Origin of the sequence: Olsenella sp. Marseille-P4559, from assembly GCF_900605015.1 — a bacterium.
Classification (GTDB): Bacteria; Actinomycetota; Coriobacteriia; order Coriobacteriales; family Atopobiaceae; genus Tractidigestivibacter.
The window spans coordinates 635610-692021 of record NZ_LR027574.1; the positions used below are offsets into that span (position 1 = coordinate 635610).

Annotated in this window: 53 protein-coding genes and 1 pseudogene (1 of these 54 cut by a window edge); 15 read left to right on the forward strand and 39 right to left on the reverse strand. The window is 62.5% G+C overall.

Annotated features, from left to right (window positions below; all coding sequences use genetic code 11):
* Nucleotides 1-313: 313 nt before the first annotated feature.
* Entirely contained in the window at nt 314-1819 is a 1506-nt protein-coding gene (locus E0E00_RS09105) for a transposase (RefSeq protein WP_130812213.1), read from the forward strand.
* The gene (locus E0E00_RS09110) at nt 1812-2579 is read left to right on the forward strand and encodes an ATP-binding protein (RefSeq protein ID WP_130812214.1); all 768 of its coding nucleotides are present in this window, start codon (nt 1812-1814) and stop codon (nt 2577-2579) included. The genes E0E00_RS09105 and E0E00_RS09110 overlap by 8 nt, the downstream gene beginning before the upstream one ends.
* Nucleotides 2580-2666: 87 nt before the next feature.
* On the opposite strand, the gene E0E00_RS09115 is transcribed toward E0E00_RS09110, so the two are convergent.
* From E0E00_RS09115 to E0E00_RS09165, 12 genes are all read right to left on the reverse strand, one after another.
* A complete protein-coding gene (locus E0E00_RS09115) occupies nt 2667-3128 on the reverse strand; it encodes an IS3 family transposase (RefSeq protein WP_165443636.1) in 462 nt (153 codons plus the stop codon).
* Nucleotides 3125-3262, reverse strand: a complete 138-nt coding sequence (locus E0E00_RS14385; RefSeq protein ID WP_165443637.1) for a hypothetical protein — start codon at nt 3260-3262, stop codon at nt 3125-3127. The genes E0E00_RS09115 and E0E00_RS14385 overlap by 4 nt, the downstream gene beginning before the upstream one ends.
* A gap of 85 nt (nt 3263-3347) precedes the next feature.
* Nucleotides 3348-4148: an IS21-like element helper ATPase IstB gene (gene istB, locus E0E00_RS09120; protein WP_242622210.1), complete on the reverse strand. Its 801-nt coding sequence runs from the start codon at nt 4146-4148 to the stop codon at nt 3348-3350.
* Nucleotides 4145-5383, reverse strand: coding sequence for a DDE-type integrase/transposase/recombinase (locus tag E0E00_RS09125; protein ID WP_130812216.1), 1239 nt, complete (start codon nt 5381-5383; stop codon nt 4145-4147). Before E0E00_RS09125 ends, istB begins: the two co-directional genes overlap by 4 nt.
* Before the next feature lie 208 nt (nt 5384-5591).
* Nucleotides 5592-6050, reverse strand: coding sequence for a hypothetical protein (locus tag E0E00_RS09130; RefSeq protein WP_130812217.1), 459 nt, complete (start codon nt 6048-6050; stop codon nt 5592-5594).
* Nucleotides 6051-6275: 225 nt separating this feature from the next.
* Nucleotides 6276-7457 (reverse strand): acetate/propionate family kinase, encoded by a 1182-nt coding sequence (locus E0E00_RS09135; RefSeq protein ID WP_130812218.1) that lies wholly within the window; start codon nt 7455-7457, stop codon nt 6276-6278.
* 160 nt (nt 7458-7617) lie between these two features.
* Complete coding sequence (locus E0E00_RS09140; protein WP_130812219.1) at nt 7618-8037, reverse strand: C-GCAxxG-C-C family protein; 420 nt, start codon at nt 8035-8037, stop codon at nt 7618-7620.
* A 1-nt stretch (nt 8038) separates the two neighbouring features.
* A complete protein-coding gene (locus E0E00_RS09145; protein ID WP_130812220.1) occupies nt 8039-8386 on the reverse strand; it encodes a histidine triad nucleotide-binding protein in 348 nt (115 codons plus the stop codon).
* 68 nt (nt 8387-8454) lie between these two features.
* Nucleotides 8455-8736 (reverse strand): exodeoxyribonuclease VII small subunit, encoded by a 282-nt coding sequence (gene xseB, locus E0E00_RS09150; RefSeq protein ID WP_207302706.1) that lies wholly within the window; start codon nt 8734-8736, stop codon nt 8455-8457.
* 77 nt (nt 8737-8813) lie between these two features.
* Nucleotides 8814-10172 (reverse strand): exodeoxyribonuclease VII large subunit, encoded by a 1359-nt coding sequence (gene xseA / locus E0E00_RS09155; protein WP_130812222.1) that lies wholly within the window; start codon nt 10170-10172, stop codon nt 8814-8816.
* Between the two features lie 3 nt (nt 10173-10175).
* Entirely contained in the window at nt 10176-10865 is a 690-nt protein-coding gene (locus E0E00_RS09160) for a zinc metallopeptidase (protein ID WP_130812223.1), read from the reverse strand.
* Between the two features lie 487 nt (nt 10866-11352).
* Nucleotides 11353-12327, reverse strand: a complete 975-nt coding sequence (locus tag E0E00_RS09165; protein ID WP_130812224.1) for a diacylglycerol kinase family protein — start codon at nt 12325-12327, stop codon at nt 11353-11355.
* A gap of 132 nt (nt 12328-12459) precedes the next feature.
* Between E0E00_RS09165 and rnd the strand changes: the two genes are divergently transcribed.
* Complete coding sequence (rnd, locus tag E0E00_RS09170; RefSeq protein WP_130812225.1) at nt 12460-13590, forward strand: ribonuclease D; 1131 nt, start codon at nt 12460-12462, stop codon at nt 13588-13590.
* A gap of 21 nt (nt 13591-13611) precedes the next feature.
* Here the strand turns inward: rnd and E0E00_RS09175 are convergent, their stop codons facing one another.
* The gene (locus E0E00_RS09175; protein WP_130812226.1) at nt 13612-14682 is read right to left on the reverse strand and encodes a Gfo/Idh/MocA family protein; all 1071 of its coding nucleotides are present in this window, start codon (nt 14680-14682) and stop codon (nt 13612-13614) included.
* Nucleotides 14683-14755: 73 nt separating this feature from the next.
* Nucleotides 14756-15382: a TetR/AcrR family transcriptional regulator gene (locus E0E00_RS09180; RefSeq protein ID WP_130812227.1), complete on the reverse strand. Its 627-nt coding sequence runs from the start codon at nt 15380-15382 to the stop codon at nt 14756-14758.
* 114 nt (nt 15383-15496) lie between these two features.
* On the opposite strand from E0E00_RS09180, the gene E0E00_RS09185 reads away from it, so the two are divergent.
* Genes E0E00_RS09185 through E0E00_RS09210 form a run of 6 tightly spaced genes read left to right on the forward strand, consistent with a single transcriptional unit; the run spans nt 15497 to nt 19215 of the window.
* Nucleotides 15497-15997: a phosphohydrolase gene (locus E0E00_RS09185; RefSeq protein WP_242622211.1), complete on the forward strand. Its 501-nt coding sequence runs from the start codon at nt 15497-15499 to the stop codon at nt 15995-15997.
* Complete coding sequence (locus tag E0E00_RS09190) at nt 15991-16590, forward strand: putative ABC transporter permease (RefSeq protein ID WP_130812229.1); 600 nt, start codon at nt 15991-15993, stop codon at nt 16588-16590. The genes E0E00_RS09185 and E0E00_RS09190 overlap by 7 nt, the downstream gene beginning before the upstream one ends.
* Nucleotides 16591-16639: 49 nt before the next feature.
* Nucleotides 16640-17362, forward strand: coding sequence for an acyl-[acyl-carrier-protein] thioesterase (locus tag E0E00_RS09195; protein WP_130812230.1), 723 nt, complete (start codon nt 16640-16642; stop codon nt 17360-17362).
* On the forward strand, nt 17362-17799 hold the full coding sequence (locus E0E00_RS09200; protein ID WP_130812231.1) for a (deoxy)nucleoside triphosphate pyrophosphohydrolase: 438 nt from the start codon (nt 17362-17364) through the stop codon (nt 17797-17799). Before E0E00_RS09195 ends, E0E00_RS09200 begins: the two co-directional genes overlap by 1 nt.
* 43 nt (nt 17800-17842) lie before the next feature.
* Nucleotides 17843-18691: a thymidylate synthase gene (gene thyA, locus E0E00_RS09205; protein ID WP_130812232.1), complete on the forward strand. Its 849-nt coding sequence runs from the start codon at nt 17843-17845 to the stop codon at nt 18689-18691.
* An 8-nt stretch (nt 18692-18699) separates the two neighbouring features.
* Nucleotides 18700-19215 (forward strand): dihydrofolate reductase, encoded by a 516-nt coding sequence (locus E0E00_RS09210; protein WP_130812233.1) that lies wholly within the window; start codon nt 18700-18702, stop codon nt 19213-19215.
* On the opposite strand, the gene E0E00_RS09215 is transcribed toward E0E00_RS09210, so the two are convergent.
* The 16 genes from E0E00_RS09215 to E0E00_RS09290 form a co-directional block, all read right to left on the reverse strand.
* Nucleotides 19201-19896 carry a hypothetical protein gene (locus tag E0E00_RS09215; RefSeq protein ID WP_130812234.1) on the reverse strand — a complete coding sequence of 232 codons (696 nt, stop codon included), beginning with the start codon at nt 19894-19896 and terminating at the stop codon, nt 19201-19203. The two genes, E0E00_RS09210 and E0E00_RS09215, sit on opposite strands and share 15 nt — an antisense overlap.
* A gap of 146 nt (nt 19897-20042) precedes the next feature.
* Nucleotides 20043-20819 carry a phosphotransferase family protein gene (locus E0E00_RS09220; RefSeq protein WP_130812235.1) on the reverse strand — a complete coding sequence of 259 codons (777 nt, stop codon included), beginning with the start codon at nt 20817-20819 and terminating at the stop codon, nt 20043-20045.
* A 33-nt stretch (nt 20820-20852) separates the two neighbouring features.
* A complete protein-coding gene (gene adhE / locus E0E00_RS09225; RefSeq protein WP_130812236.1) occupies nt 20853-23471 on the reverse strand; it encodes a bifunctional acetaldehyde-CoA/alcohol dehydrogenase in 2619 nt (872 codons plus the stop codon).
* 385 nt (nt 23472-23856) lie between these two features.
* Nucleotides 23857-24483, reverse strand: a complete 627-nt coding sequence (locus tag E0E00_RS09230; RefSeq protein WP_130812237.1) for a PLP-dependent transferase — start codon at nt 24481-24483, stop codon at nt 23857-23859.
* A 97-nt stretch (nt 24484-24580) separates the two neighbouring features.
* A complete protein-coding gene (gene thrS, locus E0E00_RS09235) occupies nt 24581-26347 on the reverse strand; it encodes a threonine--tRNA ligase (protein ID WP_130812238.1) in 1767 nt (588 codons plus the stop codon).
* Between the two features lie 1032 nt (nt 26348-27379).
* On the reverse strand, nt 27380-27811 hold the full coding sequence (locus tag E0E00_RS09240) for a zinc ribbon domain-containing protein (RefSeq protein WP_130812239.1): 432 nt from the start codon (nt 27809-27811) through the stop codon (nt 27380-27382).
* A gap of 224 nt (nt 27812-28035) precedes the next feature.
* Nucleotides 28036-29028: a 3-hydroxyacyl-CoA dehydrogenase gene (locus tag E0E00_RS09245; protein ID WP_130812240.1), complete on the reverse strand. Its 993-nt coding sequence runs from the start codon at nt 29026-29028 to the stop codon at nt 28036-28038.
* Between the two features lie 122 nt (nt 29029-29150).
* Nucleotides 29151-30578 (reverse strand): folylpolyglutamate synthase/dihydrofolate synthase family protein, encoded by a 1428-nt coding sequence (locus tag E0E00_RS09250; RefSeq protein WP_130812241.1) that lies wholly within the window; start codon nt 30576-30578, stop codon nt 29151-29153.
* Nucleotides 30579-30640: 62 nt separating this feature from the next.
* Nucleotides 30641-31042 (reverse strand): formate/nitrite transporter family protein, encoded by a 402-nt coding sequence (locus E0E00_RS09255; protein ID WP_130812242.1) that lies wholly within the window; start codon nt 31040-31042, stop codon nt 30641-30643.
* Nucleotides 31043-31180: 138 nt separating this feature from the next.
* Nucleotides 31181-31825: a GTP cyclohydrolase I FolE gene (folE, locus tag E0E00_RS09260; RefSeq protein ID WP_130812243.1), complete on the reverse strand. Its 645-nt coding sequence runs from the start codon at nt 31823-31825 to the stop codon at nt 31181-31183.
* Complete coding sequence (locus E0E00_RS09265; protein ID WP_130812653.1) at nt 31825-32670, reverse strand: tetrahydrofolate dehydrogenase/cyclohydrolase catalytic domain-containing protein; 846 nt, start codon at nt 32668-32670, stop codon at nt 31825-31827. The genes folE and E0E00_RS09265 overlap by 1 nt, the downstream gene beginning before the upstream one ends.
* The gene (locus E0E00_RS09270) at nt 32670-33314 is read right to left on the reverse strand and encodes a cyclodeaminase/cyclohydrolase family protein (protein ID WP_207302707.1); all 645 of its coding nucleotides are present in this window, start codon (nt 33312-33314) and stop codon (nt 32670-32672) included. The genes E0E00_RS09265 and E0E00_RS09270 overlap by 1 nt, the downstream gene beginning before the upstream one ends.
* A gap of 145 nt (nt 33315-33459) precedes the next feature.
* Nucleotides 33460-35127 (reverse strand): formate--tetrahydrofolate ligase, encoded by a 1668-nt coding sequence (locus tag E0E00_RS09275; protein ID WP_130812244.1) that lies wholly within the window; start codon nt 35125-35127, stop codon nt 33460-33462.
* Nucleotides 35128-35868: 741 nt separating this feature from the next.
* Nucleotides 35869-36693, reverse strand: coding sequence for an SDR family NAD(P)-dependent oxidoreductase (locus E0E00_RS09280; protein WP_130812245.1), 825 nt, complete (start codon nt 36691-36693; stop codon nt 35869-35871).
* A gap of 12 nt (nt 36694-36705) precedes the next feature.
* Nucleotides 36706-37695 carry an aminomethyltransferase family protein gene (locus tag E0E00_RS09285; RefSeq protein ID WP_130812246.1) on the reverse strand — a complete coding sequence of 330 codons (990 nt, stop codon included), beginning with the start codon at nt 37693-37695 and terminating at the stop codon, nt 36706-36708.
* A 13-nt stretch (nt 37696-37708) separates the two neighbouring features.
* Nucleotides 37709-38941 (reverse strand): hypothetical protein, encoded by a 1233-nt coding sequence (locus E0E00_RS09290; protein ID WP_130812247.1) that lies wholly within the window; start codon nt 38939-38941, stop codon nt 37709-37711.
* A gap of 286 nt (nt 38942-39227) precedes the next feature.
* Between E0E00_RS09290 and E0E00_RS14390 the strand changes: the two genes are divergently transcribed.
* Both E0E00_RS14390 and E0E00_RS09295 read left to right on the forward strand, forming a co-directional pair.
* The gene (locus E0E00_RS14390; RefSeq protein WP_165443638.1) at nt 39228-40193 is read left to right on the forward strand and encodes a hypothetical protein; all 966 of its coding nucleotides are present in this window, start codon (nt 39228-39230) and stop codon (nt 40191-40193) included.
* Complete coding sequence (locus E0E00_RS09295) at nt 40180-40773, forward strand: CdaR family transcriptional regulator (RefSeq protein WP_165443639.1); 594 nt, start codon at nt 40180-40182, stop codon at nt 40771-40773. The genes E0E00_RS14390 and E0E00_RS09295 overlap by 14 nt, the downstream gene beginning before the upstream one ends.
* Before the next feature lie 66 nt (nt 40774-40839).
* On the opposite strand, the gene E0E00_RS09300 is transcribed toward E0E00_RS09295, so the two are convergent.
* The 3 genes and pseudogenes from E0E00_RS09300 to E0E00_RS09310 all read right to left on the reverse strand — a co-directional run bounded on the left by E0E00_RS09300 (nt 40840) and on the right by E0E00_RS09310 (nt 42236).
* Entirely contained in the window at nt 40840-41055 is a 216-nt protein-coding gene (locus E0E00_RS09300; protein ID WP_130812249.1) for a hypothetical protein, read from the reverse strand.
* Between the two features lie 397 nt (nt 41056-41452).
* A pseudogene (locus tag E0E00_RS09305) lies at nt 41453-41746 on the reverse strand (hypothetical protein); the annotation flags it as partial.
* A gap of 7 nt (nt 41747-41753) precedes the next feature.
* Nucleotides 41754-42236, reverse strand: a complete 483-nt coding sequence (locus tag E0E00_RS09310) for a transposase (RefSeq protein ID WP_130812251.1) — start codon at nt 42234-42236, stop codon at nt 41754-41756.
* A 24-nt stretch (nt 42237-42260) separates the two neighbouring features.
* On the opposite strand from E0E00_RS09310, the gene E0E00_RS09315 reads away from it, so the two are divergent.
* Entirely contained in the window at nt 42261-42500 is a 240-nt protein-coding gene (locus tag E0E00_RS09315) for a hypothetical protein (protein WP_130812252.1), read from the forward strand.
* 21 nt (nt 42501-42521) lie between these two features.
* Here E0E00_RS09315 and E0E00_RS14395 read toward each other — a convergent pair whose 3' ends face one another.
* The 3 genes from E0E00_RS14395 to E0E00_RS09330 all read right to left on the reverse strand — a co-directional run bounded on the left by E0E00_RS14395 (nt 42522) and on the right by E0E00_RS09330 (nt 47913).
* Nucleotides 42522-43214 (reverse strand): metallophosphoesterase, encoded by a 693-nt coding sequence (locus E0E00_RS14395; RefSeq protein WP_165443640.1) that lies wholly within the window; start codon nt 43212-43214, stop codon nt 42522-42524.
* Nucleotides 43215-45147: 1933 nt separating this feature from the next.
* Nucleotides 45148-46710 (reverse strand): B12-binding domain-containing radical SAM protein, encoded by a 1563-nt coding sequence (locus E0E00_RS09325; RefSeq protein WP_130812254.1) that lies wholly within the window; start codon nt 46708-46710, stop codon nt 45148-45150.
* Between the two features lie 177 nt (nt 46711-46887).
* Nucleotides 46888-47913: a LacI family DNA-binding transcriptional regulator gene (locus tag E0E00_RS09330; protein WP_242622214.1), complete on the reverse strand. Its 1026-nt coding sequence runs from the start codon at nt 47911-47913 to the stop codon at nt 46888-46890.
* A 176-nt stretch (nt 47914-48089) separates the two neighbouring features.
* Here E0E00_RS09330 and E0E00_RS09335 point away from each other — a divergent pair, with 176 nt between their 5' ends.
* The 3 genes from E0E00_RS09335 to E0E00_RS09345 all read left to right on the forward strand — a co-directional run bounded on the left by E0E00_RS09335 (nt 48090) and on the right by E0E00_RS09345 (nt 52093).
* Nucleotides 48090-49169 carry an aldose epimerase family protein gene (locus E0E00_RS09335; RefSeq protein ID WP_130812255.1) on the forward strand — a complete coding sequence of 360 codons (1080 nt, stop codon included), beginning with the start codon at nt 48090-48092 and terminating at the stop codon, nt 49167-49169.
* Nucleotides 49170-49259: 90 nt separating this feature from the next.
* Complete coding sequence (locus tag E0E00_RS09340; RefSeq protein ID WP_242622215.1) at nt 49260-50474, forward strand: galactokinase family protein; 1215 nt, start codon at nt 49260-49262, stop codon at nt 50472-50474.
* Nucleotides 50465-52093, forward strand: coding sequence for a UDP-glucose--hexose-1-phosphate uridylyltransferase (locus E0E00_RS09345; protein ID WP_130812256.1), 1629 nt, complete (start codon nt 50465-50467; stop codon nt 52091-52093). Before E0E00_RS09340 ends, E0E00_RS09345 begins: the two co-directional genes overlap by 10 nt.
* Nucleotides 52094-52449: 356 nt before the next feature.
* On the opposite strand, the gene E0E00_RS09350 is transcribed toward E0E00_RS09345, so the two are convergent.
* The 3 genes from E0E00_RS09350 to E0E00_RS09360 form a co-directional block, all read right to left on the reverse strand.
* Nucleotides 52450-54105 carry a galactoside ABC transporter permease gene (locus E0E00_RS09350; protein WP_130812257.1) on the reverse strand — a complete coding sequence of 552 codons (1656 nt, stop codon included), beginning with the start codon at nt 54103-54105 and terminating at the stop codon, nt 52450-52452.
* 14 nt (nt 54106-54119) lie between these two features.
* The gene (locus tag E0E00_RS09355; protein ID WP_130812258.1) at nt 54120-55628 is read right to left on the reverse strand and encodes a sugar ABC transporter ATP-binding protein; all 1509 of its coding nucleotides are present in this window, start codon (nt 55626-55628) and stop codon (nt 54120-54122) included.
* 90 nt (nt 55629-55718) lie between these two features.
* Nucleotides 55719-56412, reverse strand: the 3' portion of a protein-coding gene (locus tag E0E00_RS09360) for a substrate-binding domain-containing protein (protein ID WP_207302708.1). 602 nt of this gene lie beyond the right edge of the window; only the last 694 of its 1296 coding nucleotides appear in the window; its start codon lies off the right edge, out of view — the gene reads right to left on this strand; its stop codon occupies nt 55719-55721.

Consider the following 56412-nt stretch of genomic DNA (forward strand, 5'->3'; position numbering starts at 1 on the left):
CTCCCCGTGCCAGCTCACCAGCTGTGCGCGGCTGGGACATCCGAGCTCCCGTATGGTTGCCGTGGCCTTGAGGCCGTACTTGATGTAGGGCTCGACCGCCCTTGTCCTCTGCCCAAGGGAGCACGCGCCATCCTCCAGACGTCATCGTCTGGTACGGATTTCCGGTACCACCCCCGGATGGGCAAAAAGAGTTTTCACTCATGAGCGTGCAAATTTTCACGTAAAGGCAGGAGGGCACGCCCGCGCCGCCCCGATTGGGCCATCCTGTCGGCCGTAGGTTCCAAGCTGCGGTTTCACAGGAGGTCGGAAAGGGATGGCGCTGGGCATGCCCCAGATGGGGAGGATGGTGGATTTGAAGGGCCGGGGGTGCTCCCCGTCCGAGACTAAGGCGGTCACGGGCGCCTCGTACCCGACGATCCGCAAGCACTGCGGGGTGGAGGACTTCTCGCCTAGGAAGCCGGGCGGCGCGGGCAGGCCGTCCAAGACCAACGCGTACGAGGGCGAGACCGCGGCGATGCCCGACTCGGACAGGCGCTGCCACCGCAAGCAGCGCCACACCGCCAAGCGCATATGCGGGCGGCTGGTCGAGGGGCACGGCTGCGACGGCAGCCACTCGTCGGTGCAGCGCAGGGTGCGCGAGATGCGCAGGGGGCGCAGGCAGGCCGCGTCCGACCAGTACGTGAGGCTGAGCTGGGCGCCCGGAGCGCTGCAGGCGGGCTTCGGGCAGGCGGGCTTCGGCTGCCCGTTCGGCGGCGCCGGCGACGGGAGCCTGGTGCGCATGCGCTTCCTCCCGATGTCGCTCCCGCACTCGAGCGACGCCAGGTGCGGGGCCTTCGGCGACGAGAAGGGCGTCTGCGTCTGCCAGGCGCCGCAGGACCTGTTCGAGATGGTCGGCGGCGTCCCCAGGACGGTCGTGCCGGGCAACGCGACCGAGGCCGGCAGGAGATGGCGCGACGTCGTCACCGGGTCGAAGCCGTTCGGGAGGTTCGGGCTGCGCTACGGCTTCGAAGCCAGGTTCTGCAACCCCGACGCGGGCCACGGGAAGGGCAACGTGGAGAACGAGGTGGGCTACATCCGGCGCAACCTCATGACCCCGGTGCCCCCGACCGGCGACCTGCGCGACTGCGACGCGTCGCCCAACGCGGGCCTCGAGGCGCATTCGCGCGAGCGCGAGCACTACGAGAAGGGGCTCACGTGGGCGGGGCCGTCCGAGGCGGACGGGGCGGCGCTCATGCCGCTGCCGGCCGCGCGGTTCGACGTCGTGCACTGGACCACGTGCGGGACCGACGGCTGCGGCAGGGTGCCGCCCGACGATGGCAGGCACCTCTGCCTGGCGTCGCCCGACCCCGCCGACGTCAGGCTCACCGTTGGGATCCGCGCCTCCACCGTCGGGACCGACGGTTTGGACGGCGTCCCGATCAGGGGGCACAGGCGCAGGACCGGCGAGCGGCGCACCCACGACGAGGGCCCGCTGGCGCTGATGGGCCTGCTCGCCCGCAAGACGGGGGCGTTCGGGAGCTCGAGCGTGCGCGCGATGCTCTCCGACGCCTGCGGGGCGCACTTCGACTCGATGGGGCGCGAGGGGCTGCCCTCGCAGACAAGGACGATGGCGCGGCTCGCGAGGGCGCACGGCGCCGACGTGACCGTCGGCGCGTTCGGGGGGGCATGCGGGATCACCGGCGCCACCAGGCCGGCCGGCGTCGGGATGACCGCGGCGAGGATGGCCGCGGGCGGCAGGCGCACGGGCCCCGCCGTCGAGCACGGCACCAGGATGGTCGAGTACGACTCGCTGATCACGAGGGGGACGCGGCATGGCTAGGATGGGCGCGGAGGCGCAGGCCAGGCACGACGAGCCGAGGGGCGTCATGTCGGCCGGAGGGTCGGCGCTCATGTCGAACGCGTCGCTCGGGTTCGTCGCGGAGGCCGCCACCGAGGGCCAGTCCGCCCTCTTCAGGTCGGTGGTCGACAGGGAGTTCGGGCTGCGGCGCGCGAGCAGGGTCGCGAGGCTGGAGAGGGAGGCGGACCTCCCGTTCCAGAAGGGCTTCGACGGGTTCGAATGGGACGGCATCGGCTTCCCGGGCGGCTTCCCGAGGGGCGACGTGCTCGCGCTCTCGTTCGTCGGCCGCCACGAGGGTCTGGTGCTGTTCGGCGGCAGCGGCAACGGCAGGTCGCACACCGCCGTGGCGCTCGGCACCCTCGCGTGCGGCATGGGCATGAGGGTCAGGCTCTTCACGACGTCGGCGCTGGCCAACGAGCTGGACGAGGCGAACTCGGAGGGCAGGGCCACCGAGGGGCCCAAGACGCTCGCGAAAGGCGGCATGACCATGCTCGACGAGTGGGGTTGCCTGCCCACCGACCCCGACGGCGCGCGGCTGCTGTCCAGGGTGGTGTCGATGTGCTACGAGCGCATATCGCTCGTGCTCACGACCGACATCGAGCTCTCGCGTCGGGGCGAGATCCTCGACGACGGCGACATGGCCAAGGCGATGATGGACCGCATGGTCCACCACGGCAGGCCTGTCACCTACGAGCGCGAGGGCTACCGCATGAAGCACGCGCTCGTGCGCGACGATCTGTAAGGACGGCGGCGCGCGGCGGGTTCCGCTTTTTCGTGAAACGTCTCACCCCCGTATGTGAAAAATAATTTTGCACGTGAGTGAAACTAACTATTGACGAAACACATGGGCAGCCACCGTGCCGACGAAGGGGGGCGAGGCACCGGCGGGCATGCCAGCCGCCAGCCCCCTGTCGGGGCTGGGCCCGATGGCCTCGGAGACGACCTTCCCGTCGAGGGGGCCGGTCATGGGAGAGAGGCAGGCCTTGGGGCCCGAGGGCAGCCCGAGCCCGCTGATGTCGGTCGAGAAGACCTTGCCCGGCACGGGGCAGCAGAACCCGTGGGCGTCCTCCGCCTTGCCGGGCAAAGGCGGGTCGGGGGCACAGGCACGCCCCTCCTCCCCCTCGCAGGGGCCGTGGTGCCTGCCCTTCGCGGACGTCTTCGCGACGAGCCCGCACTCGCGCATCACCTTGCGCACGACCTTCTCCGAGACGACGGCGCCCAGCTCCCGGATCCTGGCCCAGACCCGCTCGGAGCCGAAGGTGCCACGGGACTGCGCGAGCGCCGGGGTCACGAGCGGCCCGGGCCAGGCGAGCCCGTCGCCTCGGGCGAGCGCCCCCTCCCGTAGTGGTAGGTGCTCCTCGAGAGGCCCAGCCCGCGGAGCAGCTCGGACAGGCCGAAGGCGTTCCCGGGGGCGCCGACGACCATGGCCCTCTGTTGAAGTCAAGATAGATTTCACCAGACTAGACAGCGAACCGCCCCCATCCGCACCAACGTACATTCGCCAGTCCCGTCACCGCGGGGCGCCGGAATCGGCGACCACTGCCGGCGAGGCCCTGTCCTGCGGCGCGAGGTCCTTGGTCCTGTAGGACCTCCCCGTCATGCGTACCAGGTGGCAGTGGCGGCAGAGCCTGTCCGCTATCGCCGACGCCACGACCGGGTCCCCGAAGACCTTCGCCCACGACCCCATCCCCACGTTGGCCGTCACGATGGCCGACCTCCTCTCGTACCTCCTCGAGGTCAGCTGGAACAGCAGGTCCGCGCCCTGCTTGTCCACGTCCGGGTAGCCCACCTCGTCGACGATAGGCAGCGACGGGTGGGCGTAGAGGCGCAGCCGCCTCTCCAGCTGGCCCTTGCCCGCGGCGTGCGCGAGGTCCGAGACGAGGCGCCGGCAGTCGGTGAAGTAGGTGGGCTTGCGGGCGCGGATCGCCTCGACCCCCAGCGCCACGGCGATGTGGGTCTTGCCCACGCCGGGGCTGCCGACGAGCACGACGTTCTCGTGGCGGTCGAGGAGCCCCAGCGTCGCGAGGTCCTCGACCACACCCCTGGGGACCGACGGCTGGAACGAGAGGTCGAAGTCCCTGAGAGCCTTCACGTGGGGGAGGCTCGCCTTCTCGACTCTCCTGTCCAGGTCGCGCTCCCTCACGGCGGCGACCTGCGCGCCGGTCATCTCGAGCAGGGCCTCGGGGAACGGCTTCGCGCCCGTCGCGACCAGCCTCGAGTACTCCGGGGCGGAGGAGGCCATCGCGTCGAGGCCGAGCTCCCCCAGGTTGCCGCGCATGCGCTCCGGCACGCTGCCCTCCGGGCCGGTCACGACCCCTCGCCCCCTCCGGGCCCGCCCAGCAGCTCGAGGTTGCGCCTGGCCTGCGCCTCTATGTCCGCGTCGCCGCCCCAGCGCTCGTCCGCCACCGCCTCGGCGCAGTCGCCCTCGCGGTAGGCTACCGGCCCTCCCGGGGCGGCGGCGTCGTGCGCCGCCACGAGCCCCCCGCCGTCGTAGGCCCTGAGGCGCCCGCCCGGCTCGAGCAGCAGCCTCACGCGGCGCCCCATGCACCCCCTCGGCACCGGGAACTCGCGCCCGGCGCACCTGACGAGCATGGTGGCGGGCACCACCTGCCACGGCACGCCGCCCACCAGCGCCGAGGGCACCGACTCGCGGGGCATGGGCCCCAGGGCCCCCCTCTCCCTCCGGAAGAGCGGCTCCGGCGGCAGGCCGGTCGTGCGGTTCGGCTCCTCGTTGCTCCTCGCGCGCACGCGCGCCATCGCGCGGTCGAGCCCCTCCCAGCCCTCGAAGTCGCCCTCGCAGGCCCCGAGGCGCGACAGGAGGCGGCTCGCGCCCTCGTCCCTGCCCTTGGTCTGCGGCGTCCTGGGCCGGCAGAGCGCGAGCCCGAGGCCGGCCTCGCGCGCGAAGGCGGCGACGCGCCCGTCCCGCGAGCGCCTCCCGTCGCCGCCGAGCGTCGCGACGGCCGGCACGTTGTCCGCGAGCCGCTGCCGCGGCACGCCGCCCAGCCAGCGGATGTCGTCCGCCATGCAGGCCAGCAGGTCGTCCCTGGCCCTGGCCGGGGACCGCACGCAGTGGTGCATCCGGGACCATCCGAGCGCCGAGGCGTACGCGTCGAAGCGGCACCCGCGGCCGGAGCGGTCGCGCATGGTGACGCCCTCCTTCCAGTCGGACTGCAGCTGCTCGCCGGGCGCCGTCCCGAACCTGGGGTGCGCGTCCGGCGCGCCGCCGCGCCCGACGGCTATGCCGCGCCCCCTCAGGTGGCTCGTGAAGGCGTTGTGGCCCGGGACCGGCGGCTCGTCGCCCGCGTGACGCTCGAGCAGCAGCTCGTGGGTGCCCTTGGCCGTGGCTCCCGGCAGCGCCGCCTTCTCCTCGATCTCGTCGCGGCAGCGGTCGAACCCGCTTTGCCGCCCGTGCCTGCCGTCGTCCGGCGAGGGCCCGCCCCCGTTCCAGTACTTCGAGACGGTGTGCCCGTCCGCGCCGTACCTCCTAGCGACCTCCGAGAAGTTCGGCTTGACGCCGCACTCCCTGTCCGCGTTCACCCCAGCCATGAGGTTCCTCTCCAAGGCCCCCACCCCTCTCCGTCGTCGGTTCGGGGCTGAGCCTAGTTGGTAAAGGTGGTGAAACCACGCTGGTTTGGCTGGCGCATCCGCGCTGGTCGGATTGGGGCGCGTGTTGGTCAATCTGGTGAAACCTAAGCTAGCGCTATCACCCTCTCCCGGTTGCCCATGTCAGACACGTCGGCGCCTGGGCCTTTCTTTAGTGTCTCGGCCTTCTGCCCGAGCACGGCGTCCCTGGGCCCGAGGGCGCGTGCGCGCCTCCTGAGGCCGTCGACGTCCTCCTCGGGGCCCCGGCAGGGGGCGCCGCGGGCTCCCGCGGGTCCTCCCGGGGCTCCCGTGCCTGCTCGCCCGGCGTCTCTGGCCCGAGCCCTCCCCCTTCCATCCTGCGCCCCCGGTTCCCTGTGGCCTGGGGGATGACATCGAAGGCGCCGGCGACCTCGCGGACGCCCGCCCCCGCGGCGGGCATCGCCAGCGCCGCGAGCTTCTCTGTGGTCGTGTGCAGGACAATCCCCTTGCGGCTGGCGCCGGCCGCGTCGTCCCCCTGCGCCCATCTGGCTACCGTGCCGCGGCTGATGCCCGTGACACGAGCGGTCTCGCTGAACGTGCCCGTCTCGGAGAGCACGCAGGGCGCCCACCGCCTGTCTTCATCAGAATACATTAGGCCCAGACCCTTCCGTTGGAGACCATATGTGTGGTGTCCAACTTTTGGTCCGGGCCCCCGTTATTATTTGTCTCGTAGATTTTGGACGGTTACGGCAGGCCAAGTGTCCGGAATCCACGGCTCGATCCCAGCTCCCCGCACTCTAGCCTTGGGATTCCGCCACACAAACGGGACCCGACAACCGTCGGGCCCCGCCGCTTTCGCCACTATTGGCAACAAGCCTTACTTGGAGAGAAGCTCCTCGACATCGAGGGCGATCATGTACTCCTCGTTGGTGGGGACGACAAGGACCTTCACCTTGGAGTCCGGCGTGGAGATGACGCGCGGGTCATCCGAGCGGACCTCGTTGGCCCTCTCGTCAATCTTGACACCGAGCCACTCGAGCTCCTTGGCCACACCCAGGCGCATCCCAGCCGAGTTCTCGCCGATACCGGCCGAGAAGGCCATGGTGTCAAAGCCGTGCATGGACTGCGCCATCTCGGCGATGAGCTGGGAGGTGCGGTAGTAGAACATCTCGAGTGCCATCTGGCAGTTCTTGTCGCCCCTCTTGGCACCCGCCTCGATGTCACGCGAGTCGGACGAGACCGCAGAGAGCGCGAGCAGGCCGGACTGCTTGTTCATCATGGCATCGACCTCGTCGATGGTGTAGCCGCCCTCGCGCACCAGGTAGCAGACGGTCGCCGGGTCGATGGTGCCGCAGCGGGTACCCATGATGAGGCCGTCGAGCGGCGTGAGCCCCATGGTGGTATCCATGTCATGCCCATCTTGGATGGCCGATAGCGAGGCGCCGGAGCCAAGGTGGCAGGAGACGAGCTTGTGGACGTCACCGTTGAGGAACTCGTTGGTAGCGCGCCAGATGTAGCGGTGGGAGGTGCCGTGGGCACCGTACTTGCGAACATGCAGCCTGTCGACCACGTCTCTTGGGAGGGCGTAGCGCCATGCCTTCTCAGGCATGTTGTGGTGAAATGCGGTATCCGGAACGATCACATTGCCGATGGCGGGAAACATCTCGCGACAGATCTCGATGACGTCGGCCTCGGCATAGTTGTGAAGCGGTGCGAGAGGCGCAACCTCGCGTACCCAACCAAGTGTCTCGTCGGTTACAGCCTTAGATGACGGAAAGTACCAGCCACCCTGAACCACGCGGTGACCAATGCCCTCTATCTTGTCCGTATCAAAGCCGGCATCACCAAGGATCTGAAAAACATATGTGACAGCAGTCTTGTGGTCGGGCAGGGCCACCTCGAGCCTCTGCTTCTCGCCGCCACGCTCCTCATGTCCAACAAACGAGCCGTCGATGCCTATGCGCTCGCAGTTGCCCTTCGCGTAGACCTCACGGGTTTTGGTGTCGAGCAACTGGTACTTGAGAGACGAGCTGCCGGCGTTGATGACAAGAACGTTCATGAGTCTCCTCTCGGAAGGGGCGCACCCCGATTAGGCACAGAGCAATGGCCATGATAGCGCCGCACGGGCGCAATACCACCCAAATGGTCGCCACACGTACGGAAGGTGCAGAATCCTCCCGAAACGGCAGCACTTGCGCATTGCCGCCCGCGTGTTGCCGCTAGGCCTTCTCGTCCAAGAAGAGCGTTCTCTCGACAAGCTCGCAGGCAATGTCGATGCAGCGGGGGCACGGGCAGAGAACCACGCCGGTCTCGCGCCCCTTGAGGTCGCGGCAAGCCGTGGCGCCAGCCTCGTGCGAGAAGTCCGACACCATCTTGCGCGAGAGCGCATAGGTAGAGCCCTTGCTTGTGGGGTGCGCAAGGTCGGCCGTGCTGTTGACAAGACCCGCCAGCATGCAGGCACCGGAGAGCGCACCGCACGTGCCCTCCATGCCGCCCATGCCAAGCCCCAGCCCCTCGCACGCCTTGAAGAGCGCGGCCTCGTCCATGCCCACAAGGTCGGCATAGGTGCAGGCGACGGCCTGGGCGCAGTTGTAACCCCGTGCGTGACGCTCGGCGGCAAGCCCGCTTCTGGGCCCCACGCTACTTCCCCTCCCCTGCGTTGGGGTCGAGCTTGCGACCGCCAAGCACGTGCACGTGCAGGTGGTGTACGGACTGCCCGCCGTCGTCACCGGTGTTCGTGATGCAGCGGAAGCCGGTCTTGTCGATGCCGGTCTGCTCGGTCACGACCTTCACGGCATGCGCGATGGCGGCCAGCGTCTCGGCAGGAACGCTGTCGGTGATGTTCTCGTAGTGCTCCTTGGGCACCACGAGCACGTGCGTGGGGGTAAGCGGGTTGATGTCCGGGAAGGCGACGACGAGGTCGTCCTCGTACAGGAAGTTGGTGGGAATCTCCCCGTTGGCAATCTTGCAGAAGAGGCAGTCTGACATGTCTTCTCCTTCACTCATGATGTGCGAGAGACCAGCGGTCCTGCATGCGCAGGCCCCCTCGCAGGGGTTTACTCGTTGAGGTAAGCCGTAGACGGGGCTGCGGTGGTATCTGTAACGGGGGCATCCTCGTCGGTTGCGTCGAGAAGCACGCGCACCTTCTGCTCGGCGTTGGCCAAGCGCTCCCTCAGGCTCTTGAGGAGCTCGACGCCCCTGCTGTAGCGCTCGAGCGACTCCTCGAGCTCGAGGTCTCCGGCCTCAAGCGAGCGCACGATCTGCTCAAGCTCGACGGAGGCCTCCTTAAAGCTCAGGTCCTCGACGTTCCTGGTGTCTGTGGCGTTGTCCCCTGCCATGGTGGCCTTCCTTTCTCGCGGCATCACCGCGCGTTCTTGATGTTTCCGACGGCGCCTCTCGCGCCGGCTCTCGTAATCTAAGAGGTGGTGCCCCCAACACTGGTCACCGTTGCCCCCAGCTCCCCTTCCCCGAGAAGAACAGAGATGCTTTCTCCGACCCCTACCTGGGCTGCATTGGAAAGCACGTGCCCCTCGGCATCACGCGCCAAGGCATAGCCGCGACCGAGGACCCTCAGCGGCGAGAGGGCGTCGAGCGTCGCGGCATAGTGCGCGACAGACGTCTGGTGCGGGCGCAGGAGCGCCTTGCCGGCAACGGCAAGGCGACGGGCGTCATCTCTCACGCGCTCCCGCGAGCGTGCAAGTGACTTGGGGATGGCGGCGTGAAGGCGCTCCCCGGTGAGATCGAGCGTGCGACCGCGGTCATCGAGCATTGCCATGGGGTCGGTGAGGCAGCGGCGCGATGCGAGCGAGTCCACACAGGCCGCAAGGCGAGAGACATGCGCCTCTATCGACCGGGCCGCTCGTGCCCCAAGAGCGCCAACCGTGGTGGAATCCGCCTGGAGAATGGCCGCCATGGCGTTGCCCAAGCGAACGCCACGCTGGTTGATGAGGGTCTCTATCTCGTTCATGGCGGGAGCGACAGACTCTGCTGCCGCCGTGGGCGTGGAGCAGCGACGGTCCGAGACCATGTCGCAGATCGAGGTGTCCGGCTCGTGCCCGATGCCCGTGACCACAGGCACGGGGCAGGCCGCGACGGCGCGGGCAAGGGCCTCGTCATTGAAGCACATGAGGTCCTCGAAGGAACCGCCGCCACGCACGAGCAGGATGGCGTCGGGGCGGGAGCCCGCCGCGACAGCCAAGGCGCGGATGATGGTTGCGGGGGCATGCTTCCCCTGCACGGCACACCCCACCGCGTCTATCTGGACCAGCGGATTTCTCCTCCGCAGCGTGCGCCTGACGTCTTCGATGACGCTTCCCGAAAGCGACGTAACCACGCAGACCCTCGTGCAGAAGGCGGGAATGCGGCGCTTTCTCGAAGGGTCCATGAGGCCCTCGCGCTCGAGCTTGCGTGCGAGCTCTGCCACCTGCTGGCGAAGAAGCCCCTCCCCCGCCACCGTGATGCTCTTGGCGACAAACGAGAGCTTGCCCGTGTTCTGGTAGACATCGAAGGCCCCCACCATCTGGATCTGCAGGCCATCGCGCAACTGTGCGCCCGACGTCTCGACAAAGTCCTTGTAGACGCCGCGCCAGGCAATGGTCGACATTGATGCCGTGGCATCCTTGACCTCGAAGTAGCAGTGACCGGAGCGTGCGTTGGGGCCGCGAAAGCCGCTCACCTCGCCCATGACAACCATGGTGGGAATCTGCGCCACCTGCCCCTTTGCCACCTGCACCGCCTCGGTCACCGAGAGCGGTTCTTCTTTAGTGCCCGACATGGGCTAGCTCCTCCTATCGTTGCGACCGATGAGATAGAGCAGTTGGACCACCGAGACGAGCGCCGCGGCAACGTAGGTGAGAGCGGCTGCAGTGAGCACCTCTTTGGCTCCCTGGCGATCAATCCCCTGGCCGTGCGTCTCGAGAAACTGGACGGCACGATAGGATGCGTTGATCTCTACAGGGAGGGTAACCAGCTGGAAGATAACGGAGAAGGCAAAGAGGACGATGGCGAACTGCACGAGGCCGGCAATATTCAGGAAGACGCCAGCGAGAAACACCAGCATCCAAGCGTTTTGCGAGAAGTTTACAACCGGCACCAGTGCCGTACGGACGCGCATGGGCCCGTAGTTCTTGGCTCGCTGTACCGCATGGCCAGCCTCGTGGCATGCCACGGCGACGGATGCCACAGAACCTCCGCGCATATTCTCGTTCGAGAGGTGCAGGTTGTTGTCGCGTGGGTCGTAGTAGTCTGTGAGATGGCCGGAAACCGAAGCGATGCCCACGTTTGAGGCGCCACCCTCGTCGAGCATCTGACGCGCAACATCTGCCCCGGTACCCTCAAACGAGGCGTCGACCTTAGACCACCGCGCATACTTGCGCTTGATGTAGGACTGGGTGGCAAGACCTAGGGCTAGCGACAACAGCACAATCGCGTAGTAAGCGAAGTCAATCCCGTAGTAGTAATAACCCATGTGAAAAGCTCCAATCATTGGGGGCCGTGGGGCATATGTACCCAAGGCCGTCCGGTACCAATGATGATACCGGAGCCGCGCGACACAAATTACGCGATAGGCGGGGCTGGTTGGAGTTGGCTGGCAATTCTTCGTCATCGTGCGTACGCACGATTGAGCTGCCCTGCCAGCCAACGCCCATGGGACTCCATGCGGCAGAGATCGTGCACAAAAACGCCTTATCGAACGACTTTTTCTGATCCGCTGCATAAAAACGGTCTATCGCAAGACGACTTTCGCGATACTTTATCAATAATTAAACTACAGTTCCATGAATGTGCATATTTTGGTAATAACATGCACATTCATGGAACTGTAGTTTAATTATTGATAAACGTACTCGGAAAGGACCTTACGATATCGCCTTTTCATGCAGCGAGAGCCGAAATTCCCTTCGATAGGGCACTTTCATGCAGGCGCACGCGACATCTGCCCTCATTAGCCGCCCTCACTCTTTGGGAAACGCTATCTCGTCCGCGTCGGCAAAGCGGGCAGGGGCGTCGGAGCAGGGCTGATACGAACTCATGCTGTCGACCACGATGTTACATGCCCCAGGAAGAACCTTGGCCCGGTATTCGGTGACACCAGAGCTTGCCACGTCGCCGTCTATCTCGAGCGGCACGTGGCGCTCGGTGCGCACCGTAATCTCACGGCCTCGGAAGAACTCCAGGTGCGGGCGGCCAATGGACTTGCCCGACCTGTCAACAATGCCCGAGAAGAGCGGGCGAAGCATCTGCGCGGCGTCCTGTGTCTCTATCACAATGACGTCGAGAAGCCCATCGTCCATCCTACAGTCCGGCACAATCTGGATGTCGCCCTGAATCATGGCATTGTCTGCCACCATGCAGGAGATTCCCCTTCGGTGGTACTTCTGACCATCTACAACAATCGTGAATTCCTCAACGGTGGGCCGGGGGTTTGCGAACGCAGCAGCAAAGTAGGCGGCCTGTCCCATAGCGGCCTTCTTGGGCAGGGCGGCCTCCATAAGCCGAGCGTCAAAGCCCGTGCCAGACATGATGCCAGACCCCCTCACATGCTCGTTGCCCCGCTCGTCAACCCAAGAAATCTCGGCAAGGTCAACGCTTGCGGTGTGGCCAACGCGGCATGCTCGGGCCAGTGCCGCCGGCTCCGGCGCGTTGCCAACATTTGCGAAGAGCAGGTTCGCCGTACCCGAGGGAAACACGCAGACGGGCACATTGCGGTTGCGGAGGGCATACAGCAGCCCCGTCACCGAGCCATCACCACCCGAGAGTACGCAGATGTCAAAGTCATCAGCGTCACCCACAACATCCTCCGGGACGAAGTCCGGTGCAAGCACACGGAAGGTGCACTCGTCTCCAGCGTGAACGAGAGCACGCTCGAACTCGAAGATGGCATCGGACCCAAAGCCCGACAACGGGTTGTGGATGATGACACTGCGCATGATGGTCCTCCCCGGTCCCCCAACAAGGGATAGCATGTATCATGTTCCGGGCACCGGCCCCCGCCGGGCCACAGTCACATGGTAGACCATCGCCATTGCCTTTGCCTAACACCTTTGAGCTGGGAGAGTCGAGTGTACATATCCACAAGCGACGAACTGAGGTCCTTCTGCGAGCGAATTGGGAAGGAGCATGTCATAGCCGTGGACACGGAGTTTCTCCGTGAAAGGACCTACTACCCCAAGCTTTGCCTCGTGCAGGTTGGCACCATCTCTGAGATTGGCGCCATCGACCCCATCCTCATCGGGGATCTCTCGCCCTTGGCGCGCATCTTTGCCAACGAGCGTGTCACCAAGGTGTTTCACGCCTGCGGACAGGACCTCGAGGTCATTCTCGATGGCATGGGCGTAACCTGTACCTCGGTCTTTGACACGCAGGTGGCGGCAGCCTTTCTGGGCATGCGCCAGCAGGTGAGCTACGGGTCTCTCGTCGAGGCCTACGCGGGAGCGAGGCTTCCCAAGGCAGAATCGCTTACGGACTGGTCACGCCGCCCTCTCGATCCCGAGCAGCTCACCTATGCCGAAGATGACGTGCGATACCTGCCTGCCATCTACGGCCGCATGATGGAGCAACTGATCGAGAAGGACAGGCTTGCCTGGGTGCAGCCCGAGATGGCCGAGGTAGCCAACCCCTCCCACCTGCGCAGAGACCCGCGCGACGCCTATCTGAGGCTCAAGCGCTCGGGTTCCCTCACGCGCCGGCAGCTCGCCATCGCGCGTGAGGTCTGTGCCTGGCGTGAGCAGACGGCAGCAAGTCATGACATCCCCCGCAAGTGGGTCCTCTCGGACGAGGTCGTCGTCGAGATTTGCAAGCGCGCACCGCATACCCGCGACCGTCTGCGCAAGATCCGTGGGGCAGACCAGCTTAACGAGAAGGACGTGCATAACCTTCTCGGGATGGTGCGCGTCGGCGAGAACGTCCCCACCTCGGACTGCCCGCAGCAGGAGCGCCATACGCACCCGTCATCGGAGCTCGAGAGCGTCGTGGACCTCATGAACGCCCTGGTAAGGATCGTCTCCGAGAGGACCGGCATCGCAACGCAGCTCATCGCCACGAGAGATGACCTCGTGGAGTTCGCCCAGGACAGCTCGAAGTCAAGGCTCGCAACAGGCTGGCGCCACGAGCTTGCCGGCAGGCAACTCGAAAGCCTGCTCAAGGGCTCGGTGGGCCTCACGGTGCGGGACGGTCACCTCGAGGTCATCTAGGCTAGGTCGTGCACCTTAAGGCTACGCCTCGTCATCTGCGGGGAAGCGGATGCCGCACTGTTCGCGAGCCGCATCCATAATGCCAAGAGACACCAGCGTGACGTCGCCCCACATGTCAGCGTGCCCCCGAGCAACGGCGTCACCGGACACGGCACGGCAGAAGTCATCCAGCTCGCAGACCATGTCGTTCTCGGGGTTCTCGACGACGACCGTGCGCTCGCTTCCGCCGACGGTCCCCCACGTAAGCCCTTGGTCCACGTGCTCGACCACCCTCAGGTGGCAGGGCTTTGTGATGTCATCAAAGACGAGGGAGGCTCTCTCGCCTTCTATCTGACACGGTGCAAGGTCATCGGATATCTTGCCAAACGAGATTGAGACCACCTTGTCCCCATATCCCAAAAGCATTGCCCCGGCAAGGTCAATTCTCTCATAGGGGGAATCTGCCGGCTCGCCAGGAACTGGTGCCGTAATGAGAGACGCCTGCACCGTTTCCGGATGTCCAAAAAGCGAAACGGCTGGCTCCACGCAGTAGACGCCAATATCCATGAGCGAGCCCTCGGAGAGCCGCGGGTCAAAGACGTTCAGGCGCTCTCCGGCACGAAGCCGCTTGATGCGAGAGGTAACTTTCGAGAAGCCCCAGTGAGCAAGACGGATCTCGTCAAGCTCGGGGAGCGTCTCGACAACGGCCCTGAAGCCGGGCGTGTGAATGGAGCGCATGGCCTCCATGCAGACAACGCCGTGCTCAGAGGCCGCGTCAAACACCCCTCGCGCCTCGCGGGCATTGGAGGCGAGGGCCTTCTCGACCAGCACGTGCTTTCCGGCCCGCACCAAGGCGAGCGCCTGGGGAGCATGCAGTCCGTTGGGAGAGCTCACATAGACGGCATCGACATCGGGATTGGCACACAGATCGTCGAGGGAATCGAAGGCGAGGCCCCCGCCATGCTCGCGCGAGAACGCCTGTGCCCGAGAGAGGTCCCTCGAGTACGCACCCGCGTACACGGCCCCGTCATAAGACGCAAGCGCATCGAGGAATCGTCGGGCTATCCCGCTCGTTCCAATGGTTGCGATACACACCTTGCTCTTGCCTGTCATGGGGCGCCCCTTCCCTCAAGCCTTCGACAATTGGATTCTAGAGCAGGAGTGGTGCAGATGCGCCCTCAAAGCCCTACGCGTGAGCGGATTCGCCGACCGGCACATCAGCCACAGGGCCAGCAAACCCAAGGCACGATTGCACCGCCTGGATGACCGTCTGGGAAAGCTCATTCTCGCTCATGCTTCGCTCCCCAAAAAGCCAGCTCGCCAACAGCGAGACGATTCCGCCGGCGGCAAAGTCGACGGCACATGCGACCCGCGATGATACCGATGCCGTAACCGGGGAGGACGCAGCCGAGGGGCCACTCAGACGAGCAGAGAGTTCGCGCCGGAAGCGCTCGGAGAGTAGCGTGCGCACGGGCGTATGCGCAAGCGAGCCAAACGCTGTGGCGCTGTCTGATGCAAGGGCCTTGAGCTGCGACAGCACCTTCGAGAGCCCTGCCGGCGTGTTCACATCACCGGACGACACGATGCCAGAGACCTCCTCAACGGCGTCGTCCTCGATTTCCTTCAGAACCGCGCGCACGCTTGGGTAATGCGCGTAGAACGTCTTCTTGTTGATGAGAGCCCGGTCGGCGACGTCCTTTGCGGTGATGTCCTGGGTTGGCTTCTCGGTAAGCAGCAGCACAACGGCAGAGCGTATGGCGGCCTGCGAGCGCTTTACGCGAAGATCGATATGCCCCCTGAGCTTTGTGCCCATATTGCTCACCCCTCGAATACGATGCCATATTGAGCGAATGCAACGCTGCTTCCAATAGTATACTTATTTCCAGAATTGGAAATAAGTTAGCCGTCCGGATTGAGGGAGCCACGCGTGGATTCTACCCCAGAAGCGATACGCCAACGTTACGAGGAGCTCGCCGCACCAACGCTCGCAGCTCCGCGCGTGGCGCTCATGGCTGACTATGTGCAGCATGGCGAGACCACCACGCTCGAGCATGTAGCCGCCGTCTCCTACCTGAGCCTGGCTCTTGTGCGGACGCTCAACCTTACCTGCAACGAGCGGGCCCTCGTGCGCGGGGCACTTCTCCACGACTACTACCTCTACGACTGGCATGACCACCAAGCGGCCCCCGACGCGTGGCATGGCTTCACACATCCGCACCATGCGCTAAGAAACGCCGAGCAGGACTTCCCCGACCTTACCAACCTCGAGCGAGACATTATTGCCCACCACATGTTCCCCCTCGTGCCGTCACCGCCACGCCACATGGAGGCGTTCGTGGTCTCTCTTGTGGACAAGGCCTGCTCGACCGTCGAGGTCTTCGCCAAGCGGCCATGGTCTAAGAAGTTGCATGGAGGTGTGGCATGCTAGCCCACGCCAGGTCGGCCATCGAGGCCCTTGCCATAATGCCTGCGCTCGATCTTTCAGCCTTCCACCTTGCCATCCTTATACTCTCTATGACCACCATCTCGATTGGCGGCTGGGTCTGGGAGACCATCTACTGCTCCATCGTGGAACGCCGTCCGGTGCGCCGGGGCTTCCTCTTTGGCCCGAGCTGCCCCATATACGGTTCGGGCGCCATCATCGTCTACGCACTTCTCGGCCACATCGAGAGTCCGTTCGTCGTCTTTGCGGCGGGCGCGGTGCTGGCTACCGCTATTGAGTACGCCACAGGACGCGTGCTGGAGAAGCGCTTTGGCAGGCGCTGGTGGGACTACACCGGCTGGCCCCTCAACTATCGCGGGCTTATCTGCCCCATCGCCTCGGCACTTTTCGGCTTCTTCTCAGTGCTCGTGGTCTTTGCCATAGAGCCGCAGCTCATCCTCTTTTTCTCATCCTGGGGAGAGTTCGCATGCGAGGCCGCGGCAACGGCGTGCCTCGTGACATACGGTGCAGACACGGCGCTCTCGTCCTTTGTGCACAGCGCCAGTGGGAATGACGGAAGGATCACACTTAGACGCTAGGTCGAATTGCTGCTAAGGTGGGGTGACCAACTACCATACCGGAGGCAGCATGTACTCATTTGACAGCAGGGTGCGCTACAGCGAGTGTGACGAGAACGGCGTTCTCGCGTTGGTGCCCATGATGAACTACCTGCAAGACTGCTCTACTTTCCAGTGCGAGGCCAAGGGAAGGGGCATTAGGGAGCTTCGCCGCGACCACCTCGGCTGGTTTGTGACGTCTTGGCTCATTGAGATAAGCTCACTTCCCCGCTTCTGCGACACCATCACAACGAGCACCTGGTGCTATGGCATGAAACGGCTCCAGGTGGGACGCTGCTTCGAGGTTCTGGGAGCAGATGGAACGCGTCACGTATGTGCGGACTCCCAATGGTATATGTACGACTTCTCGCGGGAGCATGTCATCACCATCCCGGATAGCGAATCGGTCTATCTGGAGGGTGACGAACGCCCGAAAGACCTCCCGCAGATCTCTCATCACCTCAAGCCCCAAGGCGAAGGCACGCCCACATCCGCAATCGTCATCACCGAGCAGCACCTCGACACCAACCGTCACGTGAACAACGCCGAGTACGTGCGCTTTGCCCTTCTTGCCGCGGGCGAGTTGGGGCACGCCATGGACCTTGCGAGCCTCGAGGTGCAGTACCGCGCCATGGCTCTTCTCGGCGACACGCTGCAGCCGGTGGTCTATGGCGGCGGCAGCGAGGTCACCGTGAGCATTGACGGCGTGGACGGCAAGCCCCGCGCCATCGTGAGGATGGAGGGGCGCGCGTAATGGCCGAGCAGGACGAGAACACATCCACGATACACGTGGCGGCAGCCATCATCCAGCGAGACGGGCGCATCCTGGCGGCACGCCGCGCGCATGGCATGGACGGCTGGGAGTTCCCCGGTGGCAAGGTCGAGCAGGGCGAGACGGGCGAGGAGGCCTGCCGCCGCGAGGTCATAGAGGAGCTTGGCTGCAAGCTCCAGGTCATGTGGCCTCTTGACACGCTGACGTATGACTATCCTGAGTTTCACCTGGTCATGGACTGCTTTGTGTGCACGCTGGCACCAGACGCAGAGCCCAAGGCCAAGCCTGGAGTGCACAAGGAGCTGCGCTGGCTTGGGCACGGGGACCTTCTCGATGTGGCGTGGCTGCCAGCAGACCAGGGCCTCGTCCAGACACTGGGGCTCGCCTGGGACCAGTTCATGGAGTCGGAACACCTGTAAGGGCAAACCTGCCCATACGCCACCACACAGAGGAGGGAAACCCATGAGCAAGGCAGACGACATCTTCGTCGACATGTGCACCGATATTCTCGACCACGGCACCACGACCGAGGGGCAAAAGGTTCGCCCGCACTGGGAAGACGGGACGCCGGCCTACACCATCAAGCGCTTTGGCATATGCAACCGCTACGACCTGCGCGAGGAGTTCCCCGCCATCACGCTACGTCGCACGGCACTCAAGAGTGCGATGGACGAGGTTCTCTGGATCTACCAGCGCAAATCGAACAACGTCCACGACCTCCACAGTCACATCTGGGATGAGTGGGCAGACGGGACCGGTTCTATTGGCAAGGCGTACGGCTACCAGGTGGGCAAGGTCTCCCACTATGCCGACGGCGACTACGACCAGATGGACCGCGTCTTAAAGGACCTGCGCGAGAACCCCTATTCGCGCCGCATCATGACCAACCTCTACACCTTCTCGGACCTCTCCGAGATGCACCTGTACCCTTGCGCCTATAACGCCATCTACAACGTGACGCAGGAGCCCGGCGAGAGCCGTCCCACGCTCAACATGCTCCTCGTACAGCGGAGCCAAGACGTGCTTGCCGCCAATAACTGGAACGTATGCCAGTACGCCATTCTGCTCATGATGGTGGCACAGGTATCCAACATGAACGCCGGTGAGCTGGTGCACATGATTGCCGACGCCCACATCTACGACCGCCACGCACCCGTCATTCGCGAGCTCATCTCTCGTCCGCGCCTCTCCGCCCCGCAGGTGAGCCTCAATCCCGAGGTCACGAACTTCTACGACTTCACGACCGATGACCTTATCGTCGAGGGCTACCAATGCGGCCCACAGGTAAAGGGCATCCCCATCGCCATCTAGGAGGAACCATGAATGCAATCGTCGCCGTCTGCAGCGACTGGGGCATAGGCTATGGGGGCGAGCTTCTCGTCCACAGCAAGGTCGACATGCACCGCTTTGTTGAGCTGACCATGGGCGGCACGGTTGTCATGGGCAGAAGGACCCTCGAGAGCTTTCCTGGGGGCCCCCTCAAGGGGAGAAGAAACGTCGTGGTCACCCATAACCCAGGCGAGCTCCCCAGGGGCGTGGTGGGTGTGGTCTCCCCCGCCGGTGCGCTCGATGCGGTTGCGGCCGATGACCCCAACAAGGTGTGGCTCATCGGCGGGGAGTCCGTCTACCGAGCGCTTCTCCCCCACTGCTCACATGTCTACGTGACCAAGTTCGACGTCGAGAAGCCCGCGGACGCCTTCTTCCCCAACCTAGACGAGGACCCTGCATGGCACGTCGAGTCCACGGAGCCCGGCGGCACCACCAAGAGCTGCATCCCCTTCACCTTCGTCACCTATGAGACAGGGGGACTGCCCCCTGTCTTATCCCTGCGCTGACGCTTCCTCCGCTGTGCGAATGTCTGTCCCGCCATAGAGCGCCGTGTAGAAGTCATCCGAGAGCGGCGTGTCGACACTCCAGGTACCATTGTCTCCCTTCGTGAGGGAGACCGTGGCCTCCGTAGTGGCAGTGGTAGCGTCTTCGGCATCGAGGCGCTGGTAGAGGTAGTCGAAGAGCTTGTCGACCAGGGCTGCTCGCCCACCCGAGTCAAGGGTCGGCTGCATATCGTCGGTAAGCATCCATGCCTCGAAGTCTGATGCCGCATTGGTGATGGCGTCCGAGAGGACTGCATTGGTGACGCTCACGCTCGCGGTGGCCGCCTTGCCGTCCTCGGCAACGCTCACGTCACCCACCTCATACGAGAAGTGTGAGAGCACATGCCTGTGGTACTCGGCCCCATCAATGCCAAACCCATCAAGCTTGGCTATGGTCGCATCATCGCCAAACTGGGGACTGGGTACGCCGCCATCGACAGGCTTGTCATCGCCCTCCTCATCATCCTCCCTGGGATGCGCGATGGCATCGTAGCCGTCCATGAACTGCGTCACAGTCTCCGTGACCTTCTCAGCATCGCTCTTGCAGGCGGTAAGCAAGAAGCACACGACAAGCGCAAGGGCGAAAACCCCAAGGCACGAGAGCGCTTGGCCAAGCGGGCGGCGAGAATTGCGAGAGACACGCATGTGGAACTCCTTGTGATGCGGAGACATTCCTGAAGGGCACCTGCCAAGCCTAGACGAACAGGCGCGCCCTGCACGCAAAGAGGCACCCAACGGCCGCTGGGTGCCTCGGCTGAGCGCGACAACGACAACGTCTGTGGCGCGGAGGCCTACTCGTAGTCGCTGGCGACGTCAATCCAGTTGTTGAGGAACTCCTCGTTGTCCTTGCGACCACGCGAGAGCTCGGCTGCGGCAACAACGGGCAGCCAGTAGCTGATCTTCTGCTTGGCGATGTCCGCGGTCTTGGAGTACAGGTCGAGGTACTTGTCAGCGGCAGCGGGGAACTCAAGCGTGAGCAGCATGTAGGTCATGGCCGCATCGGCGTCGGGCAGGCCGACGGTGACATGCGTCCAGTCGCACACGAAGAGGTTGCCATCCTCGCCCACGACAACGTTAGTGGGGTTGAAGTCACCGTGGCAGATGGAGCGGCCCTTGCGAAGGCGGTCGGCACGCATCTGCAAATCGTAGCGGGCAGACGGGTCAAGCGACTTGACGCGTCCAATCATGCGGACGATCTTGTCGCACTGGCCGGTGAGCGCCTGTGGGGCGGGCGTGTTCTGGACCTTGACCTGAAGGTCCACAAACGTCTTGAGAAGCTCATCGAACCTCTCGGTACCCTCGGCCTCCTTCATGAGGTCGTGCAGGGTGCGGCCAGGGAAGTACTCGTAGGCGAGGGCCCACGAGCCGTCCTCGACCTGCGACACCTCGAGGACCTTGGGGGTGTTGAGACCCTCGACCTGCTCAATGCGGGCGAGGTTCAGCGCCTCACGAAAGATATCGACAGCGGGCTTGGTGCGCACAAAGGATTTCACAATCCTGTTGCCATCCTTGTAGACAACCTTGTTGTGGCGGCGAGCAAGCTCGACGCGCTCGTCAGAAAGCTGCATGGTGATGCCTCCTAGTAGCCGGATGTGAGATGACTAGTCCTCGTATGAGCTGGCAGGACGGCCGTAGTAGGCGTCGAGGTAGAGCTCCTTTATCTCGGATACGAGCGGGTAGCGCGGGTTGGCGCCGGTGCACTGGTCGTTGAAGGCCTGCAGGCTCATGTCGTCGAGGGTATCAAGGAAGTACTGCTCGTCAACGCCGTACTCGGCAATCGTGTGCTTGACGCCCACATGGTCGAAGAGCCCGCCGATCATCGTGAGGAAGTTCTCGAAGACCTCCTGGTCGTCCCTGCCCGTGGCACCACAGAAGCGGCCGGCCTCGGCGTAGCGGTGCAGCGTCTTGGGGTGGTCGTACTGTGGGAAGGTGCCCATCTTGGTGGGGCGCTCGGCTGCGTTGTAGCGCATGACGCGTCGCAGAATGACTGCGTTGGCCAGGCCGTGCGGAATGTGGTGGAAGGCACCAAGCTTGTGGGCCATGGAGTGGTTAATGCCCAGGAACGCGTTTGCGAAGGAAAGGCCGCCCAGGCAGGAGGCATTGGCCATGTGGTCGCGGGCCTCGACGTCAGAGCCGTCGTCATACGCGCGCGGCAGGTACTGGAAAACGAGCTTCATGCCACGCAGCGCAAAGGAGTCCGTGTAGTCGGACGCCATCATCGAGGCGTAGGCCTCAAGGCAGTGTGTGAGGACGTCAACGCCAGAGGCGGCGGTGAGGCCCTTGGGCTGCGTCATCATGTTGTCAGTGTCGACAATGGCCATGTTGGGCATGAGCTCGTAGTCCGTGACGGGCCACTTGATGCCAGTCTCGGCATCGGTGATGATGGCAAACGGCGTGACCTCGGAGCCGGTGCCCGAGGAGGTGGGGATGGCCACGAAGAAGGCCTTCTTGCCCATCTTGGGGAACGTGTAGACGCGCTTCCTGATGTCCATGAAGTCCATGCTCATGTCAGAGAAGTCCTCGTCAGGGCTCTCGTACATGGACCACATGATCTTGCCGGCGTCCATGGCGGAGCCGCCGCCGATGGCGATGATGCAGTCGGGCTGGAAGGCGCGGAGAAGCTCCTCGCCCTTCTCGGCATCCTGGAGCTTGGGGTCGGGCGAGATGGACCAGAAGGACTCGTGCGCGATGCCCATCTCGTCGAGAGAGGCCTCGATTCTCTTGGTGAAGCCGCTCTCGTACAGGAACTTGTCGGTGACGATGAAAGCGCGCTTCTTGCCGTAGACGTCCTTGAGCTCGCGCAGGGCGACGGGCATGCAGCCCTTCTTGAAGTAGATCTTCTCGGGTGTACGGAGCCACAACATGTTCTCACGCCTCTCAGCCACAGACTTGATGTTCAGAAGGTGCTGGGGGCCGACGTTGCCTGAGACGGAGTTGCCGCCCCAGGAGCCGCACCCGAGCGTGAGCGAGGGAGGCAGCATGAAGTTGTAGAGGTCGCCGATGCCGCCCATGGCGGCAGGGGTGTTCACGAGGATGCGGCAGGCCTTCATGACCTCGGCGTGGTGGGCGATCTTGTCCTTCTCGTTGGGGTCAACGAAAAGCGACGCCGTATGGCCGTAGCCGCCGTCCGCCACGAGGCGGGAGGCCTTTGCGATAGCGTCATCAAAGTCGGTGGCATGGTACATGCCAAGGATGGTGGTGAGCTTCTCATGCGCCCAGGGCTCGGAGGGGTCAACCGAGGCGACCTCGCCGATAAGGACCTTGGTCGAAGGCGGAACCTCGACGCCGGCGGTGGCAGCGATCTTGGTCGCGGGCTGGCCGACCATCTTGGCGTTGACGCCACCGTTCACGATAACGGTGTTGCCAACTTTGGCGATGTCCTCCCCCTGCAAGAAGAAGCAGCCGCGCTTCTGGAACTCGGCCTTCACCTTGTCGTAGACCTTGTCGACCACGATCACGTTCTGCTCGGTTGCGCAGATCATGCCGTTGTCGAATGTCTTGGAGTGGATGATGGAGTTCACCGAGAGTTCGATGTCGGCGGAGTCATCGATGATGGCGGGGTTGTTGCCAGGGCCAACGCCCAGGGCGGGCTTGCCCGAGCTGTAGGCGGCGTTGACCATGCCCGGGCCACCGGTGGCCAGGATGCAGTCGACGGAGCTCATGAGGGCACCGGTGAGCTCAATCGTGGGCGCAGGCACCCAGTCGATAATGCCCTTGGGGCATCCTGCGGCCTCGGCGGCGTCACGCACGATACGGGCAGCCTCGATGGTGCACTTCTTGGCGCGCGGGTGCGGGCTGATGATGATGGCATTCCTCGTCTTGAGGCAGATCAGCGTCTTGAAGATTGCCGTAGACGTGGGGTTGGTGGTGGGGATAACGGCGGCGATGATGCCAAGGGGCTCGGCAATCTTCTTGTAGCCAAACGCCGGGTCGTCCTCGATAACGCCGCAGGTCTTGAGGTCCTTGTACTTGTTGTAGATGTACTCGGAGGCAAAGTGGTTCTTGATGACCTTGTCCTCCATGATGCCCATGCCGGTCTCTTCGACCGCCATCTGGGCGAGAGGAGTGCGTGCCTTGTTTGCTGCCATGGCGGCAGCGTAGAAAATCTTGTCCACCTGCTCCTGGGTGAACGTGGCGAACTCCGCTTGGGCGGCGCGCATCTCCTTGATGCGTGTTGCCAGCGCGTCCACGCTGTCAATGACCGTAGCCTTCTCTGCCATGTTACCTCCATATCCACAATCGACCGACCGATTGGGGCCAGTCGAACCAACAACAAGCAAACGAACGTGAGGTAAAACGTGTTTTGATACATACGGTGCGTCAAGTAAATAGGCAGACGGCTAGCCTTCTCCCCCAAACGCCACTCGACGTCCATATCATACCGCTTACGGTCGATTGTGCATATAGATGAGCACATTGTTTGCCAAAAGGTTTCTGTCCTACGAAAGCCTACAACCCAGGATAACGTTCCCGTACCGCCCGTCTCGGACGGCTGGTGGGCAGGGTGTTAGCTGGACCGTCGCTGTGCGCATACATGACAATGGTTTTCCGGCACTCGGCACGATTGGTGCTGGGGTGTCTGCGCATCAACGGGCAATGGGCCTGCTATCTATCCAGCTGTTTGAGCCTATGCTCCAAGGCTATAACCTGACGCATGGGGTCATCGGGCGTGCAAGTTACCCGGTGCCAAGTGTCTCCGCCACGGACCCGAAAGTCCACAAATGGCCCAAAGCCGCCTTCAAGCGTGCGCGCTGCCACCGAGAACGACGCGTCCTCCTTAACCCCCGGGTACACCACACCCTCGACCGCCGGGTGGCACACGAGATACCTCGCAACCGCCTGCGCCGCATCGGACGATTTTCGCCACTCCTGAAGCCTGTGTTCGAGAAGCGCGTGCTCCCTCTCCCCCACCTCCACACCGGCTGCAAGCAGCAAGCGCCCCTCACCTGATATGCCTCGATAGACCCACACAAGAACGCGGCCATCTGGCCCCTCATCCATCGGCATGAAGGCTACGTCTGCGCCGAGGCGCACCGCGGGGCACGCGCCCCCCGTAAGAGAGAGATCGCAGGCGAGAGAGGCTCCCCCATCGTGCGCGGCGGCAGCCAGCGCCCGAATGTCAGCACAGCGCTCGGGCTTTCCGGCAAGCGGTGCTACCACTTGCACGCCGAGAAGGGCCCGATCGAGCTCCCCCTGGCTCACCACGCGCAGCACGAAGGGTCGCTTGGACATGGTCCTTGCTCCTCTCGGTAAATGGACACAAGCGGCGAGGCGACCTTAGCGGCCGTCCCGCCGTAGGCTATCACAGGCTTGTCTCAGTCGACGCGCACTACCCTCGACGCTCGCGAATCTCCTCGGTGATGCTGGCCACGAACTCGTCAAGCCGGCGCTGGACGGTCTCGTTGGAGCGATCGCGCACGGAAATGAAGTCGCCCTCGGCCTCCTTCTCGCCCAGGATAAGCATGTAAGGCGCACGGTCCACCGAACGGGCCTCGCGAATTTTGTAGCCAATCTTCTCGTCGCGCTCGTCCACCTTCACGCGCACGCCGGCATTACGGAGAACCTTGGCAACCTGGTCGGCATATTCGCGGGTCTTCTCGGAAACAGGCAGGACCTTCACCTGGCAGGGCGAGAGCCACACGGGAAACTTGCCTGCGTACTGCTCGATGAGCATGCCGATGAAGCGCTCGAAGCTGCCGAAGCCCGCGCGGTGGATCATGATGGGCTGCTTCTTGGAGCCATCCTTGTCCGTGTACTCGAGCTGGAAGTTGTGCGGGAGCTGGAAGTCGAGCTGTATGGTGCCGCACTGCCACTCGCGGCCCAGGCAGTCCTGCAGGTGGAAGTCAATCTTGGGTCCGTAGAAGGCACCGTCACCGGGGTTGAGCTTGTAGTCGACATGCATGGACTCGAGGGCGTCCTTCAGGCCCTGCTCGGCATGCGCCCAGTCCTCATCGGAGCCCATGGAATTCTCGGGGCGCGTAGAGAGCTCGACGCGATACGGGAAGCCAAACTGCGCATAGTAGGCCGTAATGAGATGTGCGACGTCCATGACCTGCTCGGTAATCTGGTCTGGACGGATAAAGAGGTGCGCGTCGTCCTGCTGGAACTCGCGCACACGGAACAGGCCGTGGAGTGCGCCCCTGAGTTCGTGACGGTGGTCGATGCCGGCCTCGGCGAGCTTGAGCGGCAAATCACGGTAGCTACGCGGCTTGCTCTTGTAGATGAGGCAGGCACCTGGGCAGTTCATGGGCTTGATCGCGTAGTCCTCATCGTCGATCTTGGTGGTGTACATGTTCTCTTTGTAGTGGTCCCAGTGGCCCGAGGTCTCCCACAGGCTACGCGACAGGATGATGGGCGTCTGGACCTGGTCGTAGCCATACCTGTCCTGCATCTCCTGCCAGTACTGCATGAGGGAATTGCGTATACGCATGCCGTTGGGTAGCCAGAACGGGAAGCCGGGCCCGGCCTCGTTCATCATGAAGATCTCCATCTCCTGGCCGATCTTCCTGTGGTCGCGCTTCTCCGCTTCCTCGCGCAGGTGCTCCCATGCGGCAAGCTCATCCTTGCTGCGGAAGGCGACGCCGTTGATGCGGGTGAGCATCTTGTTGTCCTTGTCGCCCTTCCAATACGCACCGGAAACGCCCGTGAGTTTGAAGGCCTTGAGCGCCTTGGTGTAGAGGAGGTGAGGGCCCACACACATGTCGACGTACTCACCCTGCTTGTAGAACGTGATGTGGGCGTCCTCGGGGAGGTCGTCGATGTGCTCGACCTTGTACTTCTCGCCGCGGTCCTTCATATGCGTGATGGCTTCGGCGCGGGGAAGCTCGTAGGTCTCAAACTTGAGGTTCTCCTTGCAGATTCTTGCCATCTCGGCTTCGATCTTGGGGAAGTCTTCCTCCGAGATCTTGGTGCCCTTGGGAAGGTCGATGTCGTAGTAGAAGCCGTTCTCGGTGGCGGGGCCAAAGGCAAAGTCGGCCTTGGGGTACAGGCGCTTGATAGCCTGGGCCATGATGTGCGCCGCGGAGTGGCGAACGACGTGCAGCTCCTGGTCCTCGGGACACTCGCCCACGTGGCCATCGTTGTAGAGAACCTTCATGAGAAACCTCTTTCTTGGGGTAGCTCCCCTAACTTTTACTGCAGGGTGACATTGCTGGCCGCATCCGGCGACCGGCACATAACGGCGACTGTCACGTGGCGCATGGCCAGACGAGGGACAGCCGCCTAGATAGTCATCGCCGCAGTCGTGGTGCGCGTGACGAGAGACGCGTGGATACCAGCTGCGTCCTGGGCCAAACGGAACATGTGCACGTCGCTCGTGTGGCACATACCCTGATAACTCCCCCGCGCATTCTTTGACACTCCTGCGAGCTCATGCGACACTGCGTCTCCGTAGACGCGTTTGGTCACCTGCGCTGCCTGCCGTTGGATAAGCACTGACACTTTACACCAGAGATGATGGCTTGTCGCAGGGAAGACAAACTCACACGGGAGTCGCGCGAAGCGTGTGGGCGAGACCCTTGCGAGCCTGAGCCCCAAGAGGACCGTTGCCACACCTTTCCAGGCTGGCATATGTTGCCGCTCAGTGGGTGACCGTAAGATTGCCATCACCCATAAAAACGTGCCGTTTGGTGCTTCAACAAGATGGCCGGCTTCGTCGAGTGTGACCGGACAAGGGATGCCTTGTACAAAACACCTCTAACGCTGGAGTATTTGGTCGCCGTTGCACAAAAACGAGCTATCGCTGGGCACTTCGGGGCTCGATTATCAAAGACGCAACTTCTTAATCCATACTTTCGCATATTTGTTATACAATATGCAGCTAAATGGAACATTGATTCAATATTTGATGCCAAGTCCTCAAAGAGCCCCGCGATAGCTCGTTTTTATGCAGCGGAATTTCAATTTCCCACCGATAGAGCGTTTTTGTGCACACTCAGGCCGCCATGCAACGGAGGGTGGACGTACCAATGATGCTGGGAAGACGGCTTTGGACATTTTTGCCGATTTCGACACTGCTGTGTATCCGAAATCGTCTCATTAGCCATAGCAGCATGAGAAGGGGTCCCGCAGAAAGCGGAACCCCCAAGAAGCAAAGCTGGAAAGTTCAGCAAATCTTCTGTTCGCGCAGCTACTGGATGCGTGTACGGCAGTACGGACACACCTTCCAGTCAGCGTTGAGTGGACGATGACAGGTGGGGCACACATTCCTCACCTGGGTGTTGCAAATGGGGCACACCACAAAATCGCGGTCAATGGGGGCACCACACTTGGGGCAGATGCCGTAGTGCGAGAGCTGGTGCTCGCGCAGCGCAATGTCAAGATCTTGCTCCTCACGATCAATGAGGTAGGAGCTGGGCCGCAGGATAACGTACGCAAGAAGGCCCGCTATAGGAATGACCGAGATGATTGCCCACATCCACCAAGGCTCTGCACCACGACGCTGCGCATCGCGAATCACATAGACGATGGAGAGGACATAAAGCATCACGACACACACAACCATGAGGTACAGGACCATCCTGACCTCGGGGGTGAGAATTTGGTCGATAAGGTCTTGCATTCCCTGGACTCCTCTTGTTGACGCATGTGAACGCGACGCTTAACTTCCAGCGGTCGGTAGCGCATGACCGGGCAACGCGATTGATGATTGTATCAGATATGAGCAAGAATGCCCGCAACCTCGCCTGCAAGCATAATGGAGCCACACGCTACGGACGATTCTCCACACAATGCGAACGCGACCTCAACAACACTCCCATAGGTAGCGGCAACATCTGCGCCGGCCTACCTGATGATGTCACCATTCTCATCGTACTTGTAGAAACCCTCACCAGCAGCCATGCCGAGCCTGCCCTCGTCTATGTACTTCTGGAGCACTGCCTTCATGCCTTTGAAGTTGTAGGGCAGCATCATCTTCCTGAGCAGTGGGGTCGCGATGCCAGGCACCTTCTGGTACTGGTCAACGATGTTCATGGCGGTGGTGAGGCCCACGGTGTCGAACACCTGGAACGGACCCTTGGGGGCACCGGTGCCCGAAGTCCAGGCTTTGTCGATGCTCTGAGGGTCGGAGACGCCGTTGGCATAGAGGTCGAGGCCCGAGAGCATCCAGGGTACGAGCTGGGAGTTGAGCAGGTAGCCCGCCTTCTCCTTCTTCACGGGCAGCGGCTCCATGTGGATGCCACGGGCAAAGTCGAGCACTGCCTTAAACGACGCGTCGCTCGTTTCGCTCTGCACCATAACCTCGGTCACGTTATGCTTCCAAATGGAGTTGGCAAAGTGCAACGCCAGGTAGCGGTCGGGACGTCCGGTGTCCTTGGTGAACTGCGAGGGCAAGAGCGACGAAGAGTTAGTGACAATGATGGTCTTCTCGGGCATGAGAGGGGCGACCTTCTTGAAGAAGTCTGACTTCTGGTCGACCACCTCGGCCATCGACTCGATCACGAGGTCGGCATCGGCCACGGCCTTGGCGAGATCAAGCTCGAGCTTCATCTCATCGTGGGCCTTGCGCACACGAGCGGTGCACTCGTCCGCATCGAACGAGCCGAAGTCGGCGATACCGGGGCACCATGCAGGGTCGCTCGCGCTCTTGGCGCCCCTCATGCCCTCAATGGCCTCGAGGTACTGCTGCTCGAACTTGTCGAGCTTGGGCTGGCAGCGGCCGATAGAGCTCTCGGAGCGCAGCCAAATAGTGACGTCGTAGCCCCAATATGCCGCTTGCAGCGCAATCTGCGAGCCCAGCACGCCACCGCCGGCGACCACAATCTTCTTAAAGCCCATGGCATGTCCTTTCATCGGTTTCGTAACGATTCCTATTCGCGATTTTATCGTACTCGGCCTTGGTAACAGCCAACACGTGAAATGCAGGTCCACCACGAGGGGCAGCACGTCCCACTGACGAGCTAGCCGCGGTTTTGCACGCCGGGGCGAAAGATGCCCGTCACCTCACCAGCCGTGGTGATGGATCCGCAGGCCACGAACGACTCGTTGGCAAGCGCTGCCACTGCCCCAGAAACCGAGTCGAACGCTGCAACGGGCGCGTTGCCTGCGGTCGCAAAGAGCGCACCAAGCTCCTTGGCGGGAAGGGCCCGCGGTGACGAGGTTTGGGCGCACACGACGCGTGGGAACTCCGGGGCAAGCAGGCACACGATGCCCTCGACGTCCTTGTCGGCGAGAACCGCGCAGAGAAGCACGGGCCGATTCGCCACGTTAGGTGCCACCGCGCGCACGGCCGCGAGGAAGGCGGCAACGCCCTGGGGGTTGTGGCAGGCGTCAACAAGCGCCATGGGCTCGGGACGCACCACGTCAAAACGACCTGGAGTGGGGCAGGTAACCACGGAGTCGAAGAGCTTATCGGCGTCAAGCGGACGGCCAAGGTAGTCTTCGGCAAGCTGCACGGCACATGCCACGTTTGCGGCCTGGTAGGAGGGCTTGAGCGCACTCACCTCGGCGTAGGTCGACCGCGTCGTGCGCACGTCGAGCACAAGCGAGCCGCCGATGCGGTTGGGCTGCTCGATCACGCGGTACGTCGCATGCGGGAGCTCTGCGCGCTCGCAAGGGATACCGGAATGCATCTCCCCCACCGCGTCCGAGAGCACCTCGGGCCTCAGGAGCGTGGGCGTGACACCCACGGCACGGCACTGGTCGAGAAGGACGTCCTCCACAGTCACAGGCGTTGCCGTCCCCACGCCCAAGACGCAGGTGCGTCCCGGCTTGATGATGGCAGCCTTCTCGCCTGCAATCTTCTCGAGGGTGTCCCCCAGGATGCGCATGTGGTCAAGGCCGATGCCCGTCACGGCAACGCTCTTGATGGACTTAACCGCAGACGTGGCATCCCAGCGGCCTCCCATGCCGCATTCGAGCACGGCCACGTCTACGCCCGCCTCTGCAAACACCGCGCACGCGGCAACGGTGAGCAGGTCGAACTCGGTGATGTCGTAGGGCCTCTCGCCCGCATGGGCACGTCGCGCGTTCACACGCTGTCCCGCCACAGAGGCGGCGGCAATGCCACGCGCGAAGGCGCTCTTGGAAACGGGGTGGGCGGCAACCTCCATGCGCTCGGTGTGGCTCACGAGCTCGGGCGAGGTGTAGAGCGCCACGCGCAGCCCCTCGCCAGCGAGAAGCGCGGCAGCATACCGGGCCGTCGAGGTCTTGCCGTTGGTACCTGCAATCTGGACGCTCTCGAAGGCGAGGTCAGGGTCCCCCAACTCGGCAAGCATGTCCTCAACGCCCTCAAGCATGGGGCAGATGCCAAAGCGCAGTGCGGAGTGAAGCGTCCCTAGCGCCTCGTCGTAGGTTGTCTGGGGAACGTCAAACGGAAGATGATACATGGTGTCTCTCTCGCCCTTCGGCACGGCCTGGCCGCGCGGCCCTACATCAAAACCATCTAAGCTTAGCCATTTGCATGCGCGTCGGCCATGGACGCTCTACCATAGGCAAGCCAGTATCCAAGACCAACCAAGATGGTGCCCCCAACCAGGTTTCCCAAGGTCACCCACAGCAGGTTGGAACACACGCCAAGAGCGAGAATCCCCGGGACCTCGCCGCCCAGGCCAAGCAGCTGGACGACAAGCCCATACGGGAGAAAGAACATGTTGGCGACGGAGCGCTTGCACCCAGATGCGACAAAGCCCATGACCGGCATCACGCAGGCCAGGAACTTGTCGGCCACAGAGTGCCCCGCAGACGACATCCAAACGGCCAGGCACACCATCACATTGCACATGATGCCGCGGCAGAAGGCCGCCATGGGCGACAGCGATGACTTCGCTAGATGCCTTAGAGACCCCCACATTGACCGTCTTCTTGAGGGTCTGAGCGGGAGACAGGTAATCTAGCTGGTTTGCATCCATGGCACACGACCTCCCAAGGGTCTGGGCTTGCCGGGTCCCAAACAATCAATAGTTGTCACAGCGCACTAGGAGAGCCAGAGCTAGAGCCCGAGCAGCCTCAGTGCCTCGGAGCGCGTCTTGGAATCGCTCTTGAGGCAGCCGCGCACGGCCGAGGTCACGGTCTTCGCACCAGGGGTGCGGATGCCGCGGATGGTCATGCAGGTATGCTCCGCCTCGACCACAACAAGAACGCCGAGAGGGTCAAGCTCGCGCACCATCGCGTCGGCAATCTGACTCGTGAGGCGCTCCTGCAGCTGAAGCCGACGGGCGTATCCCGTAACGCATCGGGCAATCTTCGAGAGCCCCGTGATACGACCGTCCCGTGGGATGTAACAGACGCCCACCCTGCCCATGAAAGGCAGGATATGATGCTCGCACATGCTGGCAAAGGGGATATCGCGCACAACGACCATCTCCTCGTTGCCAGGCTCGTGGAACTGCTTGCGCAGATAGTGGCCCGGGTCCTTTCGCATGCCACCGAAAATCTCCTCGTAGGCACGCGCAACGCGGTCTGGCGTCCCCACAAGCCCCGGCCTGTCAGGGTCCTCGCCGATGGCGATAAGAAGCTCCCTTACGGCAGCCTCGACGCGCGGCTTGTCGAGCTTCCCATAGGCGAGCTCCGAAGTCCTACCGAGACCCTCGGTCTGCTCGGGAAGGTCGTAGTCCTCGTCCTCGAACGAGACCATCACCTCTCCACCGTCCTCTGCGTCGCCTCGATAACGTGCTTGGCGAGCACCGCCGTGGTAACGGAGCCAACACCACCCGGAACAGGCGTAATGGCTCGCACGATTGGCTCGACGGCATCAAAGTCCACATCGCCCACGAGCTTTTGGGCCTTCTCGTCCCAGTTGATACCAACATCGACCACAACCTGCCGAGAAGAGGCGCAGGCCTCCCCCACCGTGCCAATGTGGCCAGCCGCGGCAACCACGATGTCGGCATCGCGACACGCCGCCGCAAGGTCGCGCGTGCGGGTATGGCACATGGTGACGGTGGCGTTTCTCGCCTGGAGCATCATCGAGACCGGCTTGCCGATAACGAGCGAGCGCCCGACCACGGTGACCTTGGCTCCCTCGAGGGGGACCTGGTAGTAGTCGAGAAGCTCGACCACTGCCTCGGCCGTGCATGGCGGAAAGCCAACGGGCTGACCGGCAAAGACGCCGTAGAGAGACCCCTGCGTGATGCAGTCGACGTCCTTGGCGGGGTCAAGCGCGGTACAGATGGCCGTCTCGTCCAGGGTCTTGGGGAGCGGCCGGAAGAGAAGGCAGCCGTGGATGCCGGGGTCCTCGCTCACCTCGCGAATGACGCCTGCCAGGCTCTCCTGGGTGCAGTCCACGGACAATGCGAACTTGCGCAGCCCAAGGCCCACCTTCTCCGCGCTCTTTGTGGCACCACGTTCGTACGAGAGGTCATCCTCGCGCTCCCCCACGCGCACGATGGCAAGCGTGGGGCGCACGCCCTGGGAGACCAGTGTCTCCACCTGGGGCACAAGGCGTTCTGTGAGCGCCTTTGTGACCGGCGCCCCCTTCATTATCTGCTGGGCCAACGGATTCCCCTCTCAACTCGCAAGTAGGCATTGTCGGCCTTCTTGCATCCCTCGTCGAGCATTTCCTGCGTACGAGACAGCAGGCTCTCGGTGTAGTCGCGGTCTGTCATCGACTTGGCGTTGATAAAAATGTTGAGGCTCACCGCCTTGAGCGCTGCCGAGAGAATCGTTGCTCCGGCGCCCGCGTCACTGATCGCGATCTTGGTGCCAATGCGGCTCACCTCATCTACCAGGTCAATGGCTTCGCAGGTCTTCTCCATGATTTTGAGCGGCGGCTCGCATGCCAAACGCAGTGCCGCCTCCATGACCTCGGCCTTGCGTACACGCTCCTCCTCGGTTGCCTTGGGAAGGCCATAGGCACGCGAGAGTGGCTCGAACGCCTTGGCGTCCTCGTCGGCCAGGGCGAGAAGCTCTGCGCGAACGGCCTCGAAGCGCGGAATGAGCTCCTCGATGCGGCCTTGCACGTCTGCGTACTTCCTCTTGCCAAGCGTGAGGCTCGCGACCATCTGCCCAAGCGAGGCACCTACTGCGGCAGCAACTGCCGAGGCACCACCCCCGCCAGGCGCCGGAGCCTTGGAAGAGAGCACATCCGAGAACTCATCAAGCCACATGTGAGCTACAGTATCCATCCACCCTCCAAAAGAAGGAAAAAGGTCCGAATAAGAAAAAGTAGGTTCGCTCCGGGTCTCCCCCAGGTGCCGCCGAGAAGATCGCCCGAAGGCGACTGGCAGGATTGTCGGGCTTAGAGAAGCGCGGGAGCCCCCCGGGGAGACTCTAGAACAGCCCGATAATCCTGCCGTCAGGTGTCACATCGATCTTCTCGGCGGCAGGCACCTTGGGGAGTCCGGGCATCGTCATGATGTCGCCCGTGAGCGCTACGATGAAGCCGGCTCCGGCAGAGACCTTGAGGTTGCGCACGGTGATGCGGAAGTTGCGCGGGGCACCGAGCTTGTGCTGGTCGTCGGTGAAGGAGTATTGCGTCTTGGCAACGCAGATGGGAAGCTTGCCAAAGCCCTGCTCCTCAAGCTCCCTAAGCTGCTTGGCAGCCTTGGTGGTGTAGTCGACACCGTCGGCGTGGTAGACCTCGGTGGCGATGGCGTTCATCTTGTTCTCGAGGGAGTCGTCGACGTCGTAGGCAAAGCGAAAGTCGTTGGGCTGGTCGCAGAGACGCAGCACCTCCTCGGCAAGCGCCTCGCCGCCTTCTCCGCCCTTTGCCCAGACCTCGGAGAGTGCAACGTTCACGCCAAGCTCGTGGCACTTGTCTTCGACCACCTTGAGCTCGGCCGCTGTGTCCGTGGGGAACACATTGATGGCAACCACCACGGGCAGGCCCCAGACATCCTTGATGTTGGAGACGTGCTGCAACAGGTTGGGCATGCCCTTCTCGAGCGCCTCGAGGTTCTTCTGGCCAAGGTCTGCCTTTGCGATGCCGCCGTTGTACTTGAGCGCGCGAACGGTGGCCACGAGCACGACCGCGCTGGGGTGCAGGTTGGCGTAGCGGCACTTGATGTCCAAGAACTTCTCGGCACCAAGGTCTGCACCGAAACCTGCCTCGGTAACCACATAGTCCGCGAGCTTGAGCGCCGTGGTCGTGGCCTCGACGGAGTTGCAGCCGTGGGCGATGTTGGCGAACGGGCCGCCGTGCACGAATGCGGGGTTGTTCTCGAGCGTCTGGACGAGGTTGGGCTTGATGGCGTCCTTCAGGAGCGCCGTCATGGCACCCTCGGCGTGAATGTCGTGGACCGTCACGGGCTTCCTGTCGTAGGTGTAGGCGATGACCATGCGGCCGAGGCGGGCCTTGAGGTCCATGAGGTCAGTGGCGAGGCAGAAGCAGGCCATGACCTCAGAGGCCACGGTGATGTCGAAGCCGTCCTCGCGCGGCATGCCGTTGGCAATGCCGCCGAGACCATCGACAATGCTCCTGAGCTGGCGGTCGTTCATATCGACGCAACGTTTCCACACGATGCGGCGCGGGTCGATGCCAAAGGGGTTTCCCTGCTTGATGTGGTTGTCGAGCATGGCGGCGCAAAGGTTGTTGGCAGCGCCGATGGCATGGAAGTCGCCGGTGAAGTGGAGGTTGATGTCCTCCATGGGGACAACCTGGGCGTAGCCGCCGCCGGCGGCACCGCCCTTCACGCCAAAGACGGGACCGAGCGACGGTTCGCGCAGGCAGAGCATCGTCTTCTTGCCCAGGCGGTTCATGGCATCGGACAGACCGATGGACGTGGTGGTCTTGCCCTCACCGGCAGGCGTGGGGTTGATGGCTGTCACGAGGACGAGCTTGCCCTTAAGCGGCTTGCCCGTCAAGGAGTGGATGTCCACCTTTGCCTTGGTGTAGCCGTAAGGCTCAATCATGTCGCGAGAGAGGTCTGCCTTCTCGGCAACGGCGAAAATGTCCTCCATCTTCGCTTCCTGTGCAATCTCAATGTCTGATTTTGCCATCGCATGCTTCCTTTCGCTTTATGGCGCTGGTCGACGCCAATGGTTACCGAGTCTCACGGGACGAACTGACCGCCCTCCATTGTGTTGCAATGGAAGGGACTTGGGCAGAGAAGTTCGCATCTCCGTCTGACTCTTACAAAAGGCTCCTTGGATCCGTGGGCCTTCACCAAGCTTTGACCGGATGGCATCCGCCTCGCTTCCGCGCCTGGATACCAGACTTTGGGAACCATTCGCCCCGCTTGCCTTACACGTCGATTTACCGACCTCCCAGACGTGGCCACAATGGAAAAACCGCCGCAACCGGCGAGAAGCAATCGGCGAATTGCCCAAGGGAGACACTCCGGAGCACGCATGGGCAGATGCCGGCAGCAGCTTCGGATAAACCCTTCTGCCTTCTGGGAGGATGAGCCAACCATGCGGGATTCGGACGGTTAGGGCTGGTCAAATGACGAGATTCCGCGTATTTCCGCCCCAGCGGGTCTTTCCTGCAAATCCCGGATGGTTAGGCTGCCCTAACCGTTCGAAAATACCTAGACGGCGAAATCCGGCGTCATTGCGGGCGCAAATCCTGGTCGGTTATCCGCCTCCAGCGGTCGCGGCAGTTGCCAAGCCGACACCCGAATGATGCGATCAATCTGTTGGGGATTCCGTCGTCCCAATTATCCGGAAGCCGCCACACGACGCACCTGGTGGGTGCGATGCCATCCGGTAAGCATGCGCACCTGCCTTGTACAGCTCTCTCTAGAAGCTTGTCCAACCGCCGTCGATCGTCATCTGCTCCCCGTTGACGAACTTGTTGTCGTCGTCGATGAGGAACATGATGGCGCGCGCGATGTCCTCGGAATCACCCATCATGCTGTTGCCGTCGGCGTCCAAGCCGAGCGACACGCCGCCGCGGACGTTGTAGAGGTCGTTGCCCTCCTCGTCCATCACGTCGCGGTCTGGCCATTTCTCCATCGCGTTTCCGAGAATCCCCGAGATGATCGCACCGGGGTTAACGACGTTCACGCGGAGGTTCCTCCAGTGGTAGGACCAGGCGAGGTTGCGCGCAAGGCCGAGAACCGCGTGCTTGGAGGTCACGTAGGCGGCCCCCGCTGTGGATCCGTAGATCCCGCCGACCGACCCCACGATCACGACGCTGGCGGCGGGCCCCTCGTGGTCAAGCAGGAGCGGCAGCGCGTCTCGCACCGTGTAGAAGCAGTCGTTGCAGTTGACGTCCATCACGTACTGCCAGAGATCGTCGTCAGTCTTGTGCGCCGGGCACATCAGGTCGAGCACGCCCACCACGTAGAGCAGCGTGTCGAGCGTGCCGTACTTCTCGCGAACCAGGTCGAGTGCGCGCCTGCGGTCCTCGGCGCGCCTCACGTCACCGTAGACCATCTCGAGCGTGCCGGGGTAGTCGCCCATCTCCTCGACGATCTCGTCCAGAGTGTCGGCCATGTTCTCTCGGTTGTTGTCGAATCCCACGACCTTGGCGCCATCAGCCAGCAGCATTTTGAGCGTGGCTGCGCCCATGCCGGAGGCGCAGCCCATAAGCAGCGTGACCTTATCCTTCTGAGTAGCCATTTCTCTCCTCCCCTAGCACCACTTGGGTTCGACGATCGTTGCCGGTGAGTCGTTTGGGCCTATGGTCACCTTGGTGCCGATGGGGCACTTCTTCGCGTCGACGACGGCAAACCCGACATTCTTGTCGACCGTGTAGCCATAGATCATCTGGCGGCACTTACCCACCGGGATGCCTCGCTTGCGCACTATCTCGTTCTGGGCGATGTCCTCGTAGCTCTCGCGCTCGATTTCAACGCCCATGAAGGCCCAGCGCGGCCCGTCCTTCTCGGCCTGCTCGAGCGCCGCGCGGCCGATGAAGTCACCCTTCTGGTCGAAGTGCACCGACCAGCCTAGGTTTGCCTCGAAGGGCGTGAGGTGGTGGTAGTCCTGCCTAAGGGCCATGCCCTTTTCCATGGGTAGGCTCCGCACGTAGACCTCGAGGGTGTAGACCTCATGGGCGCCGGTCGCGCGCAGGGCATCGGCAATCTTTCCGGAGTCGGCGCGCCTGCAGTAAATCTCGAAGCCAAGCTCTCCCGTGAAGCCGCCGCGGTCCACGCGAACGTCCACGTCCCCCACCCTGGTATCGACAATCTGGAAGCGCTTGAGACCGTCGACGGGATCGGCCACGAGCTGGTCCATGGCCTCAACGGACCTTGGCCCCTGCACGGAATACATGTCGATGTCAAGCGTGATGTCCTCGAAGATCACGTCGGCATCCCCCTTGTGCGCGGCAATCCATCTCATCATCTGCGGACCATAGAGCGTGGAGAGCCACCAATGGTCATTGGAGAGGCGCATTGCCATGAGGTCGTCGATGATTCCGCCCGTCTCGTCGAGCATCGTGGTGTACCTCTCGCGGCCAACCTTGCAAGTCGCGACGGTATTGACCAGCAGATGGTCGAGAAGCTCGGTTGCGTCGGCCCCCCTCACGTCGATGGTGCCATGGGTCCATCGATACCAGCCGCAGGCGTTTCTGACTGCCATGGCGTCGGCGCGCGCGACTTCGTCATCCTTGAACAGCATCTCTCGTCACTCCCTATGCCATGTGGTCGTCGGCCTTGCGGCCGACGTTGATGTGCTGGTACTCGTCGTCCTTGCCGTCGAACCAGACGGACCACTCGGGCGAGACGAGCGTCTTGACGGCGTTGTGCCACTGGGCCTCGTATCCCATGGTTATCTCGTCCATCGGCGCCATCGGGAAGCGGCCGTTGAAGTCATCGGTCGAGACCTTGATGGTCACGCCGTCGGAGTCAAATGCCTCCCACTCGAACGGCACGAGCTGGCAGCCCATGATGGCCCCGATGTAGGCGCCCATGACGCGTGGGTCGTTGTCGCCGATGTCGCGCGGGACGTTCAGCCAGGCTCGCAGGCCCTCACGGGCAAACGGGTCGATGAAGGCGTTCTTGCCAGCAGTCGAGAAGACGACCCTGAAGATGCGCTCGAACTCCTCGTCAGACGCAGCCATGTCGCGGATGGCGATCAGCGGGAAGGAGACCGACCAGACCCAACCCATCTTGGCAACCCAGTTGTACTGCCACTCGAGCGAGTTCTCCTCGCCGAAGGTCTGGGTGTACTGGCCGTTCCTGAGGCCCTGGGCATGCCTGACGCGGCGCTCAGGCGGCGTGTCGTGTACGGGCTGTGTACACTGGTTGCGGTGGTCGAGCCATCCCTGGTGCTCGCCACCAAACTTGTCCAGGCGCTCGGCGACGACGCGGCAATGGGGGTTGCCGCAGCCGCGGGCCTCGCACATGTTGAGTGCCACATCGTTGGTGATCACTCCATGCTGACCTCCGGCCGCGATGTCGAAGTTGGCTGTAAACATGCCAGTCGTCATGTTGCACATCTCTGATCCGACAATGTCCCACGGACAGGAGTCAAGCTCCTTCTCGACGCGGTCGCGCGTGAACTGGATCACACGACCGGCCATGTCCTCGGCCTCGTCCCCATAGTCTCCCCAGATCGCGCCGATCCACGCCTCGCGGTTCACGAGCTCGGGGATGTTCCAGTCGTCGTAGAACTGGTTGAGGTAGTCCTGGAGCTGGTCGGGCGACCCCGAGCACGCCGCGCAGTTCATCATGTTGGCAATCTCGGTGATCTTGGCGGTACGGTCACCCCAATCGTCGTTGAGGATGCGCATCACCTGGAACAGGTTGGCCGAGAACGCGGCAATGGTCCTCAGGCAGTACGAGTACGCCTCCTTCTCGGGGATGATCTTTCCGAAGGCGGTCTCGACACCACGATGTGTGTCGACATGGTCCTTCAAAGCCATGTTCTTCTCCTTTCGCTGGCACAAAACCCACATCACCTACTGGTGCGGCCCGCGCATGTGCCACCCGTGCCGTCCTCATCCATGTTGGGGCGACGGTACGCGTCGCGAATAGGGTCCAAAGTGACGAGAATATCGAGGCATGCCATCGACGCTTTGTAGGGGTTTGCCCCTCATGCGAAGAGAGAGAACCACGCACCGAATTACCTGCTCGTTTGCGTATATACCGTTCGCAGCGAAAACGACGCCGCCTAGAGTGTGTGCTTGAACACCTACAGATTGAGGACTCATGAAGCTCAATGCGGACATCGTCTTTGACAACCTTCCCCGCTCGCTTGCGCCCGAGATCCGCGGCGTGCGCGAGACGGAGATGCGCCTGCGGCGCCCCGAACTCTATGAGACGGGCTCCACGGAGCTGGAGCCTGATCACCTCTACGTGATTCGTGAGGAGCGTCTGCCCCGGCACATCACGGTCGGGCGTGGATGCGTGATCGTCTGCATCGGGACCTCCGCCCGCCTGCGCTGGTTTGGCGAGCGGTGCTGTGTGATCACCGTCGCAGCCACAGCCGACTTCTACGCAGTCTTCAACGCCGTGCAGCGCATCTTCCAGCGCTACGACCTCTGGGAGGAGACCCTCTACAACATCATCAACGAAGATGCGAGCGTACAGGCGATGCTCGAGGCGAGCGAGCAGATCGCAAACCGGTCGATGCTCGTAATCGACGCCAACTTTGACTGCGTGGCAGCCGTGGGAAAAGAGGCGGAGCAGGCACTGGCCAAAGGCGGAGTGGCCGCGTCGGTCGGCTACGTTGCCGGCAGCGAGCGCCTCTCGCTTTCCAGCTTGGACGAGTACCTCGCGACCCATGACCTCTCGATGGACGTACGGGGTGCCTTCCGCATCAACTTCCCCGAGCTCGTCACCCTCAACGTAAACCTCCTCGACGACGAGGGGTACCACGGGTGCCTCACCTGGATCTACCCCGATCAAGCCCCACGCCCCGGCGATGCCCCCACAATCGAGTACCTGGCCGACATGGTCCTCCACGCGCTCAACCATCAGAGCCTTGACCCCGACGCCGACAGGAGCACAATACGAGACAGCCTGCGCTCTCTCTGCGACGACCTGCCACTCGACGCCATCGGCAAGGCGGCCCTCCAGGTGGCTAGCGAGCGGGGCACCTACGTCTGCGTACGTCTACGCCTCGCACACAAGATGCAGCAGTTTCCCGGTCGTTGCCTTCGTGCGCATCGATGACCTTGCCCCCGAGGGGCAGCGCCGCGAGAAGCTGGTCCGCAGGCTGCTGCCCCTGCTCACCTCGATGGAGATGCGCGCCGGCATGTCAGACCACGTCTCGAGCCTCCTCGAGGCGAAGGCCTACTTTCTCCAGGCGTCAATCGCGCTCGAGAACGGCAGCCTCATCGACCCGGCTGCCCCGCCGCTTTACCGATTCCAAGACTACGCGCTCACCGAGATGGTCGTGAACTCGGTTGGCAAGCTACCCCTCGAGATGTTCTATACGAGAGGCCTGCGCGCCCTGCTCGTCCACGACAGCGAGTCCGGAATCTCCTACACTAAGACGCTCGCCTGCTTCCTCGCGCACAACATGAACGTCACTCGTACCGCCCGCGCCCTCTACATCCACCGCTCCACGCTCATCGAGCGACTCGACAGGATTCGCGAGCTTCTTGGCGAGGACCTAGCCAACCCTGACGTGAGACTCAGGCTCGAGCTGATCTTCAAGGCAATGGAGCTGCACGATCAGCTGCAAAAGCGCTTCGAGGAGCATACCGAATCAGTCGGTGCACAGGACATGGTCGAGCAATACCGCAGGTAGAGACAGGCAGCGGGGCGAAGCCGTCCGGCCCCACCCCGCACGCTAGCGTCACTGTCCTCCTGGCGACTACTCTCCCAACGCCTTGAGCTTCTCGTCGATTTCGTCGAGGTGATCAGCGAGATCCTTGGCCTGTGGGAAAGATGCGAGCTTCCTCAGCGTGAGGCCGTAGACCATCTTCATCTGCGGGTCGGTCGTGAAGCCGGGCGAGTACTGGGAGATGATTGCCGCCGCCTCAGGGTTCTTGCAGAGCACCTTGACCTTGCTGTCGACAGAAACTGCCATGTCCTCCTCCTTCTGACGAGCGCCCGCAGCCATGTGGGTCGCAGGTCGCCACCCGCGCAAGGAACCCCGATGTGCGGAGAATCGCTTGCCTTGACGTCTCAGAGCATCGGCTTAGACGGCAGTGCAGGACAGACTACGAAATGCCTGGGATTTCTCGGAACAGCCCCAACAGAACGTAGGCATGTAAAACGTATGGCGGTTCGTACTAGCGTCCATGCAGAGAAATGCCATCTCCAAGATTCATCGCATCAAGAACCCCCGCCGCTCGTGAGAACGTTTCACGAGCGGCGGGGTACCCTTCGTTTCGCCACCAAACAAGGGTAGTGTCGGGAATGTTGGTGTCTGCACCCGCCCGGTGGAACGGCTGAGCGCCTAGAATCCGTCGCCCGTCATACCATCATGCCGCCCCCTCTCCCATGTCGGCGAGCCCCATGGCCGTCTGCACGACCTTGATCGCCCGCTCTCGCGACTCGTCGGCGGCCTCCCGCTCGGCGGGTGCCGGCTCCTCCAGCCTCGTGAGCGACTCCGGCACGATCCAGCGCCTGGACGACCAGCCCTCGTCCTGCCCGGCCATGACGGCGCCGATGAGGCGGACCATGGAATCGGCGCTCGGGAGGACCTGCGCCACCCTCGCCCTGTGCCTTGTCCCGCGGTTCGTGCGCCCCTGGCAGTCGTTCGTCCGGATGCGCCTGCGGTACTCAGCCGGGAAGCCGAGGCAGGCGAGAGCGTCGGCCTCGGCCCCCTCGGGGAGCGAGCCGGCCCCCCGGCATCGCCCCCACGGCGTCGGCCGCCGCGGCGGCGCGGTCCGCGCTGCTGTGGCGCTCTATGATCCCCTCCGGGAAGTAGGTCCCCGCGCGCAGCTTGGGAATCCGCATCGTGGTCGCGCCCACGGCGGTCGCGGGCCCTCTCTCCCTATAGCCGTCGCGGACGTTGGCGCCGTCCTCGCACGGGGCGTCGGCCTGCGCGCCCATGGCTGCGTTCACCATCGTCTCCAGGAGCACGCGCGCCAGCTCGCGCAGGTCGGCGCTCCCGCTCCCGTCCGTCGGGATCTGCTGTAGGGTGTCCGTTGCGGTCGCTGCCCTTCCTCGGATCCGTTTCGTCGCCGATGCAGACTCTAAGTCTAGCAGCGTCTGGCGTCGTGCTGCATGCGCACGGGAACGGCCATAGTGCTCGACGGCCATTACGCAGCCCGAGGAGCCAACACGGTGGCTACCACCGTTACGCAGACCTGCCACATCGCAGCCCTCCAGATCGAACTTTCGACCGTCGTGCGCTACCCGGGTGGAGCCCACAACCACACCCCACAGGGCGAGAGCAGCCCCTTCCCGGGAGAAACGCTCCTTCCGAGCTCTTTGCCCGAGCGCATCCCCGACATTGACGCTGTCCGCGGATGCTTCGAGGCCTTCGTGGACCTCATCGGGCTTCCCCGCTCACATTCTTGCTGATAGACGGTTCGGCACGCACTACTACGGCGTGCCAAGAAGTTCTCGCCCAGTGGGAGAGCTGGGCAAATATGCCATGATTTCCTCAACGGAGACGGGCGCATAGCCGTTGGCGTCAACTCCTACGTCGAAGCGCCGGATTCCCAGGTCACGACAGCGCTGGTTGTAGCCTTCCATACCCATGCCGCCATCAGAGCCCCCAAGAGGACTTCCCTCCATTGCCTCGACCACGCACGGAAGGCCAGACGCCACGGCGTGCTCGCCCTCTGCGGGAAGCGAGTGGATGTGTCCGTGCAACATGTAGGCTCCGTACACCGCGCGGTTCCAGTCGAGCATGGGATAGTGCGAAACGCACAGCTTGTATCCCTGTTTGGAAACCTTGCCGAGTTCGGCGTAGTACTCCACGCCCTCGAAGAGCTTCTCCTCGCGCACAAGCGTCTCGAGCACGCTTCGCTTGTCATGGTTTCCAACAATCAGGTGAACGTGTCTGCACCTGATAGACTCTCGCATGGCTCGAACGGAGGCCCGGTTGGGCTTGCAGAGGTCCCCCACGAGCCAGAGGTCATCATCCGGGTGAACTCGAAGATTGATGTTCGAGAGGATTGCCTCGTCATGCGTAGCGACGTCAGGAAACCTGCGCCACTTGGCCATTCCCTCGCTGCCCAGATGCAGGTCTGATGTGAAGAAGACGGTCACAATTGCTACATCTTCCTCCATGTGGGGGGCAGTCTCGACATGGACTGGTTGCATCCGGGTACGACAGCCACTCCCAACAACCACACAGTCGCAAAGGACATCACTATTATGCCCTCCACGACTGCAGGGAAGTTGTATTGTTGTCGTAGGTCCCCTGAGTAAGCGCCGGTGACATTCGCGGACAAGTTCCTCGTCGACAGGCCGACAATCCGCATATGCATCAAGCAGCAGTTCGAGGCATTTCTTGAGATTCTGAATCTCGAAAAGTGTCCGAGGGTCACCCGTAAAGTTCACAACTCGCCCATCCTCAGAGATGTCCCGGGTGTCGTGACAGGTAACGGCCGGGTTCTCAATGTTTCCCGAGTTGTAGGCAAACCTCACGCAGTAATCATCCAGGATCAAGGCCGAATCAGTTCTCATCGAAAGATGACGGGCTCTCCACTCCTCAACAATCTGCAGATAGGTGCCTCCGAGCATCAATCCTTAAGGTAACCGGAGAGTCGTGGCACGCAAGCGTCCAGCCCCTGACGAGCAAGTTGTTGTTCGACAGCCTGGACAGTATGCTCGACAGCGGCCTTACCGTTCCCAGCAACATATGCCAGCACAAATAGCACAGTCCAACAGTTGCGCGGCATCCGTCTGCGTGAGGCTTCGTTCCTTGCGCGCGGCTCGCACGGCCAAGACAAACCCGTAAGCTGACGCGATCTTTGTGGCTGATGGCATATCCCCGGCCATAGTGCCGTTCGCTCATGTCCGTGGTCTTTTAGGATTGTACACTCACCTTCTTACGCACATGGGCTCGTGGCAACATGCAAACGGGCCCCGCGGCCTAAGCCGCAGGGCCCACCAAGCCAGATTGCCGAGATACGGAGTGCTACCCCTTTGGCCTCGCAACCGCCTCCTGGTCGGACCAAGCAAAACCTTGATGTTGTGGTACGACTTGACGGCCGCCTGCTCCTTGGCTGTGGGGAACTCCTCCAGCGGGAACTGGTTCGTGACGATTTCTTTGATAGGCGTCTGTACGTTGGTGATGTTATCTATTGCCTCATGAATGACGAGAAATGGCTGAGCACTTCCCATAGCCCCGGCAATCCCTGTCGGCCCTGCGCTGCATGATATGGATGCAGGGATGATGCGGCCGGAAAGGCGGGGGAAGACATGGCTGAGGGGCATGCAGGCGGCCTGGGCATGAGGGGGGGCACGGGACGGCAGCCCATGCCCGCAGCCGTCGACAGGGCGCCTGCAGGGAAGGGCCCGTGCGCCATCCGGTGCGCAGGGGGCTGCCCGGGCGACCCCTTGGGGGCAACTCGGCCACGACCACCTCTGCCACATGTCGGAGATGGGGGCAGACGCACGGACCGGGACATCTGCTGGCCCCCATTCCATGGGCTCGTCCAGAGGGAATGCGACGGCGCAGGCGATAGCGCCCCGCCCCCCACGGCCCACAGGGCTATATCGAACTCCAAGGCATATGCCCGGGACACGTTCCGCGGGCTTCCCAGGCCGCACATGCAGTCGTATGCCGGCTCCTCCAGCTGGGGGTACGGCCACAGGGACTCTGCCGATGTATGCACGGGGCCCCTCCATGGGATGTGCCTCATGCACGTGCCGCCCGCGGGCATCGCGGCCACTGCGGCCGCGCAGCCGAAGTTGCCTGAGCAGCTAACAGTCCAGGGAGCCTGACTATGCCGCAAGTTCCCAGCCATTTTTATGATTACTGGACATGATGATCAATTCAGCATCAAGGGAGTGACGATGGGCTCGCTAGAAGCATTGCATCTCATGGTGGAGACGTCCGGCAAGAGTCGACGACTTGTCGGTACGCAAATGGGGCGGCACCCCATGTACTTGGCATTGCCTTTGCACAGTGGGTCTTGCCCGCAGACAGGCACGTATGTCTCGATTGCTAGAGCACACGGGTGCAAGGTAGTCGTTCGCCTTCCCAACCAAAACGTCAAGATTGACGGATGGGATGTCCACGGGAACGAGAAGATGCGTCTTTCGTGATACGCCGCACAATCGCTACCACAGGAGACACGAGGAGCGCCAAGATTGCCACTGTGGTCGCAATCTCCTGGAAGTCATCTTTTCTTCTCAGGCGCTTGAGCTCACGACCAATTTCGTCGCCCTCGTGGTCACTGGCGTAGCGCCAGGGAATGTGGCGTAGGTGGTAGTACCAGCTTCCCTTCCCAATTACCCCTGCCATCCACGTGCCCCATTTGCCCAGCCGGGCTATGAGCGCGAGAACGTAGCGCGTGAGGCCGTATGCAGGCCCAAATATCTTTCCCATGCGGATGGCGCCACGCCTGTCGTAGAACGAGCACGCCGCATGGAAGAACTCCATCTCCAAGTCCCATGGAGACATGTTCTTTGGCTGGTAAGTGGCGTTCATCATGTCGAACGGCTCCCAGTCGCGCTCGTCGCGCACGAGCATGCGCCCCTCCCTCTCGTATCCCTCGTAGACGGGCGTCCCCGGAAAGGGCGTGAGGATGGCCGGTTGGAGCTTCGAGGCATCGATGCCCTTAGCAAACTGCACGGTGCGCATGATGTCCTCGTGCGTGTCGGTGTCCGCCCCCACCACGATGCTCGCAATGAGCTGGATGCCGTGGTCGCGGCATGCCTTGCCCGCACGGCGGATGTCCTCGATGGATTGGTGCTTGTTCACGGCATCGAGCGTCCTCTGGTTGAGCGACTCGATCCCTATGAGCACCCAGTCGAGGTGCGCCTTGGCGAGAAGGTCGAGCATCTCGGGATCGTTTGCCATGTCAGTCCGCCCAAAGAAGAAGGACTCTTTGAACTGCAGGTTCTCGGCGGCGATGCGGCGACAGATCTCCTTGGCGCGCTCCTTGTCGGCCGTGAAGTTGTCGTCTTCGAAGTTCATATACTCGAAGCCCAGCTCATGGTAGTGCTTGATTTCGGCAATCACCGAGTCAACCGAGCGCTGCCGGTATGGCGCGAACATGCGGCTCGTAGTGCAGAAGCTGCAGCGGTAGGGACAGCCACGTGAGGTCATGATATCTGCCGCTTTGACGGGGGTCTTGAGCACCGAGTAGTCAGGCCAAGGAATGGAGTCCAGGTCGTACACGGGCTTGCAGCGCACAATCTTATCAGTAATGCGGCCCTCAAGCACATCCAGGAAGGCGCCCTCTCCCTCGCCCACCAGCACCTGGTCCGCATGGGCGGCGGTCTCTTCCGGTATGGCTGTGGCGTGTATGCCGCCAATGATCACACGTGCATGCCCCTGCTTGTGGAAGAGGTCAGCCAGGTCATAGGCGTGCGGCGCACTGGAAGTCATGGTATAGAGGCAAAGAACGTCGGTTTTCTCGAGAAGGCGGTCCATGTCGAACGTGCCGTTGAGCTCCTCGTATGCCTCCACGTAATGGCCAGCACGCCGAGCAATGCCCGCCAGGATGAGCGGTCCCGTGATGGAGTCTGGCGTCCCGTAGACGCGGGCACCCCATTGGTAGGGCTTGAGCCTGCGCAGCCATGAGGCGGGCGTGATAAACGTAACAAACATGATGCCTCCTTGACACGAAGCCATGAGAGAAGATTCCCGAGAAGCGCTGGCTCAACAGGAGCACCAAGCGAGCGGCATAGCACAAGTTGCGAGCGGCAATAAACTACCGGTGGGCGGTGTCATCTATGCCTTCGCCAGTAGGTAAACGGTCGTAGGCGATAGTGTTGGAGTTCTCTTCTAGGCGCGTATGTCCGCGACCGTCTGGCGCTCGACCAGCGTGCCCGCAATCCTTATCTGCTGGATGTGGTAGTTGGGGCTTGTGCTGAGAAGCGCCTGCTCAAAAGCGCGGCGCCCACGCGAGAAGAGATCAAAGCGCACGGTCGTAAGCCGGTTGTGAGGAACCGACGCCGTGAGGGAGTCATCCACGCCCACCACGCTCACGTCCTCGGGCACGCGTCTGCCGGCATCCTCGAGCGCCGCAATCACCCCTAGCGCCATCTGGTCGTTCGCAACGTACACCGCAGTCGCGTCCCTGTCGGGCGCAAGCGCAGCGCCTGCCCCATAGCCAGCGTCGGCTGTCCAGTCACCACGCAGCGGCTCGACCACGTTGAGGCCGCGAACTTCAAGGGCATCCCTCCAGCCCCGCTCGCGGAAGTTCGAGTCGACGGAGTACGGGGGACCCGCAACAAACCTGATTTGCTTGTGTCCATGCGAAATCAGGTGGTCCATGACAAGCATCGAGCAACCGTACTGGTCGGAGTCGACTGTGGTGCAGTATGGGTGCTCGTACATGGTGAGGAGCACGGTCCCAAACCCAGGGTTGGGACGAAAGCTATCAAAGTCCTCGGCCTTGATGCTCATGCTCATGATCATGGCGTCAACAGGCAGAACGAGCATGCGCTTTGTCATCTGCTCGAGCGAGATGGGATCATCGCCCCCCATCTCAACCATCGTAATGGCATCACCATGCTCGCGAGCGGCGGTCACGATGCCATCGAGCGTCGAAAGATTACCAAACTGCATGATGTTATAGATGCAAAGGCCAACGGAGCGGTAACGGCCACTTCTCAGCGAACGGCCGGCGAAGTTGGGCCTGAAGCCAAGTTCGTCCATCGCACGCTGCACTGCCCTGCGCGTCGACTCGCTCACATTGGGCTGACCGTTGGCTACGCGCGAGACAGTCTGTTGCGAGACGCCGGCCCTCTCGGCAACGTCGGCCATGGAGACAAAGTGCCTCGATGCGTCGAGACGTGTCACGCCCATGCTGAATCCCCCTGCCACGAAAGCCCTGTCAGCCCCATCTGACAACCGCCTGCCGCGACCATCTTGAATCTCGGCAACTGGCCGTCTTGGGTACGTTAACATAACCCTGCCCACATTGGAGCAGAATGACGTATATTGCAGGCTCAACGGTAATTATTGCACATGGAAGGAAAGCCATGGTCAGCTCGGATGTCCTTTGTTGTCTGCCATCGGGGGAGCAGGTCCACGTCTTCACGATAGCCACCCCGCAAGCGAGGGTTCGTCTCATGGAGTTTGGGGCAGCGCTACTTTCCATTGAGGTTCCGGATGCCCTGGGCAGGCAGGCAGACGTGCTTCTCGGCCTTGCGTCCCTCGCAGACTACCGTGACAACCCCGCATGTCACGGCTCTACCATAGGCCCCATTGCAAACCGCACTGACAAAGCCGAGATAACCCTGGGCCCGGTTGCGTGTCATCTTGCGAGAAACAACGGCCCAGACATGCGGAACAACCTTCACACGAGCCTTACCTCGGGACTTCACAAGCGCCTCTGGCGTGGTGTTGCCACCGAGAAGGAGAACGCCATGAGTCTCACCTGTCCCCTTGCAGACGGGGAGCTGGGCCTTCCGGGCAACCGCACGTTCACGGCAGACGTCTCCCTTGTGGACCTTCCGAACGATACAACGCGGCTTACCGTCTCGTATGCCTGCAAGACGGATGCCCTCACCTTTGTCAACATGACAAACCACAGCTACTTCAACCTTGCCGGCCACAACGCCGGCTCTACCATGGATACGATGCTGCGCCTGGAAGCGGACAGCTTCCTTCCCATCAGGGAGGACTCGGTTTCCACTGGCGAGATACGCCCCGTTGACGGCACTCCCTTTGACTTCCGCAAGCCAAAGGCGATAGGCCGGGACATCGACGCCGATGACGAGCAGCTGCATCGTGCGCATGGCTACGATCACTGCTTCTGCATCACCGGATGGCGGCCGGACGTGCGGGAGCGCCTTGCGCTCTCTGCGTTCGAGCCTTCGACAGGCCGTTCGCTCGAGATTCGCATAACTACGCCGGGGGCCCACCTCTACACCGGTAACTGGCTCGACGATGCGCACGCAAAGGGCGGAGGCAGCTACGGGCCTCGCAGCGGTTTTGCATTTGAACCGGAGTTCTATCCGGATTGCGCACACCACCCCTCGTGGCCTCAGCCAGTCTGCACACCCGAGCAGCCATATTCGCAAAGGATCGTCTATCAGTTTGGCGTCGTTCCACGCTAAGTGCACAGGCATGGTTAGCAAGGTGAGGGGGCCAGAACCTCTCATTGCGTTGTTTTTTGCCCCGGCACGCCGGGGAGAGAGGAGAACGAGATGGACGGGAGCCAGGTCACCATGAGGGAGAGCGAGGAGGGGCTGCATGGACTTTTCGCGCGGGAGCTGGGAGAGCCGCGGGGAAGAGGGCGCCTGCTTAGGGTGCACGCGCCAGGCCGCTCGGAGATAGCGGGCAATCACACAGACCACGAGGGTGGACACGTCATTGCCGGCGCGCTCGACGTTGCCGTGGACGCGCTTGCCAGGCCTAACGGTACAAGCGCCGTACGCCTGGCAAGCAAGGGATATCCAACGGTCGAAGTGGCCCTGGATAACCTCGAGGTTCGCGAGGACGAGAAGAACACCACGTCAGCGCTCGTAAGGGGCATGGCGTTCAGGATGACACAGGACGGCCGCAAGCCCGAGGGCTTCGACATGGCCATGACGAGCACCATCCCCATAGGCGGCGGTCTTTCCTCCTCGGCCGCCGTCGAGGCAGCACTTGGCCGCGCGATGGAGGCCCTCTGGGAAGGTCGCAGCTATGACGCGCTTGAGATGGCACGCATGTGCCAGTTCTCCGAGAACGTCTACTTTGGCAAGCCGTGCGGCCTCATGGACCAGGCATCGGTGTGTCTGGGCGGACTTGCCTTTATCGACTTCGCGATTCCCGAGGATCCGCGTGCCAGGCGACTCGAGCTCGACTTCGAGGACTTGGGCTACGCCCTCTGCCTTGTGGACGTGGGCTCCGGCCATGCAGACCTCACCGACGCGTACGCCGCCATGCCACAGGAGATGCAGGCGGTGGCGGCTGCATTTGGCAAGCATCGCCTCTGCGAGGTTGATGGGGATGACTTTGATGCGCACGTTCCCGAGCTACGCCGCGACCTCGGTGACAGGGCCGTGCTGCGTGCCATCCACTACTGGCGTGAGAACAAGCTCGTCGACAAGCGCTGGGAAGCGCTCAACGAGCCCGATATCGACGCGTTTCTCGCCTACACGCGCACGTCTGGCGCAAGCTCGGCGATGTTTCTCCAGAACGTCTCGTGCGGCATAGAGAGACAGCCCGCCATGGTTGCCCTCGGTCTCGCCGAGCGCGTCCTCGACGGGCGTGGGGCCACGAGGATCCACGGCGGGGGCTTTGGAGGAACCATCCAGTGCTTCGTACCGCTCGACCTGGTCGAGGAGTTCAAGGACCGCATGGACGCTTGGCTCGGCGCTGGTTCCTGCAGGCACTACCGGATCTCCGACAGGGGGGCGCTCGCGCAATGGGAGTAGGAGGCGTGTCTACGTGCGAGAAGGTCGTGGGCCTTCTTAGCGCGGCCACAGGGATTGTCGACTACGCAGCCACGCGCGGGCTCATTGGCTGGGGCGATCGCGTGTGGGCGTACAACACAGTCATCGAGGCCGTGGGTGCCACGGGTCCTGGGCCAAGCGATGCATGGGTTCTGGCCAAAGGGCCAGACTCCCCTGCTGTCTCGTCGGGGGCAACGGCCGAGACGCCCGACGAGCTTCTCGCCACGCTTGCCGAGGCTGCCGTGGCCAACGGTTGCACGGCAGACACCGCAAGTGGCAGGGACCGCATTGCCATGCGCGTGATGGGGCTGCTCATGCCCAAGCCGTCCGAGATCGAAGCCACCTTCAAGGGACTTCTCGCAGAGGGCGGGCCAAAGGCCGCAACCGACTGGTTCTATCGCAGCTGCTGCGAAGCTGGATACGTGCGTCGCACGGCCGTTGCCAAGAACGTCTGCTGGGACACGCAGACGGACTGGGGCTCTCTCGAGATCACCATCAACCTCTCCAAGCCCGAGAAGGACCCGCGCGAGATTGCGGCAGCGGGCAAGGCGTCTGCGGACGAGAGATACCCCGCCTGCCAGCTCTGCATCGAGAACGAGGGCTACCCCGGACGCGGGGCGGCGGACCCCATGGGAGCACATCCCGCCCGGCAGAACCTGCGAATCGTCCCCATACGGCTGGGCGGCGAGCGGTGGGGGCTCCAATACAGCCCCTACGCATACTTCAACGAGCACTGCATCGCCATGAGCTCGGTTCATCGCCCCATGCACGTCGATCGCGCTTCTCTCACCTGTCTGCTCGACTTTGTCGACCTGCTGCCAGACTACTTCATTGGGTCCAACGCCGACCTGCCCGTTGTTGGGGGGTCCATCCTCTCCCACGACCACTTCCAGGGTGGCGCGCACGTCTTCCCCATGATGCTTGCCAAGACGGCAGCGCAGTTCTCGCTGCCGGGCTTCCCGGACGTCTCCGGCGTGGTGCTTCGCTGGCCCCTCTCGGTCCTGCGTCTAACGTGCGAGGGCCGTGACGAGCTGCTTGACGCGTGCGACCACGTGGTACAGGCATGGCGCTCATGGAGCGACGAGTCTGTGGGCGTAATTGCGCATGATGCTGACGGCACACCACACAACACGGTAACGCCCATCGTGCGCCGTGTAGGCAGCGATGGCAGCGCTGGCGGCAACACCTACGAGGCCTATCTTGCCCTGCGCTGCAACGTCACGAGCGCAAACCACCCGCTCGGCGTCTTCCACCCACATGAGGAGTGGCACCACATCAAGCGCGAGAACATAGGGCTTATCGAGGTCATGGGTCTGGCCATCCTGCCACCACGCCTTGTAGACGAGCTCGGTCGCGTGGAAGGGCTCCTGCTTTCTGGCGCGAGCGAGGAGCAGATGGCCGCCGATCCCCTCGCCTCCTCTCACGCCACCTGGGCGGCCCAGTTGGCCGGCGAGAACCCCAACCTTAACGTTGGCAACGTGCGCCAGGTTGTGCGCGATGGTGTTGGGCTGGTCTTCTCGCACGTCCTTGAGGACGCCGGCGTCTTCAAATGGGACGATGCCGGTCGCGCAGCTCAGATGCGCTTTATTGCCTCGCTGTAGGCGCTGGCGGGCTACGCCGCTTAGCCACCTCGGCTGCATGCCGAGGTGGCTTTTTGGTGAGGTGGATACGAGTGTGGCCGGCTGAACACAGGCAGAGGGTCGCCACGGTCCGAGAAGTGCTTCTCTGTACAACGATGCCGCAGATTCCAGACGGTTACGGCTGCCGGCCGCCTTTCACACGTGACAACCTTCTCGGAAATTCCGAACGGTTACAGCCGGCTAACCGGCGAGATCCCACGACACGCAAGCGGCAAGGCACCGACCACAAAAGCCCGCCCCGGGCACACGCACGCCCAAGGCGGGCCTTCGGGATGCGCCACCCAGAGAGGGGGTTCCAGGTGGCGCAGGAGGGGGGCTTACTTCTTCTGGACGTACTTCAGGCAGTCGAGCGTAACGGCGGTAAGGATGATCACGCCAGAGAACACGAACTGCAGGTTGGTGTCGATGCCCAGGATGGTCAGGGAGTAGGTGAGGGCGGTGAAGATGAGAACGCCGACCGTGACGCCAGATATCTTGCCGATGCCGCCGGTGAACGAGACGCCACCGACAACGCAGGCCGCAATGGCATCCATGTCCCAGCCCTGTCCATACGCCGCAGAGCCAGAGCCTACCATGCGCATGCACTCGAGCCAGTCGCCAAAGCCATAGAGAATGCCAGCCATCACAAAGGCAAGAAGCGTCACCTTGAAGACGGAAATGCCGGAGACAGCCGCAGCCTCGGGGTTGCCACCAACTGCGTAGAGGTTCTTGCCAAACGCAGTCTTGTTCCAGATGAACCACACGATGGCGATGGCAGCCACAGCCCACAGGATGATCGTGGGAAAGCCGTTGACCCTCGGAATGACCATGTTGGGGATGGCAGGCTCGATAGAGCCAAACGAGACGCCCTTCGTGGCATACGTTACCAGGCCAAAGATGATGAGCATGTTTGCCATGGTCGAGATAAACGGGTGCATCTTGAACCGAGCGGTAAAGAAACCTGCAATCGAGGTGAATAGTGTGCAGAGCGCCACACACACCACAAGGGCAAGGATGATGCGCGCCACCAGGGGCAGGCCGGTGAAATCGAAGGCATGCCCAAAGACGGTACCGGTGTTGATGCCCTGATGCATAATGATCGTGGCTGCCGTCATGCCCATGCCCATCATGCGGCCAATGGAGAGGTCGGTGCCCGTGAGCAGGATGAGTCCGGCGACGCCAAGCGCAAGGAACATGCGCGGGGACGCCTGCTGGAGGATGTTAAGCACGTTCTGGTAGGTGAGTAGCTGCGTGCCCTTCACGACGGGCGTAATGGCGCACAGGAAGATGAACACCAGAAGGATGACGATATAAAGGCCGTTCCTGAGAAGGAACTGCCTGCGGTCAAACGTGTACTTGTAGTTCTCCCACTTCTGGGCGTAGCGCTCCGGAAGCGTGAACTTGGACATGCGGAGAAGGTCAATCAGGTGGTACTCGTAGCTAAAGGCCGCATGCTCGCGGTCCTTTATCTGCTGGATCTCCTTCTCGTAGACAACCTTCGCATCGAACTGGCGGTTCTTGTAGACGTAGTTCTCGTCCTTGACCTCTGCGCGGTCCGAGAGCCCAGCCAGGTTGGCGCGGTGCTCTTCCTCGAGGGTCTTGAGGCTTGCCTGGTAGCGCTCCTTGGCAAGCACGCGCTCCCGCGCGCAGCTCTGCCGCACGGGCTCGAGGTACTCCTTTGCGTAGTGCTCCTCGAGGTACGCCTCAGCTTCCGAGACAAGCGCTGCAACCTCTGCCTTGTGGGTTGCCTCGACAGACCTGGCCGTCTCAAGCTGGGCCTTGTACCCAGAGATGGCCTGCTCGCGCTCCTCCTTCGAAAGGATGCGATCGCGTTTGGCCGCGTCGATGTCGCCCTGCAGCTTCACGGCAAGGGCCGTGCCGTCCCGACGTAGGTCATCAATCTTTGCCTGAATTGCCTTGACGTGCTCGTCAATGGGCGCAAGAAGCTCTCGCTCCTCCTTGGCCGTAAGCACCTTGTCCCCTTGAGTTGCCATATGTGCTCATCCCCTTACAGGTACTTCGCGCTCAGGCGCAGGAGCTCTTCCTGGTTGGTCTCCCGTGTGTTTACGATTCCGGAGAGTCGCCCGTTCGACATGACGCCAATGCGGTTTGTGATGCCGAGAATCTCGGGCATCTCGGAGGAGACGACGATGATGGTCTTTCCCTGCTTGGCCATCCCAATGATCAGCTCGTAGATCTCGTACTTCGCACCGACGTCAATGCCGCGCGTAGGCTCGTCCATGAGAAACACCTGCGGTCCCCGCTCCAGCCACTTGCCAAAGACGACCTTCTGCTGGTTGCCGCCAGAAAGGCTCGAAATCATGTCATCGGGGCCCATACACTTGGTGTTCATGAGCTTGATCTCGTCGGCTGTGGCATTCACCATCTTTGGGTCGGAGAGCGCGATGCCGCTTCTGTAGCGGTCAAGGCTCGCAATCGTGGTGTTGAACGTGAGGTCACCCTTGAGGAAGAGGCCGTTTGCCTTTCTCTCCTCGGTGATGAGGGCAAACCCATGCTCCATGGCCTCACGTGCATTTGCGAAATTCATAAGGTGATCGCGGAAGTACACGCGACCGGCAGCACGCGTACGGACGCCGAAGATCGTCTCGAGAAGTTCCGTCCTGCCGGCACCCACAAGGCCATAGAGGCCGAAGATCTCACCCTTCCTCACGTCGAAGGAGATGCCTTGGAGGTAGGGCGGGTACTTCGTAGAGAGGTGCCGTATAGAGAGCACCGTTTTGCCGGGCGCGTTGTCCACCGGCGGGAAGCGGTTCTCAAGCGAGCGGCCAACCATGGCCGCGATGAGCTCGTTCATGGTCGTCTGCGACGTGGGCCTCGTCATCACGAGCTTGCCGTCGCGAAGCACGGAGACCTCATCGCAGATCTCGAAGACCTCGTCCATCTTGTGGGAGATGTAGATGAGGGAGATGCCCTGCTCCTTGAGCATGCGCATCATCCCAAAGAGCTTCTCGACCTCCTGCGACATGAGCGAGGAGGTGGGCTCGTCAAGCACGATGACCTGCGCGTTGTATGAGATCGCCTTTGCGATTTCGCACATCTGGCGCTGTGAGACGGACATCTTTCGCATGGGTTGGTCAAGGTCGACGGTCATGCCCAGGCGACGGAAGAGCTCGGCTGCCTCCTTGCGCATGAGGCCCTCGTCCACCATGCCAAACGCGTTGACGGGATAGCGCCCGAGAAAGAGGTTGTCAACGACGCTGCGCTCCAGACACTGGTTGAGCTCTTGGTGGACCATGGCGATGCCGTTCTCCAAGGCATCCTTGGGACCAGAGAAGCTCACTTCTCGTCCGTTGAGGATGATGGTCCCCTCATCCTTCTGATAGGTTCCAAAGAGGCACTTCATCATGGTGGACTTGCCTGCGCCATTCTCGCCCATAAGGCCCATGACCGTACCACGCCTGAGGTCGAGGTCAATGTGGTCGAGAACCTGGTTTCGCCCAAAGGATTTGCACATCCCGCGAATCGACAGCACAACGTCGTCCCCGCTGTCCGTCATGTTCCCATCCTTCCTGCGCTGGCGCTCTAAAAGGTGCGGGGGGACTCCCCCCGCACCGGGCGCGCACAGCCAGCTGCAAACGTGTCGCTACTAGCTCAGGAGCGAGGTGTAGGAGGAGGCGTTGTCCGTCTTCACCATGTTGATGGCGAATGCGTCGTACTCGCTGGGGTTGCCAAGGCGGTTCGTGATGTTGGACTCGGTCTGGCCGTCTCCGCCGATGTAGTCGACGTTGAGGTTGAGCAGCTTGTCATACTGCTGGAGCAGCGGCTGGTACGTGGAGGACAGGAAGTTGTCCGCCGCATTGTAGATGTCGAGCCAGACCTTCTTGGGAGCAGACTTGGAGGAGTCGAGCTGCTTGGAGACGCCATCGTAGGTCTTCGTGGAGTCCGTGAAGTCCGTGTAGTTGTCCGCGGTGACGGCGACGTTGATTGCGTAGTAGGAGCGGTCGGCCTCGACGTACTTATAGAGGTCCTCGGTCAAGACGTTGCCAGCGTCATCGGCCTTAGCAATGCCGGTGTTGATGTCGACGCCGTCGAGGGAGTTGCGAAGCAGGCGAAGGGTGAGGTAGGCCTGGACGTCGGCATGCTGGCTGATGGTGCCCGCGTAGCCGTCGGCGATTGCCGCAACGGCGTCACTGTTGGCGTCGTAACCAAAGGTCGGGACTTTGTTGTCCTTGGACCACGCGTTGTACATCGACATGCCCATGCCGTCGTTGTTGGAAACGATGATGTCTATCTGGTCGCCAAACGAGGAGGCCCAGGTGCCAATGGCGTTGCCGGCCGTG

Excerpts from the sequence above, each read along its gene's own strand:
- E0E00_RS09105 (WP_130812213.1), top strand. The coding sequence starts at position 314 with ATGGCGCTGGGCATGCCCCAGATGGGGAGGATGGTGGATTTGAAGGGC.
- E0E00_RS09110 (WP_130812214.1), top strand. The coding sequence starts at position 1,812 with ATGGCTAGGATGGGCGCGGAGGCGCAGGCCAGGCACGACGAGCCGAGG.
- E0E00_RS14385 (WP_165443637.1), bottom strand. The coding sequence starts at position 3,262 with ATGGTCGTCGGCGCCCCCGGGAACGCCTTCGGCCTGTCCGAGCTGCTC.
- E0E00_RS09125 (WP_130812216.1), bottom strand. The coding sequence starts at position 5,383 with ATGGCTGGGGTGAACGCGGACAGGGAGTGCGGCGTCAAGCCGAACTTC.
- E0E00_RS09130 (WP_130812217.1), bottom strand. The coding sequence starts at position 6,050 with ATGTATTCTGATGAAGACAGGCGGTGGGCGCCCTGCGTGCTCTCCGAG.
- E0E00_RS09135 (WP_130812218.1), bottom strand. The coding sequence starts at position 7,457 with ATGAACGTTCTTGTCATCAACGCCGGCAGCTCGTCTCTCAAGTACCAG.
- E0E00_RS09145 (WP_130812220.1), bottom strand. The coding sequence starts at position 8,386 with ATGTCAGACTGCCTCTTCTGCAAGATTGCCAACGGGGAGATTCCCACC.
- xseB (WP_207302706.1), bottom strand. The coding sequence starts at position 8,736 with ATGGCAGGGGACAACGCCACAGACACCAGGAACGTCGAGGACCTGAGC.
- xseA (WP_130812222.1), bottom strand. The coding sequence starts at position 10,172 with ATGTCGGGCACTAAAGAAGAACCGCTCTCGGTGACCGAGGCGGTGCAG.
- E0E00_RS09160 (WP_130812223.1), bottom strand. The coding sequence starts at position 10,865 with ATGGGTTATTACTACTACGGGATTGACTTCGCTTACTACGCGATTGTG.
- E0E00_RS09165 (WP_130812224.1), bottom strand. The coding sequence starts at position 12,327 with ATGCGCAGTGTCATCATCCACAACCCGTTGTCGGGCTTTGGGTCCGAT.
- E0E00_RS09175 (WP_130812226.1), bottom strand. The coding sequence starts at position 14,682 with ATGACAGGCAAGAGCAAGGTGTGTATCGCAACCATTGGAACGAGCGGG.
- E0E00_RS09180 (WP_130812227.1), bottom strand. The coding sequence starts at position 15,382 with ATGGGCACAAAGCTCAGGGGGCATATCGATCTTCGCGTAAAGCGCTCG.
- E0E00_RS09190 (WP_130812229.1), top strand. The coding sequence starts at position 15,991 with ATGCTAGCCCACGCCAGGTCGGCCATCGAGGCCCTTGCCATAATGCCT.
- E0E00_RS09195 (WP_130812230.1), top strand. The coding sequence starts at position 16,640 with ATGTACTCATTTGACAGCAGGGTGCGCTACAGCGAGTGTGACGAGAAC.
- E0E00_RS09200 (WP_130812231.1), top strand. The coding sequence starts at position 17,362 with ATGGCCGAGCAGGACGAGAACACATCCACGATACACGTGGCGGCAGCC.
- thyA (WP_130812232.1), top strand. The coding sequence starts at position 17,843 with ATGAGCAAGGCAGACGACATCTTCGTCGACATGTGCACCGATATTCTC.
- E0E00_RS09210 (WP_130812233.1), top strand. The coding sequence starts at position 18,700 with ATGAATGCAATCGTCGCCGTCTGCAGCGACTGGGGCATAGGCTATGGG.
- E0E00_RS09215 (WP_130812234.1), bottom strand. The coding sequence starts at position 19,896 with ATGCGTGTCTCTCGCAATTCTCGCCGCCCGCTTGGCCAAGCGCTCTCG.
- E0E00_RS09220 (WP_130812235.1), bottom strand. The coding sequence starts at position 20,819 with ATGCAGCTTTCTGACGAGCGCGTCGAGCTTGCTCGCCGCCACAACAAG.
- adhE (WP_130812236.1), bottom strand. The coding sequence starts at position 23,471 with ATGGCAGAGAAGGCTACGGTCATTGACAGCGTGGACGCGCTGGCAACA.
- E0E00_RS09230 (WP_130812237.1), bottom strand. The coding sequence starts at position 24,483 with ATGTCCAAGCGACCCTTCGTGCTGCGCGTGGTGAGCCAGGGGGAGCTC.
- thrS (WP_130812238.1), bottom strand. The coding sequence starts at position 26,347 with ATGAAGGTTCTCTACAACGATGGCCACGTGGGCGAGTGTCCCGAGGAC.
- E0E00_RS09240 (WP_130812239.1), bottom strand. The coding sequence starts at position 27,811 with ATGCAAGACCTTATCGACCAAATTCTCACCCCCGAGGTCAGGATGGTC.
- E0E00_RS09245 (WP_130812240.1), bottom strand. The coding sequence starts at position 29,028 with ATGGGCTTTAAGAAGATTGTGGTCGCCGGCGGTGGCGTGCTGGGCTCG.
- E0E00_RS09250 (WP_130812241.1), bottom strand. The coding sequence starts at position 30,578 with ATGTATCATCTTCCGTTTGACGTTCCCCAGACAACCTACGACGAGGCG.
- E0E00_RS09255 (WP_130812242.1), bottom strand. The coding sequence starts at position 31,042 with ATGTGGGGGTCTCTAAGGCATCTAGCGAAGTCATCGCTGTCGCCCATG.
- folE (WP_130812243.1), bottom strand. The coding sequence starts at position 31,825 with ATGGTCTCGTTCGAGGACGAGGACTACGACCTTCCCGAGCAGACCGAG.
- E0E00_RS09265 (WP_130812653.1), bottom strand. The coding sequence starts at position 32,670 with ATGAAGGGGGCGCCGGTCACAAAGGCGCTCACAGAACGCCTTGTGCCC.
- E0E00_RS09270 (WP_207302707.1), bottom strand. The coding sequence starts at position 33,314 with ATGGATACTGTAGCTCACATGTGGCTTGATGAGTTCTCGGATGTGCTC.
- E0E00_RS09275 (WP_130812244.1), bottom strand. The coding sequence starts at position 35,127 with ATGGCAAAATCAGACATTGAGATTGCACAGGAAGCGAAGATGGAGGAC.
- E0E00_RS09280 (WP_130812245.1), bottom strand. The coding sequence starts at position 36,693 with ATGGCTACTCAGAAGGATAAGGTCACGCTGCTTATGGGCTGCGCCTCC.
- E0E00_RS09285 (WP_130812246.1), bottom strand. The coding sequence starts at position 37,695 with ATGCTGTTCAAGGATGACGAAGTCGCGCGCGCCGACGCCATGGCAGTC.
- E0E00_RS09290 (WP_130812247.1), bottom strand. The coding sequence starts at position 38,941 with ATGGCTTTGAAGGACCATGTCGACACACATCGTGGTGTCGAGACCGCC.
- E0E00_RS14390 (WP_165443638.1), top strand. The coding sequence starts at position 39,228 with ATGAAGCTCAATGCGGACATCGTCTTTGACAACCTTCCCCGCTCGCTT.
- E0E00_RS09300 (WP_130812249.1), bottom strand. The coding sequence starts at position 41,055 with ATGGCAGTTTCTGTCGACAGCAAGGTCAAGGTGCTCTGCAAGAACCCT.
- E0E00_RS09310 (WP_130812251.1), bottom strand. The coding sequence starts at position 42,236 with ATGGCCGTCGAGCACTATGGCCGTTCCCGTGCGCATGCAGCACGACGC.
- E0E00_RS14395 (WP_165443640.1), bottom strand. The coding sequence starts at position 43,214 with ATGGAGGAAGATGTAGCAATTGTGACCGTCTTCTTCACATCAGACCTG.
- E0E00_RS09325 (WP_130812254.1), bottom strand. The coding sequence starts at position 46,710 with ATGTTTGTTACGTTTATCACGCCCGCCTCATGGCTGCGCAGGCTCAAG.
- E0E00_RS09330 (WP_242622214.1), bottom strand. The coding sequence starts at position 47,913 with ATGGGCGTGACACGTCTCGACGCATCGAGGCACTTTGTCTCCATGGCC.
- E0E00_RS09335 (WP_130812255.1), top strand. The coding sequence starts at position 48,090 with ATGGTCAGCTCGGATGTCCTTTGTTGTCTGCCATCGGGGGAGCAGGTC.
- E0E00_RS09340 (WP_242622215.1), top strand. The coding sequence starts at position 49,260 with ATGGACGGGAGCCAGGTCACCATGAGGGAGAGCGAGGAGGGGCTGCAT.
- E0E00_RS09345 (WP_130812256.1), top strand. The coding sequence starts at position 50,465 with ATGGGAGTAGGAGGCGTGTCTACGTGCGAGAAGGTCGTGGGCCTTCTT.
- E0E00_RS09350 (WP_130812257.1), bottom strand. The coding sequence starts at position 54,105 with ATGGCAACTCAAGGGGACAAGGTGCTTACGGCCAAGGAGGAGCGAGAG.
- E0E00_RS09355 (WP_130812258.1), bottom strand. The coding sequence starts at position 55,628 with ATGACGGACAGCGGGGACGACGTTGTGCTGTCGATTCGCGGGATGTGC.